The organism is Paenibacillus sp. Y951, assembly GCF_056786395.1.
On record NZ_JBXCIY010000006.1, the window covers coordinates 122,703 to 180,373 of the forward strand.

Sequence of the window (57,671 nt, forward strand, 5' to 3'; positions counted from 1 at the left end):
CATCATGTAAATTTTTCACTAGCTTGCATAATTCATAGCCTGACCCATCAGGTAGATTAAGATCGAAAATATATAGCTCTAGTTGCTGATACTGCTCCTCTATAGCTTGCTTAGCAGATGCAACATCATGGCATAGCACCACTTCATACTGCTCCTGCTCTAAAGAATACTGTAAGCCCGCTGCGATTGTTCGATCATCTTCTACAATCATTAATTTCATCTAAATTCGTTGCTCCTTTGTAAGCTGCCTAATGGCAATACTAAGCAATAAGACAGTTATTCCACCTAGTATCGCCCATGGCTGCCAACTCGTTGACCCGCTTGTCTGGTCTAACATAATCGACTCTAATCCTTGCATCATCCAATATTGTGGAATGAAGTTTGCAATGTACTGCATGAATTGAGGTACAATTTCAACTGGCCAATAGACCCCGCCGAGCATACATGTACTCACTATAATAATAGAGTTCAAAGCATCTGCTTGCTTTTTCGAATGTACGACGGTCGCCATCATCATACTATATGCCACAATCATTAATATCATTAAAGAAACAAATGGCAGTAGCAATAGTAGATTCCCCCAACTCGTGCCAAATACTGTCCACATGAAAATCATAATAATTGCAAATTGTAGCCATCCCGTTAGCCAAAATGATGTGATATAGCCTCCAACAATACTTCGACGAGTAGCTGCTGTTGTCGTCAATCTGTGCCATGTATAGTCACGACGTTCATTATGAATAATTGCTGCTGAGCCAGATAATGCAAACATCATAAACATAATCGAGAAGCCGATCGCAAGTGTCGCATTCATCGATAAGGAATCTTCCGCTGCTACTTCGCTAGCGACATCTTCTCCATCACTTCCACTACTACTATTTTGCGCGGCAACATATTGTCCAAAGCTGACTTCATTGAGCTGTACGATATGCTGACTATTCATCGTCTTAATCACATCAATTAACGCTGTTTCATCAATAGGCTGCAGTTGCTCATATAAATTGTACACATTATTCGATGTACTACTTACAGCATTTGCTAGCGCAATATATTGCTCGGCCTTCTTATTAACAATAATATCAAAAGGAGATTTCCCATCATGTAATCGATCAATCAAATCATTGGGAACAATAACTGCGGCAATGGCCTGCTGGTCCGCAACAAGCTCCCTAGCTTCCTCGTCCTCGGCTACTATCCAATCATATTGCGGATTGCGAGTCAATAGGTTTGCTGTCTCCTGTCCAAGTTCATGCTGAGCGACAACTATAGCTACTTTCGGAGCGGCTGTACTACCTTCACCAAAATTCAAATTTCCATAAATGAGACTGAAAGCAAGTGGCATTATAAATAATAAGACAATGTTCGCTGGAGACTTTAACATATAACGGATACGAAATATAACAATATGTAGCCATGTATTCATGTTATGCGATGCCTCCTTTACGCGATAGACGCACCCATGCTAATGCTAGTAAGAGTACCCCTACACTAGAAGCAATAAACGCTTCATTCATAATGGCTCTGACGCCCTCACCTGTCATAATGTTCATAAACATTTGCAGCGCAAGTGCATTAGGAAGCACTTTAGAAATAACGATCATCCAGTCAGGGAACATAAAGATAGGTACAAAACTACCACCAAGTGCAGATAAAATTTGTGTGCCAATCATCCCAATAGAACTAAATGACTCTTCATTTTTCATTAATGAGCCTACAAATACGCCTAGACCCGCAGTACTTAATGTGAAGCTTAACATCGTTAATAAAATAGCAGCCATCGAATCTCCCCAATTGACCCCATATAGCAATGATGTACCACCCACAATTAGGCTAAGTTGAACAAAGCTCACGATTAATAAACCAACGAATTTACCAATAATATACTGTCCCACCAGCAACTTCGTCGTCAATTGACGGGCATATACCGTATCACCCTTCTCCTCAATCATTGTTCCTACAAGTGTTACAACGGTCATCGTAAGAAACATGACCCCCATCGCTACCGCGTAATATTGGAAGGAGCCGATCGTCTTCTCTGTACCAGAAACGGTTACCTCATGGATTGGCTCAGCTAATGTTAACAATTCCGCGTTCGCATCATACATTTCATTGTTGATCACTTCACCACTTTGAGCTAGCTTCGTGTAATGATTGGTTAATATAGCTATTGTTTCAGTAATTCCAGCGTTCACTTGTTGATATTGAATTAATGCACTCTCTATAATAGACGTTTGAATACTGCTATCCCCTGCAGAGATCAGTTCAACTTGCGGTGAATTATTGTTCGTCAGTTGATCACCAAATCCTTGGGGTATAAGTAGGACAACACTAATTCGCTCACTATCCATTGCATGCTCGATCTGAGAACGTGAAAATTCTTCTATTGTCATAAAATTATTTAACTGATCATGTAATACATCTTTTACGAATCGATTACTATGCTCAGATCCATCCTCATTAACTACTCCTATATGAAACATTGCTACCGTTTCATCTTCATTGCTTCCGAACATATTACTAAAAGCAGAACCTAAAATTGCGATTAATATTAATGGCATAAGTAATAACGTAATAAGTGCCTTCTTATTGCGCATAAGCAAAAGTAAATCCTTCTGCACGATCCAAATACTTAGCAATTTGACTCCTCCTAAAACTTTTCATTATTTGCTTGATACAACTTCTTGCGAATGAAAAGTAACTACGAAAGCATAAACTAAAACTTTTCAGCTATGAAAAGTTACTTCGAAAACTGACACCTAATCGCGCAAGCTGCGTCCTGTTAGATGTAGAAATACATTTTCTAGATTTGGTTGAACTAGATCTATAGCTGTCACTGACAAACCTTGCTCTGCAAGAAACGGCAATACTGTAACGATAATTCGCTGAGCATCCGCACTCATCGCAGTTAACTTCTGCTCTTGAATGGAGAAACTTTCATCTGGACAAATCTGTTTCAACGATTGAATGATCTCATCGGTATGTTGAATCGGCTCTTGTAATGTTATCGTGAGCGATGTTTTATTCCCTACCACCTGCTGTAATTGTTCGATCGTGCCTTCAGCAATTAACTGTCCTTGATCCATAATACCAATGCGATGACATAGAAACTCTACTTCTTCCATGTAATGACTAGTGTAAATAATCGTCATCCCTTGCTCATTCAATACTTTAACAGTTTCTAATATATGATTGCGAGATTGAGGATCGATCCCGACAGTAGGCTCATCCATAATAAGCAGCTTGGGATTATGTAATATTGCAGCACCAATGTTAACTCTACGCTTCATACCACCAGAAAATGTACCTACTTTATCATTCGCACGATCAGTCAATCCAATAATAGCTAATACTTCTTGGACGCGCTGCTTCAAAAATTCGCCCTTCAACCCATACATTCTTCCCCAAAACATTAAGTTTTCCTTCGCTGTCATGGGCATATATAAGGCAATTTCTTGCGGAACTACACCAAGTAACTGTTGCGCTTTCTTCGGTGAATCAATCATATTAATACCATCAACTATAATACTGCCTTGAATAGGCTTCAATAACCCGCTAATCATACTAATTGTCGTAGATTTTCCCGCACCATTAGGCCCTAGTAATCCGTAGGATTCGCCCTTTTCAATATGTAATGATAGATCTTTCACAACCTCATGTTGTCCATAACTTTTATGGAGTTGGTCAATATGTAGCAACCCGATCACCTCTTCCAAATAATACCTAATCTTATCATTAACTAGGTTAATATTCCATATAAAAAATTTGTCTATTTCATTTAGTTTTGATTGACCCTCACGTTACGGTATGCTTTATAGTGAACTTATCGAAGGAGCTGAAGATCATGAATGTTAAAGATGTTTCTCAATTAGTCGGTGTTAGCATACGCACTTTACATCATTATGACGAAATTGGTTTGTTGAAGCCTGATCAACTTACAGCAGCCGGTTATCGTCAGTACTCACCTCATAATTTACAGACGCTTCAGCATATATTGTTTTTCAAAGAGTTAGGGTTCAGCTTAAAACATATTAAAGAGATGATTCAGAGATCTACCTTCGATACCTTTGATGCTTTGGAGCTACAACGTAAAAGCCTAATCGCCAAGCGTAGTCAATATGACAAAATGATTGCGACGATTGAGCACACCATTGCACATTTGAAAGGAGAGAAAACAATGTCAGCAAAAGAACAATTTGAAGGATTACAATGGGATCATAACCCTTACGAGCAGGAAGTAAGAGAAAGATGGGGCAATGAAGCTGTTGATCATAGCCAAAAGAAAATGAATGCATTCAGTACCGAGCAACAAACGGCTATCAGTGAGCAATGGGAACAACTATATCTACAGCTTGCAAGTAGAATCGGTACAGCTGTAGATAGTCCAGAGACGGAACAACTTACAGCGGAATGGTTCCACATGCTGAACAATAACTTTGGAACTTATAACTATGATGCCTTTATTGGATTAGGTCAAATGTATGTACTAGATGAACGCTTTAGCAACAACATCGATCGCTATGGAGCAGGATTAGCGCAATATATGTGTGATGCGATGGAGCACTGGGGTAAGAAGATGAAATTAGAGCAGCTCTAATTCTTATTCCGTGCCACTTAGTTGTAGCATGAGTATTCTTTACAACACTGTGACAACAAATAAGCCTTCAGCGATATGTACAAACGTACAACGCCGAAGGCTTATTACTGGTCTTATCAATATTGTTCTATTGGGGATAAGTCTGCTGTTTGAACTACCGCTTTAGCGGTCCCAAACAAAGCCTACCTCTTTCAGAAATGCTTTCGCTAATAGTAAATGACCACCTGCACCTGGATGGACGCGATCCCAAGCTAGCGTCGCTGGATATATATGCGCTAGCGCTTTATTGAACGCCGCCTGCGTATCTACTACGGGAAGTGATAGCTCAGCACCGAGCGCCTTCACGACAGCACCATATTGATCCATCGTTGCACGCATCGCATCGTGCTCATTCGGCTCGATATAAAATGGTGTCATAAGTACGATGTTCGGCACGATTGACTGCGCTTCGCTAATCAGCTCACGTAATGTTGCCTCGTACTCATCAATGTAGACATGATAATCTGTAATATAAGGTGTGTCATATTGTCTCCATACATCGTTAATTCCAATCATAATCGACAGCCAATCTGGCCGTTGTTCAATAACATCCTCCTGCCAGCGTGCCTTCAGATCACGAACTGTATGTCCACTAGTCCCTTTGTTCACAACTCTTATAGCTAGCTCTGGATATGTAGCCTGTAGCAGTCCATCGACAAATGATACATACCCTCGACCTAGCGCATGAAACAAGCCTTCACCTTCAGGCTTTGAACGATCACAATCTGTAATGGAATCACCAATAAATAATAGTTTCTGTCCACTTGCTAATTTCATAGCTTAATTCCTCCATATCAATGATGGTATTTATATATAATCTTACTACGAATTCACTAGAGTTGTTAACAAAATAATTAAACGCTTTCATTATCCACAGCAGTATAACTGCTTTTCTAGGTTATGCACATGTGGATAATGTATTTATAGCTTATTAACAGGTTAATATGTGTGCAAGCTGTGGGGTACGGGGATAACAAAAGCCTGCTTTGTGCATATGTGATCTTCATCCACATATGTACAGCAGGCTTTTTATCATACCACGATTATTTCCCGCTTTCCAGCGGAAATTAAGCATTTCCAGGAGGCTTCTTGAATATCTCGATATGCCCAGAATTCTGAAGGAACATCTGTCCATATAGGTAAAGCTTCCTCATTGAACGGTCCACGTCCTAATAAGCGATTGACGATTGTTACAGCCTCGGCTCTTGTCAACGATTAGTTAGGACGGAATGTTTGATCCAGATAACCGTTCATTACTTTCATGCTCGTGACTGTATGAATGTACTGTTCAGCCCGTGTAATCGGTCGATTCGGATGAAACATCCCATCGTTGTACCCGCTAATATACGCATTATGATGCTCTAGCACGTCGGTTGACCATTCTGATCATATTGAATCTTACCAAATTGTAATAACGCCCTTCCAAAACTATGTTCGACAAACACAGCGAGCGTATTAATAAATTTATCCCGTACATTCGGATCAGATGGAGCGTCTGTCAGATCTTCGATTACTATAAAAATAGCAACCTCATTATAACGACTTTTTTTCCATAAACACCGTCATTTCATTCCGACTCACAACCTTAAACCCAAGCCTGTAGTATAGACGGATCGCCTGATTGTCATAACGTACACTCAAACGAATGGGAATATGGAATAATTCTGCTTCTTGACATACCTGCTCCAATATAGCTGTACCTATCCGTCGCCCTCGATAATTAGGCAATATTGCAATATCAACGATTGTTAACCCATCCTCGGTGAGCGCAGTCAGAAGCCTGCCAACTCTCTCATTCTCGTAAATAATCACCTTCCTCTCCAAGCTCGAATATTGTAATAAATAAGAACGACACTGAACGTCATACTGCATTCGCAAAAATGCAGCTTGTTCTTGACTTCCCCATCCCCATGCTTTCATTTCTTCCTCTCGAGTCGAGGCATAAACCTCATACATAAAAGGTTCATCCACTTCCATCGAATCGTATAGTATAAATTGAGTCATACGTTTTCCTCTCTAATGTTTTTTCCAGTTAATGATATTTAAAACATTTCGACATTAAGCACCTTTTTCCTTCATCTTTTATAACATAACTTATATAAATAATATAAAAAATGGTTATTAAAAGGAGTTTCAAGGGAGATAAGATATCCTAAGCAATAACGCTTCATTTATAACTTCCCTAAAAAATTAAGCGCTTTCAATAATTTAGTAATATAACTGATTAATTATGTTGTGCACATGTGGATAAGATTTTCACTGCTTATTAAGAGGTGATTATGTGAGTAAGCTGTGGGTTACGGGGATAACAAAAGCCCGCTTTGTGCATATGTGATATTCATCCACATATGTACAGCAGGCTTTTTATCATACCACGATTATTTCCAGCTTTCCAGCGGAAATCATGCATTGCGCATGTTGATCGTTCAGAATTAACTGATCGCCACCAACTTTATAAGTACCGCTACGTTTTCCTTCTGGATCGAAGAAACCACCAGGGCTCAAAAATGTCCAGTTAATGCTTGAAGCTTTCAAGTCTTCTAAGTTGCGTCCTTGATTTGTCTCACCTCAATGTAATTATTATAGTTACATCATTACATCAGTAGCTATTGATATAGACTGCCATTACTTAATTTTTGTAATCCTGCCATATCGATAATAACAATACCATTATAATTCTTTTGAATTAACCCTTGCTCAACGAACTTCTTAATGACTCGATTCAAATGCCGATAGCTAGTCCCTAATAATTCCGAAATTTCAGTTAGCTTTGTCGTCTCTAGTTCACCACGTTTGAATTTCAGATGTTCTGTATTTTGCGCAATAGAGATCAAATAACTTGCAAAGCGATTTTCAACAGAAGTAAGTACATTCACACTTGCCGATAAAGAAATGCTATTTAATTTATGAGCAACATGATCTAGTAAATATCTTAGAAATTGGGCATGCTTCATCTCATACTCTTGTAATGCTCGAAATGGAATTGCAATAACTGTCGATGTATTGATCGCTTCTGCAATCACCGTTGCTTGTTCACCATTAATAAGCTCCATATCGCCAATTAATGAGATCGGCTGGCAAAAGCGCAGTAGCAATGTGCGACCATTAGGTAACGCTGTAGATATTTTCAATTTACCTTCCACTTGAATATATAAATGCTGAAGCTGCTCACCGTTTTCGACTAGCAGCTCACCAGGTTGAAATTGCCGCAAGCTCATCTGTGTAAAAGTTGTTTCATGAAATAGCTGTATCATATTATTTTCAGCTAACCATTGCCTTATCAGTAGCCGTTCCTCATCATAAGCCATATTTCGTTCCTCCTTTAAAATTTGCAATCTGCTTAACTGCAAATAGCTTATTGCATAATCGACAACTTAAAGGACATATGTCCTTTTGTCTATTAATATTATTCCCTATAATATACAAGGAACATGAGAACAACCTTAATTATAACAGCATGAGGAAAAGGAATGAGTAGTTAGATGAATATTAGAGTTATCGCATTAACGATTGCAGCTTTTGTTGTCGGATTAGTTGAGCTTATTATCGGAGGTATTCTTCCACAGATCGCTACAGATCTAGATGTTAGTATTTCCTCCGCTGGCTTACTTATTACAATATTTTCACTTGTATTTGCTATTGCAGGTCCGTTACTATTGAGCGCTACGTCCAAGATCGAGCGCAAAAAACTTTTATTAGTTTCCTTAGTTATTTTCTTTGTGGGTACGATCATTGCCTTTCTAGCGCCTAATTACTTCGTGCTACTTATCGCACGAATTATAAATGCCGCATCTGGCTCGTTAGTTATTGTACTCGCCTTAACTTTGTCGATTAAAGTTGTACCTAAGCACTATCAAGCTAGAGCGATTGGGTTTGTATCGATGGGAATTAGTTCATCGATCGTGATCGGTATTCCTGTTGGAGTATTAATTAGTGATTTCTGGAGCTGGCGTATCATCTTTCTTATCGCTTCTATTCTAACCGTCATTGCTTTCTTCATTATTGTCTTATTTATCGATAAAGTACCTGGTGGTAAAGTTATTACGATCCGTGAACAATTTCATGCCATTAAACAAATCAAAATCGCTTCAGCACATTTGATGATGATGTTCGCAATTGGTGCACACTATTTGTTCTATGCTTACTTAACTCCTTACGTTCAGCAATATTATGGATTAAATGCAAGTCAAGTCAGTATGATCTACTTCGCATTTGGATTCTCTGCTATTGCTGGAGGATTTTTGGGTGGTGCACTATCTGATAAGATCAATCCGCGGCGGGCTGTCGTGACGATTGTTACGATATTCCTAATAACGCTACTATTCATCTCATTGACACGTGATAGCTTTTATCTCTTTATTCCATTACTTATTGTATGGGGAATTATGTCGTGGGCAGTATCACCACCACAACAAGCCTACCTTATTCAAACTAGTCCGCAAACTGGAGATATTCAACAAAGCATTCACAACTCCGCACTGCAATTCGGAATTGCTGGAGGCTCAGCGCTAGGTGGTTTTCTAATTGATCGAACAGGTGATGTAACGGCGAACAGTTGGGCTGCTTGTATCGTAATGGCAATTGCACTGGGATTAGCTATTTTCTCAACAACAAGACCAGTTACAGCAACCAGCAAAGCATAGACAACAGCGTCACCATTCCCTTACAATATAATAACTTAGTACTATTTGAACTACCTCTATAAAGGAATGCGAACAAGCTATGATGAATGAAACTATATTACCTACGCCTTCCCAGCAACAGTTATTTTGGCAAGGCGTTAAAGATTGCGTACCTACTTTACTTGGTTACATCGGAATTGGCGCAGCTTTCGGTATTGTCGGTTCGGCATCGAATCTTTCGTTGCTGGAAATCGCCTTACTTTCCGTGTTCGTATATGCGGGTTCAGCACAATTTATTATTTGCGCGTTGTTAGTTACAGGAACACCGATATCCGTTATTATTTTCACAACTTTTATTGTCAACTTGCGACATTTCTTAATGGGACTAACGATTGCACCAGCCTTCAAAACGGATTCTACCTTGCGCAATATTGGAATCGCTACGTTGTTAACAGATGAAACATTCGGTGTTGCTTCAACAAAATTAATGGGACAGCAACAGCTACAAGCAAGCTGGATGAACGGACTTAATCTAACTGCTTATTTATGTTGGATCATCTCTAGCGTGGTCGGAGCAAGCTTAGGACGGTGGATCGCCGATCCAGAAATGCTAGGGATAGATTTTGCATTAACGGCAATGTTCGTAGCATTACTTATATTACAGCTGCAGCAGCTTGCACCCGCTAAGCTGAAACCTATGCTACTTATTGTAGGCTATACGATTTTATTTATGTTTGTATTGATGCTCTTCTTGCCATCACATCTTGCCGTTATTTTTGCTACGATATTAGCAGCAACAATTGGAGTGTGGAGCGAGCGATGAGTACAACGACAGCATTTATAGCGATTATTATCGGTTGTGGACTAGTAACTTGGATACCACGGATCATACCGTTTATTTTGGTTAAAAAGATTGAGTTGCCTGAAGTGTTCATGCGATGGTTAAGTTATATTCCGATATGTATATTAACTGCATTAATTGTAGAGCATATATGGATTATAGATGGGAAGGGGTTCGCGGCGATTTCAGTTGATCTCCCCTTCATATATGCTTTAATTCCAACAATAATTGCAGCAATATGGAGTAGAAGCCTGTCGTTAACTGTACTGGTCGGTGTTATTGCGATGGCCTTGATACGTTACTTTACTTAGATGTTTCGCAGCAATAACAACAATTCTCTTCATCAGTAAGGTTTAGTTTATATGTATAACAAAAGGAGCTGCACTAGGTCATTTTACTAATGACTTGGGGCAGCTCCTCTTATTTCATATAACGACTTATACATTTTGTTTGCGTTCAGCGAGCATTTCATAGATCGCATGGGCAACGCCTGACTCTGTATTATGCTTGGTTGTGTATGTTACTTGATTACGAATATGTTCCACAGCATTAGCCATAGCTACGCCTCGTCCTACAGATGTGAGCATCGTAAGATCATTATAGCTATCTCCCATTGCCATAATCTCAGATGCATCAATGCCTTTACTTTGCGCATACTCAAGTAAAGCGTAGCCCTTATGACCATTCAAATTGTTCACTTCCAAATTCTCATGACCGGAGCTTGTAATCGCTAGTCCATCTAATTGACGTAATCTTACATTGGCTTGGGCAAGTCGATCCTCATCTGTCGTTAAGGAAAATATTTTCAAAATAACAATATCATCGTCAGCTAGTATCGGTTCGAATGAATCTACAAATTGACAGTTTTCACTGCGAACCCGTTCTTTGAACATCTTATCCACAATCAGTTCACGCTCTGCTTCAGATAGATCAGGTAATTCACGTAACGCAATATGACGAGATATGGCTCTACAACGCTCTTCACTAAGACTGAATGCACCTTGATTAGTCATAAGCTCAAAATACATATCTTCTTCCAATAATATATTATGGACAATACGTACTTGTTCCTTAGTTAATGGCTGACTAGCTACTAGTTTACCTTCTATATCATGAGTTTCTGCTCCATTTAAGCTAATAACTGGACAAGTAATTCCCGCTTCTTCGAGAATAGGTATTACATTAGTGTAAGGTCTCCCTGTCGCTATAATGAATTCAATACCTTCTTGCTGCGCCTCTAAAATAGCTTGTTTATTGTCCTCGCTGATGCGCCACTGCTGATTCAACAATGTACCATCCATGTCCGATGCTATTAATCTCATAATGCTCCCCCATTCATTGTTGTCATTAATCTAACTCATTGCTTACTTATAGGCCATTATATACGATATTAGCAAGAGATTGGTCATCTCTATGTAAATTAGTATCAGTGAACTACTTCATCACCGTCTTCGTGCAACAAAAAAACCGTTCTATGCAGCTGAATCACAGTGCACAAAACGGTTGATATCTTTCCAAGTTCGCTTCAGATGCGATGTCGAATATACTACAAAGTCAATCATCGTTATCAAAGTCCAATTTTTCAACTTCCACTTTCCATTCAAGGTTGAAAAATTGGGCTTTCAGAATCGAGCAGGTGAAGCGTTACTTGAGAAAGGCGGAAGCGCAAGTGTACATGATTACGTACACGCGAACCGTACTTTCCAAGTTCGCTTCACCTGCGATGTCGAATATACTACAAAGTCAATCATCGTTATCAAAGTCCAATTTTTCAACTTCCACACTTATTGAGCGTAGTCACCAGTATAATTCACTAACGAAGCATCCGATACCCCTTCAAGCTCCGCAATCGTTTGGAGGAATGAAGTGTTATCATCTTTTAACTTTATTTCATAGGTGACTTCCGTGTATCCTTTTCGTACTGTTTTTGATTTCAGTTTACCACTTAATTTTCTCATTTCTGTACGTAATTCGGAAGTTGCTGTGTCAGAATGACGGATAATCAACAGGTATGCTTCCTCGCGAATTTTCTTTTTACTTAACCAATAAATAACAAGACCAATAATTAATGATCCGCCAATCGCTAGCGGATAAATTTTGGCACCTACAGCAATTCCGACAGAGATGGACCAGAACATGTAGACGATATCAAGTGGATCCTTCACCGCAGTACGGAAACGTACAATACTTAGTGCGCCAACCATACCTAATGATAATACGATATTCGTGCTAATCGTCATAATAATGAGTGCAGTAATCATTGTCATAAGTACGAACGATACATTGTAATTGTAGCTATACACGACACCACGAAAAGATTTGCGATATATGGAATAAATGAACATTCCTAATAGAAATGAAAGTAATAATCCTAATATCATATCGAAATAGGATACTGAACGGAAGTTCTCTAGTGTAATTACACTTTGTTTAATAATATCATTGAAATTCATTTTTTTCCTCCGACTCTCATGCGTAATGGAATATACTTATTGCGTATAGTGCTGCAATATTTTTTCTCTACAAAGAACATATTTTGAAATACTAGAACGAACATGACTTGCTGGAGCAATGATTTGTTTCACACGCTCAGGAAGTATTTCATCAAATTTAACCTCCATTATCGTAGATGAAGTAGTAACTACTTCGTCTAAAGCTAACTGCGGATCAAATAAGTCAATCGTGTTCACACCTGCAGCTAATCTTTTATCAAAAGTAATTCTTACATTGCCATATTCATAAATATAAGCTTCCCGCCAATAATCTACGATCGACATTGGTTTATAACCATACGTGTTTATTGCAACATAAAAGTCCATCATAAGTGGTTCATTGGATTGCTTAAGAAACTCATATTCTCCATTCATAATCTGATCATATTCTGCTCTACTAATTTGTTTGGATTCTTTGCAAACATATTCCCCTAATTTCGTTTTTCGCTCTAAAGCGATAAATTGATCCGAATCGTTATAAATACGTATCCGAAACTTTTCCCGCTTAAATATCCCATCATTTTTGCGTTCTAATGACGTATTTTTCGGGTCATCAAAATATAAGCTTCGAATATTATAACCATCATGATCAATAGAGTGTGAATCTAGTGAAAGCGTCGTTGCTAGCTTACTTCTTAGCGAGATATAATCATGCAAATGTAAATAATATTTCTGCTCTGTGCGTAACCTTTTCCCTCTAAATAACAACTAATTCACCTCAAATGCTCTTATACCGTAGAAGAGCTCTTCCTGAGAGTCAATATAGATTTCAAATGAATCTTGTTTGTTGCCATGTTCATCTTCAACGATAACACTCCAGAAATAAGTACCTTTCGCTAAGCCATTCCATTCGTATTGAATTTCTTTAATCCCCGTCTTCTCATGCACTATATTTTCCATATATTTATCTGTCGCTATTGTAAGTGTGTAAAGTAATTTATCATCCTGTAGATCAAATGATACACCCCAATCGAAGTGTAATGTTTGTCCATCCTGAATAACATCATTCATATAAAACGGCTTGGGCTTCTCTAAATCATCTAAGAACCTTTCCATTCCTCTTTCAGGAGTAGCAAGAATGGTAGCTAGTTCATTTTCAAAATTAGAATTTTGCTCCGGCAGGAATTTCATATCAGGCATACGATATAAGAACGGCTCTACAACATCTCGATATTTATCAAGCTGAGTCTGAATCGTATCTTTATTAATATATTGTGATAATTCATCCATTTTATTTTTCAATAAATCAATATTAGCTTCATCTCTGAAGTAGCGATTATGAAGAATTACACCCCAATAATTACTAAGTCCTGATTGGTATGGTCTAATGAAATTAAGATTACGCTGTAACTCCCAGCCTCCATCATAGTCCCACGGTAAGAAGTACCATTTATCAATGTTTAATGGAGAATACAAGAAGAAGTTATTAGCATCCGTATCCATATTGTCCATCATAATATTCATAGCGGTCCAAGTTAGGAAATTATCCAAATCAAAATATTTATCTATCGTTTCCTCAATTGGAATACTATAATTATTTACTGCTTCCAACATTTCAATTAATCTAGAATGGTCTTCTCTACCTTTAATCTCAAAGATCTCTTCAAATTTAGCTACACTGTAGTTTGCATCCGATACTTCTTTAATTTGTTCAGCATAACGATTGAACTCGAAGAACTTAACTTTATATAAGTTACCGTTAGGGTCCAATAGATGAGACTTCAAAAATTGCTTGTTAGGCTGTTCAACATTTGTATACAAACCGTAATCTTCATACGTTGCATTTGTTTGTCCATTGGACAAGTCTTTAACATACACTTGTACGAATTGCGTTCTTAAACTCGTCATATTCGGTATTTTTTCCATCAAGTCAAAAGCTAGCTTATTCCGCAATCTGGATAAATCATCGATATGTTTATTAAGATTAAGTCGCTCTTGGTCCATATACTGACCGGCTTCAGCAAATAATTCAACTTTATATGATTTTTGAACCCGATCCCATGCAGAGTTCCCTCTTACACCAATCGATGCGTTTGCTACAGAAGCACTGTAGCCAAACATACCTGCTTTTGGTCCTAGACCATCACTTAATCCCTCTTGAACAATAACATCTAGCTCTCTACCCGTTGTTTTATCTTGTTGACGATTAAGCGCATACCAATCAAATTCTCCATCACGCTCTCTGTAAGGCAATACCGTAATATATAACGTCTTAAGCGATCCATCGTCATCGCGTTCATAGATTCGTTTGTCTTCAACTAAAGTGGTATCGATGTCTTGAGGTATTGTTGCTAAGTTAGCTGTACTTTGTAGAGGTGTATCCAGCTCATCAACATTCAAAGAGCTACATCCCGTTAATACTACAATGAAAATCATAAGACTAGATAATAGAATCCCTGACTTATGCTTAATGGAACTACTTGATTTCGTTTCAACAGTATTTATAGGCTGCGAACAAAATGTAAAGTAATCAACATTTCGCAATACATGTAATAATCTGGAAATTACAATGATGATGGAAATAAAGGAAGCTATGAAGATCCCGAGGCCGTCATATCCTACACTCATCATGACATACGTACAAACGATATTTAGTGTAAAGAATATAAGTCCCGTCCAAAACACACCCTTTTGATCATCAAAGTACATGAGTACATGAATAAATACGAATAACATAATAAATAAGAAATATGCTAGTGCTAAAATAATAAATAGATCTAATTGCTCCATTGTAAATCCAATAGCCGGCAAAAACTTAATACCTAAACCAATGGATACTACAGTGAACAACAATTGAATTTCCATTAGAAAACTAATCTCTCTCGTTAATGTTTTTTGCATTTGTTTCTTTGCCACTGCAATATCTTGAATAGTACCACCAGATAGTACATTTAAATAGTAGACTTTAAACTTCTCATAGAAAGAAGTCTCAACCGATACGACAAAAGTTACTAGTGTTGGCATAACAGATAAAAATGCATAGAAGACCGGGACATCATAGAACATATATACTCTAAATTGTTCTCCGATTACTGCACCATGATCACTTAGCCAATATACAAAGTTATGCAAATATACTCCTGAATATACGAAACATCCTGCGAAAAATAGTGAGGGATGTTTTTTGAGATAAGTTAAAAATTCAAAGTATGATTTTATATCTGCTTTGGGGAACTTTTGTTGGAAGTGAAGGCCCGATAATATTGCAATGACTAAGAAACCTACATCTAACCCAATTAAAGCACCTACTACTGTAGATATATTAAAGAAGTACATGACTAACCATCCGACAATTAACGCAAGTACCGCACCAATAATAAATCCTCGTGCAATACGAATATAATCTTTTAATGCTGACAAATAGACACCTTGTATCCATATAATAACTAACAGCATAAAGAAGAAATAAGCAGCTACTTTATACGAAAACTCAGCACTTACACCACTTAAAAATGTAGCAGCTACTACGGAACATACTGGGATCATAATCATCAATGAACCATAATAGGATGACATTAATTTTGAATATTGGCGTTGATATAACATATCTGCAATATATCTAGTTAACACCATTGATATCCCTGAAGTAACTACAATGGAAAATATAAAGCAATAAGAAACAGTTGCAATATATAACTCCCATTCTAAATAACTACTCCCGTTATAGGACATCACCCTTTGTAGACCAATAATGAGTAACATACATAATATCATTGGGCCTACTGTAGTGAGTGAGGAATATGCGTACGCCTTAACATTGTTTATTAACCCTTCTTTATGAAAGAGTTTGCGGAGCTCGAACCCGATCCCTGCCATTCAAATCCCCCCCCAAATCGAAGTATAATCTACGATAATTTAAGATTACCTCTTCTTGTCTATAATGCAATTGAACACGTTTGAGTGCATTTTGTCCCATCTCAGTTCTTAATTTCACATTCATACACAATTTAATTGCTGCCTGAGCAAGTAATTCATAGTGCATAACTGGTGTAACAAAGCCCGCTGGACCAATTCCATCATCAAGCCCTTCTAGTAATTCTTTGCAACTACCAACATTAGTTGCTACATAAGGTTTTCCTGCAGCCATACCTTCCAATATAGCTAGTGGCTGTCCTTCACTAATACTAGTCAGCATAAGAACATCCATTTTTCCGATATATTCCTTAACGTTAACTGCCCCTGTAAATTTTATATCCTTAACTTTTAATGCTTTAACTAATTGTAGACATTCCCAGTAGTATTCTTCATCCTCTTCATAGGAACCCATAATGAAAAATACCGCATTAGGTACTTCTTCTTTAATTAATGCAAAACTTTGTATCATCGTCTTAATATCTTTAATTGGTACAACGCGTATAATGGCTCCAATGTATACTTGATTGCTCGGCTTAGTCTGATTTAGTCCCACATAATTTTTAACATCTACACCATTAGGGATAATTTCTATCTTATTTTCATCGCAGCCAAGTTCAATCTCGATCTCTTTATTGCGTCCAAATAAAGTAGTTACCCAATTTGCATTCTCATAGGCACATGTAGAAAGACGATAGAAATATTGAATCCACATATCTTTGAAATACCCTTTAACCCAGTCCGCTTTAATAATTTCCTCTTCACGCTCACGGGAATAGATTCCATGTTCGGTTAAGAGGAATGGCTTATTATTAATATGTTTGGCAACTGCTCCGACAATTCCAGCATACCCTGTTGATACACTATGATATAAATCTGCTTCGGGTAGTTCATCTCGAATGGTCAAGAATAACGGTAAGATCATCGAACGAACAGTCCAAAACATCTCTGTAAACGGTACTAATGGATATCTTTCATGACACAATTTTTCTAATATATCGAAAAAGTCTTTACTTGCCAAAAAATCTGATACTTGATTGAATTGCCGATTTCTTAATAAGGTAAATAAATTATCCCACTCAATATCACCATGATCACCGAGTAGTTTCATGAAGTTTTGTCTTTGCTGATCCGTTAATTTGAATCTTTTTCCCCAATCTCCCTTTTCCGTTAAGTAAGTATCGAGAAATGTTTCTTTTATCTCTACAACGTTGTCTGGGAGTTTGTATTTGAATATCCCTTTTTGACTCGTTTGAGCGGCAATCGAATAAATAACAAATTCGTGTTCTGACATCTGCGTTATGATTTCATGAATCCAGCTTGATACTCCGCCCGTTACATAAGGATATGAACCTTCTGCAATTATACAAATCCTCATAAATACACCTACTTCAATTCAATTGTGAAATGCTCTGAATCAGCCGTAACTAGATACGTATTTTCGTCAATTTTATTGACTTCACATGCTACAAGTTTTCCAATCTTTTTTTCCGTTCTTAGAATGAAATATTGGGTAACCGCTTGATTTGTAATGCTAACTTCAACTTGATTTTCAGAAGTGTTTCTAGTAATTTGACTACTTAATACATATCCCATACTTAATGCCGCTTCACTGGAGGTTTGAGCACGTACCCATGGATACGTTACTTCCATTCTGTGTAACATCGATTCGAAGCCTTCATATAGTTGACTCCAATTTTTATCACCGCTACGATGGGTATCAAAAATATCATCCGGATGAATGAAGTGAGAAATGATTCCTAAAGATGTCATTACATTTGCTTCAAGCCATTTTGTATCTGCCGCATCAGCATAACCAGATGTAACCCGAGGCATTTCTATTATCCCATCACTAGCAATTTCATATTCTTGCACATAAGCATAATCTAATGGGTCTTCTTCATATAGACTGGAAATCACTCGGAAGTCTGGCCACTTTTCAACTAATGCCTTCCTACCTTCTTCACTAATGATATTAGAAGGTGGTACATAACTAACCGGTGAGTAGTTTGGAAATGCTTGCGCCATATACTCCACTATTTCTTCAACGGAAGCTTCAACATCATCAATCGATTCCCATTTTTCATACTCATAAAAATCAGCTATATCTTTACGAAATTGTAATGGTTGATGATTATAACCATGTATCCCAATTTCTCCACCACTCTTCAATACTTCCCTACCATAAACAATAAGATTAGTAAAATCATCTTTATGCATAGAGCCGAATGGATACGTAACGTCATCGTTGTAATCTTGAATGGCTACGGCAGTGTATTTGAGATCATACTTTCTCGCAGCTTTTATCATATCTGGCCACCAAATATCCTTAAAGAATGCAGCGATGTTTTTGCGATATTCAGCGTATAGTTGTGTGTTTATCTCTTGACTCATAGGTGCAGGATAATCATCGATATAAAATATTTTCGAATTAAACACAGGATAAATATAATTCGGGATCATTAAACTAATACAACCAACAACTAATCCACGATTAGCTTTCATACCCAAGTTATTTCCGTTATAGACCATGAACGATCCTTCACCATAGTCCACTTCCCATATTAAAGGCGTCTGATCTTTTCCTGTAGCTAATAAAGTACTAGCAGAATCCAATTCCAAAGATAAGGAATCATTGTAAAAATAGTCATCTTCAAATACTACATCCTTCTGTCCAATTAATAGATTGGACGTAAATCGAACATCAGTATTTCCAATAACGAACCAATAATTATTAATTCCAAGCTTACGATATATTTGTGTTAGTACATTACCAGGATGATCCATTCTTGCAAGGAAGAAATGTCCACCGTTATCAACATAATGTTCAATATCTTCAATGTAATCTTCCATTTTCTCCAATGAAGAGATCATTATAACTGCTGAACATGAAGACATTGTGATCGTTTCTTTGCTCACATCTTGAATCGTATATGGTTGTTTAATATAACGGTACACTTCTGCAAAGTTTTCTTCCATTTCATTACTCAATGAATCTTCTGAATCAGTAACCATGCAATGATTGTCTGATGATGCTGAAACCGTCTCAGTACTTTGAGCTTGGTTCATCATTTCAATCCATTCTGTTCTTTCAACAAATTTATTATTTGTTGTAAATTTCAGAATCAAACTTGATCGAGCAATCTGCGACACTATTGCAAATAATAGAATACAGATCAGAATAATGTAGACGTTACGCCGAAACTTAATAGACTTATCCATATTATGCCCCTTCAGACCAGAACCTTACCGTTGTTAATGCTTGATTCGACAACCTCACTGGTGAATTTTTCAACTTATCTAACGTAAAATGCAGCTTTTGTTTGGATCTCGTAACAAAGTACACTTTCAGTAATGCCAAATACGCATCTTCATTGTGAGGGGAATTTTCGATGAATAGTTGTGCGGATTTTTCAGCATCACCATATAGTTCTAACTTAATTTCCATATTAACTTTAGCGATGTAAGCCCACTCTGTTTCTTCAGCTAAAACAATTAGACGATTCAAAACAGATAAGTACGTAAATTGGTATTTCCGAAGTGTTCTATGATCTAAGAAGCCACTATTCATAAATTCACGCAAGACTTCAGCATATGCAATGACAACATCTAAATTGGATTGTTCGTTCTCATATTTAACCGTCAGCTCTTGCATAGATATTTGTAGTTTACGCTTTAACTCCATAATTGCACTAACTGCATAATGTGATGTTTCCGTATCTTCATTACTTACAGCTCGTTGCAAAATTTCGATATAATTAATCGTATCTTGCTTCAGGACATCAATCATAACTTGTCTTCGTTCTTGATGTTCACTTACAACAAGTGCATCCTCAATTGGAATAACATTAAGTTCTTTGTTCTTTTCAATTTCGTTATATATGCCTATTCTTCTAACTTTATGCTCTTCTTGTTGACGTTCGATATATTCAGTAAATTCTTTACTTGAATCTTCCAATCGAATGCGCGACCACACCATCGGCAAAATCCATCCAACTACGGGTAAAAAGGTCACAACAATGATTTTCATTGCGATATTACGTTTGTTTTTCCAGTTTAAAATAACAATTACGATCCAAGAAACAATTAGATAAATTCCATACCATTGCAAGTACATTATGTTCACTCCTCACTGACTGCTGCGAACGTAATCGATGAATGAGATAAACGTTGAAGAACAATTTCTGCATCAAGTTCACTCGTATTGGATAATAGCACCATTAATTGTTGTTGCTCATTCATGCCAATATAATCAGTTTCACGTAATAAAGGAGCTATATAATGAGAAGCCTCTTCCATCGATAATCCTTGTAGTTGACTTCTTAATAATAAATAAGGTACGTGATTCTGTTGTTTTGACAAAGATTTCGATTCCAAAATCTCTCCAAATACATCACTTCGAAGAATATTTGTACCCGAAATATAACGTGTGCCTTCAGTTGCATCGATGAAAGTAAAAGCTTTACTTAATGCAGAAGAAATTAAATTCACCGTAATTTGGAATAAGTTCTGATGGTATAGTGAGAAACTTTCGAAAGACATGTCATCAATAGTAATAATTGCCGAGATGCGATCTTTATGGAAAATAGGAGCCATCATTAGTGGTGCTTCCTCGGTTAAATTTTTATTAATGTACATTTGTCCATTTGATAGTAGCTCAGATAAATGCGGATAATCTTGTACTCTTAATGATTTCGCTACTTCCGTATTGTTATAACCTGAATTCGCAAGTAAGCGTAAATAGCTTTGATGTTTATTGACAGTATAGATGTTAACTTTATTTACTTTCATAATCGATTTCACTACGTTAACGGCTGCATTAAACACTAACTCAGGCTCTAAACTTTCAAGTTCTTTGGTAGCATTATAAATCTTCCCATAGCTATCACCAGAATTTAAAATTCGTAGCTGTAACTCATCCTTTACTTCACGAACCTCAGTATATACATGCTCAAGAAATTCATAACGTTCATTAACTTCTGAAATTTTTTGTTCTTGCTGCGAAATGCGTGCATTTTTTCTTTCAATGGAATAACCTACTACTAAACCGATAAATATATAAATGGCTATTTGGAAGAAAAAGTCCGTATCGTATGTAAGTGATATCATATCTCTACCATCATTTAATTTCTCATATGTAAATAATCCAATGGATAGTACGACGGATAGTACAGCCTGTCTATTACCATAGAGGATACCTATTATAGTTATGTAAAATATACTTACATCAACTACACCATAAGCACTATGTACATAATTAAGAGTAATCCAAGCTGTAAGGACAAACGCTAGAAGATTTTCTGCATACGGGAGTATTGTTTTCTTGAATGAGCTCAAGTCTATTCTTGGAGGTTTTTTTTCAACTACTGTGGCTGCTACTTGTTCCTCAGAGTGCTTTTTCAAAAAGAAAATTGCTGTTCGTTCAAGACCTTCTTGTATCGAATATAGTGGCGACCAATCTAGATCTTTCATAATTCTAGTATTATCTAGAACGGAATGATCAATGTCTCCCTCACGCTTATTAACATATTCAATCTTCTCAATTGGTTTGATCGTGATAAGAGATTCAATAATATCGGTTAGAGAAGTTTGTATATTCGTCGATAGATTGTATACCCCTTTAGCTGAGCTATTTACACTACGATATATCGCATCAACTACGTCCTCGACATAAATGAAATCTCTCGTCTGTGTTCCATCACCATGAACAATTATGGATTTATCTTGAGTAAGTCGATCCATAAATATCGATATAACTCCGCCTTCGCCCTCACTATTCTGCCTTGGACCATATACATTTGAAAATCTAAATCCAATGGTAGATAATCCGTATAATTCATTCCATTTATTACTGTACATCTCATTTGTAAGTTTACTAATTCCATATGGCGAAATTGGACTGCAGATAGAATCTTCAGATAAAGGCAATTGATCCTGTGGTCCATAAACAGCCGCAGAAGAAGCATAAATGAATGATTTAACATTATATTTGCTAGATAGATCTAACATATTCACAAACCCAAGTACATTGGTTTCTGTATCTAGCTTAGGATCAACTAATGATTTCTTAACACTTACTTGTGCTGCCAAATGTACGACAACATCAAAACGATTAGCTTTAAAAACTTCCTCGCACTTTGCATCATCAACCGAAAGTATGTAACTTTTATGCTTGAATTGAATATTTTCTTTGCGTCCAGACACTAGATTATCAATAATAAAAACTTCGTAACCTTCCTTAAAGAAACGATCGGCAGCATGAGAACCAATGAAGCCGTATCCCCCTGTAATTAACACTTTCACACAAATCACCACTTTCCTAAAAATATCCGGTTTAAACTCATTAATAACATTAACTTTTTAAACACATGCAAATAATCCAAACTATAATTTTGATAATATATTCATATTATGGATATTTTTAATAATCAACTCCCAAAAAACCCCTAGAGCCAAGCACCGACCCATCTCGGCTGAACTTGCTCTAGGAAGTGTTTATTTATTCTATTGCAAAGTATAGCTAATCATGTCTCCGCTTGAAGGAAGTTTTTGCGAATTTTTATCATCAAGCATAGCTCCAAAATGAATCATATCTGATTTACTTAGGTTGAGAGTGTCTAACGGAATAGCGATTTCAATTATTTTTGCGGAAGTATAGTACCTATTACTCGTTATCAAATTTTCACTTATTGTAAACGACCAGGACTTCCCATCCCCGCTATAACTATACAATCTACCATCTTCGAGCAAGTAATCTACTCCAGATGAGCTCCATTTTGAAATCTTATAACCAGTGTTACTATCATTATCAGAATTAAAGTAAATTTGATCCTTACCACCTAACTTACTTCCCTCCAACAAGATATACAAGTTAGCATCATCATTGGTTACTTTCACACTCTTTATATTATTACTACTTGTAGCAATCGGTCCGATATCTGACCAATCCTTAACTTTACCATCCACAGTTATTTTATCTACTGTTGGTGTTGGCTCTGGTGTTGGCTCTGGTGTTGGCTCTGGTGTTGGCTCTGGTGTTTCTGCCACAGTAGTTACTGTAGCCATTGACCCGCCTGATGGCAGTTGATTACTCGAGGAATCCTTCCAAATATACCCAATTTTGATACTGCTACTATCTTTTGCATTAAGCAATTCTAAAGGAATCGCTAATTCAACTACTGATGAGTAAATCGCTACATTAGTTTTCTTGTAGGCAGTAACTCTACTCCAATCCCAGTTTTTACCTTTTCCTGTATATTGATACAGCGCTCCATTCTCTAGCAAATACGATGCAAACTGATTAGACCAGTGAGTAGATGCAAATGAAGTAGCATCACCCGAACCCGTATCGATATACAATTGACCTTTCTCAGTTAATAAATTTCCTGTTATTAATACATATAATGTGTCATTTGCAATAATCCCTTGCAATGTTTTCACATTAGATGCACTATTTGCTAATTCTGAGTAAGAAGTCCAGTCATCAGTTAATCCATCAATTGTAATATTAATACCAGATTCATCGGGAGCAGATGGATTCGGTGTTATCACTGGAACTTCTGGTGTTGGCGTTAACTCCGGAACATCAGGTGGAATATTCTCTACTAGTTCATTCTGTTCGAATGCACCTAAATCAATATTTACTCCGACTATTCGCTGTTGCGATCTAATGTCGAGATTTCCACCTGAACCGTATACTATTGTGCCCGCATCAATTGCTAGAGAGTTTTCTTGTAATGAAAGTTCACCTGATTGGGCATCTGTGAATAATGGATCAGCAAATATGGAATGCGCATCTCTTTTTGTCGCAGCTACATACTGTTCGAATGAGTTATATTTGGTTCCACTCACTCTCCAATGATTAGATATTGATCCTGACACATAGTACATATTAAAATCTATAAAATTCCCGTTATTTCCTGTTCGATTATCATAGAAAAATGGCGTCATTGAGTCTGCATAAAATATGTTATTATGATAAGAATTATTTGTCACTTGATTTTGGAATGTAATTTCTCCATCACCAGTTTTAAGAGTATTATTGAAATAGAATGTATTGTTCATAATAATATTATTAGATGCAGAGCCGTTTTTTGTAGACGATCCGCCCATAATAAGTCCTGATTGATGATTATTGTAAATGTAATTATTCCTTACGACGATGTTACTCGTCGTTTTATTGAATTTCTCGCTCGCAATCTCTATACCATAATTATTATTGTATACTTCGTTACGTTCGATGATTGTATTTGTCCCGCCATCAACATAAATTGCTGCTGCAGCGCGGACCCCTCGATAGGCCGGGTTAGTAATTGTATCGACACTATGCACGATATTGTCGCTTACTACCCCATTTCTTGCTTGGTCAATACATGGACTTGAACAAGTACCATAATGACCCGCTACATCAATCCCAATATTGTTCACGTTGTATATAAGATTGTTCGAAATCGTAAATCCATCTACATTACCAACAACAGTTACTGTTTCACTTGATCCAAGTATTAAGTCATGAATTTTATTACCTGAAATTGTAATGTCCTTTATTGCTTGAGCTCCATTACCATATACGATAATACCGTTTGCATTGCCTTTTACATTATAATTTGCAATATCGTGCAAATGGTTATTCATAATATAAAGATTGGATCCACTCTTTGTTACTTTTATACCAGCCAAATACTTCGAAGAACTATCGGATACTAGTCCAGTTAGCTCAAAACCATCGAACACAACATAATGTGAATTGGTGAACTGAACAATATGTGAAATATCTGGTACGTTAGATACATCAATAACCGGTAGTTCCCCAGGATAAGCCTGGAACGTAATATGTCCTGCACTTGCTGAACCAGAGCTAGTAATTGTAATAGCTTCTTCATATATGCCATCACGTACTAGTACAGTTTCCCCTGCTTTCATCGTATCTGCTGCATACTGAATGGTACGCCATGGTGTGTCGACAGACCCATCATTATCATTCGAACCGCTTGTTGAGACATAAAATACTTTACCAGGGAAATGATCCGTTGAGCTGGCGCCTATAGGTAGGTACGTAAATAAAATCATAACACTTAGAAATGAAAGAAAACTGAATTTCACTCTTTTTATGATCCTCACATGCTTTTCCTGTGTATTCATAGCAAAGAACAGCCCCCTCCGTATTAAATTTGGCCCCGTATAACAATCGCTACAGCCATTGTCTACAAGAGTTTTCATTCCATATTTTGAGTTTAACATTAAGAATATGGTATGAAAATGGACAAACGTATAACGAAGGGAATTTAATTCTCTAGCCTTATTTGCTATATTTTACCACATGATTATTCAGTATAGATAGTCATTTGTTAATTAACTGCGACTTTTTACACTCTTATTGTTAATAATATGTAACGATTTTGCATATACTATCGTCGACTTCAGGACAATTTCACTTGAACAATGACCTTCTCATCACTTAGGATGTGCCAAAAGTCATCTCCTTTCCTAATATGAAGCGATTATTCAATTCTTGATGAATTTGGAGCAGTTCCGTGAATTACAAGTAATAACGAGAAATATTGTGTAAGTATAGAGACGATTTCATAATATTAGGCTATAATATAAATAACAACTTAAGCCCTTTTAGATTTCGATTCTATTTTCACTCATTTTTCGTTATAGGCAATTGCAATTTAGCATTTGCTAATTTCGTGTGAGCAAAGTTAGAATCTGTTAGATTGCTTATAAATAGCAGTCATGTCACATACTTTCGAGTTAGGTGAAATTTATCACAATATTTTCATCCAAGCACGTAGTATAATTAAAACAAGAAATCTGGAATCGCTTCATGCCGATCATTAATCGGTCAAAAGTAGTTCTATTCAAAGGAGACCTGGATATGTCAGAAACAAACACACAAGCGCAATCTGAAGCGGTAACTCCGAGTCAACAGCAGCAAGCTCTACTTGAGCAATTGTTGCAGCCGGAAGTACAAGCATCACTTTCTACTTTAGTAGAACAATTGCCAAAGTTAACCGAATTAGTAAGTTGCTTAACAAAGTCTTACGATGTCACGAAAACTTTAGCTACAGATGAAGTTTTCAAAAATGACATCATAAGCGCGACTACAGAAATTGTTGGTCCAGTTATTGAAGGCGCAAGATCAATGGCAATCAATGCGATTGAAGCTAAAGATCGTGCTGCAACAAGTCAAGAAGTTATCGGTATTTTCGGACTTATGAAAATGCTTAAAGACCCTCAAGCACAAAAAATGTTCCGTTTTATTAATGCATACCTTGAAGTCAGTAACGAACGTTCCAAATAAAAATAATCGAATCAATCTAAAGTAATGGACGGAGGACTAGCTATGTCTAAACACATTGTCATTTTGGGTGCAGGTTACGGTGGCGTACTTACAGCTCAAACTGTTCGCAAATACATGGACAAAAGTCAAGCAAAAGTAACGGTAATCAACCAATTCGCAACACATCAAATTATTACGGAACTACATCGCCTAGCTGGTGGTACTTTAAATGAAGAGGCTATTGCTATTCCTTTAAAGAAAATTTTCGAAGGTCTTGACGTTAACTTGAAAATTTCTAAAGTTGAATCTTTCTCTGTTGAAAACAAAGAAATTAAACTTGCTGATGGCACTACTCTTTCTTACGATGCTCTAGTAGTAAGTCTTGGTAGCCAAACAGGTTACTTCGGTATCCCTGGTCTTGAAGAAAACAGTATGGTTCTGAAATCAGTTAATGACGCTAACCAAATTTACAAACATATCGAAGACCGTATTAAAGCTTATGCTAAAACTAAAAACGAAGCTGATGCTACAATCGTTATTGGCGGTGGCGGTCTTACAGGTGTTGAGCTTGTTGGTGAAATTGCGGATAACTTCCCTAAAATCGCGAAACAATATGGCTTAAGCGCTAAAGATCTTAAAATTAAGTTGATCGAAGCAGGACCGAAAATTCTTCCTGTTCTTCCAGATCATTTGATTGAGCGTGCGACAGAAAGCTTAGCCGCTCGTGGTGTAGAGTTCATCACTGGCGTTCCTGTTACTGGCGTTGTTGGTAACAAAATCGAGCTTAAAACTGGCGAAACCATTGAAGCTAATACATTCGTATGGACTGGTGGCGTAGCTGCTCTTCCAGTAGTAGCTGATTCTGGTCTTGAATGTGACCGCGGTAAAGCTGCTGTTAACGAATTCCTACAATCCAAATCACATGCTGATGTATTCGTAGTTGGTGACTCTGCGCTTGCTTTCCCTGCTGACGGCGGACGCCCTCATGCTCCAACTGCACAAAATGCTTGGCAAATGGGTGAGTTGGTAGGCTTCAATCTATATGCTTACTTCAATGGTAAAGCTATGGATGAATTCCACCCAGTTAACTCTGGTACTCTTGCATCACTTGGTCGTAAAGATGCAGTTGCAACTGTAGGAGCTAGTAACACTGCACTTAAAGGTATTTCTGCAACATTGATGAAAGAAGCAAGTAACATTCGTTACCTGTCTCACATCCACTCTCTACGTACAGCAGTTCATACTAAGCTGTAGTAGTTATATACTGCAATGAAGGCTGCCTTAATCATCATGAAGCCATTAAACACCGTGAGCTTCAATTTGTGAAATACAGTCAAACAGATAAAGGCGAATTCTCAGTCTATGGTGATTGAGAATTCGCCTTTATTTTATGGACTTTTTCGTCGCATGGACTCCGTGTTTACTGTCTATAGAGTAGTTTGGGTGCTTTTTCGTCGCATGGACTCCGTTTTTACTGTCTATGGAGCGGTTTGGTTAATTTTTCGTCGCATGGACTCCATTTTTACTGTCTATGGAGCGGTTTGGGTGCTTTTTCGTCGCATGGACTCCGTTTTTACTGTCTATGGAGCGGTTTGGGTGCTTTTTCGTCGCATGGACTCCGTTTTTACTGTCTAGGGAGCGGTTTGGGTGCTTTTTCGTCGCATGGACTCCATTTTTACTGTCTATGGAGCGGTTTAGGTGCTTTTTTGTCGCATGGACTCCGTTTTTACTGTCTAGGGAGCGGTTTGGGTGCTTTTTCGTCGCATGGACTCCATTTTTACTGTCTATGGAGCGGTTTGGGTGCTTTTTCGTCGCATGGACTCCGTTTTTACTGTCTATGGAGCGGTTTGGGTGCTTTTTCGTCGCATGGACTCCGTTTTTACTGTCTAGGGAGCGGTTTGGGTGCTTTTTCGTCGCATGGACTCCATTTTTACTGTCTAGGGAGCGGTTTGGGTATTTTTTCGCCCCCTCATCTCATTTGAGTGTTGAACATTGAGCCTACATACTCGTATTTATTTATTCTTTTCGTTCTGCCTGATACAACGGCATGGAAATGTCCCTTTTCACTCAGTTGACTTAAGTACTTAATAGCTGTCTTTTCATTGATCTCCAAATGCTTCACTACATCCACTGGTCTTATTACCTTTCCATTTACTAATGCGAGTCGTATTATTTCATTCTCCACCCTATTAACACCCATAGCAAATCCAAGTTCCCTCTTCCCAAAATAAGGCAACACGATCATCTTCACAAAGCTTTTAACTAATTCAGCATTACTTTCAAGCTCGTCCACTGCTATCGATATCACTTTCACGCCTACCGCCTGTAGAAACAATTCGCGATTTAACTCCCTTCTATACTTTGTACGATCTGCTTGTTCAACATGTGGACCATAGCCTTTAATTTCAAAAGCAATACGAGCATCTCCCATGCATAACATCAAATCCACAAAAAACTTCATTCCTCTCCAGTCTGCAATTTCATATTCAGGATGTAGATCCTTGAAGTTGCCTACTAGCGGCCACCACACTCTTTCAAGAAATAATATTTCTCCATAGCTATGACCTCGTTGCAAACGATCCTTTCGTTCTCCTGTTCGTTGCTTCAAGTGAACCTTCAGCCACTCCTCGTGCACTTCAGCAAAACCCATACCTTCATCTCCCCTAATTTAAAATAAAAAGGCCCATTCCCCTGGTATTAGGAAAATGGGACATGCTTTGCCGCAATTCAATTGAGATTTATGTAGTTAATTACATTTTAGAATAAACATTCATATTACTCAAGATGCAATTACATCTTAGCGATAAAACATAAACAACTACATAACAGTTTTGAAATCGAAGGGTCTAAATACAATTAATTAAATATAACCTAATAATACTTAAGCTAAAAGAGAATACTTCTCATCTTATTCACAAATTAACACTACATATTTTGCTATACTGTATAAGTAGCAATTACGTAATACAATATTAAGGAGTTTGAATTAGCATGATCGTAAATCAACAACAAGTAGCAACAGGCATGAGTTCCGCATTATTGGCGTGTACAGGCGGAGCAATATTAACGATTCACAGCGCTAACCATCTAGGCCTCAATGGAAGAGAACTACTTTCTTGGTTATTCGTCTCTTACGCTGTAGCAGGATTATTCAACTTAATTCTTGCTTTGCGATACAAATTACCGATTGCTGGAGCACATTCCATTACCACTGTCGCATTTTTAAGTACCGTTTCTATACAATTAACATTACCCCAGCTTACGGCAAGTTTCTTAATGTCGGGGCTCATTATTGCAGTGCTTGGATTCACTGGTATATTCAATGTTCTATTCAAACATATTCCACGATCAATTATTGATGCTATGCTTGCAGGTATCATTATGCAATATATATTAGAACTCATCCCTTCATTCAAAGCAAACCCACTTGTCGGTTTACTTGCCTTGATCGGATATTTTGTTGCACCTAGAATTTTCAAAGCTGTTCCACCTATTATTGGTGTCATTGTATTTGGTCTAATCGGATTATTATTCACTTATACATTTCCACAAGTAACACCAATTGCATACGAATTCCCTATATGGATAACACCTGAATTTACATGGCAGGGATTAATTTCGATAGCCATTCCAATTGCTGTGCTAATATTAAGCAATGATCTAGCGGTATCGATAGCTTCCTTAACCAAACAAGGCTATAATCCACCGATCAATCGAATAATTTCTTATTCAGGCATCGCTTCTGCATTAGGCAGCTTCTTCTTAAATCATTCTATCAATACTGGTGGCATGATGACAACGATCTGCAGTAGTGATGAAAGTGGCGAGCATAAGCAACGTTATCGTGCAGCTGTTGTTTCCAGTGTACTTTGCATTATTTTCGGTATTTTTGCTTGGAAGCTAGTCCCATACATTACATCACTTCCGCAATACTTTATTGCAACGATTATTGGATTTTCATTGTTAGGTGTCTTTCTTAATAGTATGAGTTCATCATTTGCCGATACAAAAAATAGCTTTCCCGTCGTATTTGCCTTTATTATTTCTGCAGCTAACATATCTTTTTTTGGTATTTCTGCTGCATTGTGGTCACTAATTGTAGGTACCGTATTAAGTGTAGCATTGCGTCAACGAAAATCTAACCAACCTAATGAGCAGTAATTGAGAAGTACATGAGAAGTACTTAAGCAACAGCTAATCAATATCTAAGCAGTATCTAAGCAGTAAATAAGTAGTAGTTAATAAGTAATTCATGAACTGGAGATGAGAACATATCTATGCTTAATCAATTAGTTGAACAAATAAGAAAAGCTAACTTTATTACTGTGCTATCGGGTGCCGGCATTAGCACTGCGAGTGGAATTCCAGACTTTCGTTCACCGAATGGCATCTATTCACAAGTTAATAATGTTGAATATTTACTATCTGAAGGATATTACGCAACTCACCCCAAAGACTTTTGGACAAACTTTAAAAGTATTTTTCTAATGGAGCGGATGCAGCAATACGAGCCTAATATCACACATACGATGCTGGCAGAACTCGAAGCTCTCGGGAAAAAGGTTACGATTGTTACGCAAAATGTAGATGGATTACATCGTAAAGCTGGGAGTCGTCATATTCTCGAAGCTCATGGCTCCATCGATCATGCTCATTGTCCAAAATGTAAACGAAGCTATGAGCTGAGTTATGTTATGGCTGAGAAGATTCCACGTTGCGAGCATGATAATTTCATATTAAAGCCTGATGTTGTCCTATTTGGCGGTATCGTGCGTCATCTTCCTGAAGCTTATGAAGCAAGTGAGCAATGCGATCTATTTCTTACGCTTGGGTCGTCGCTGCAAGTATTTCCGGTAAAGGAATTGCCGTTCTACGCCAGTCGGGCTAGCCAGCCTAAGCTAGCTATTATTAACTACGAAGCTACTGAGCTAGATTACTTGTTCGATATCGTTATTCATGACGATCTTGTCGCAAGCTTTCAATATATTAAACAGCACTTGTAGCTTATAGATAGTTCAAATAAAAGCGAAAATAAGCGTAATATATTCTATTGTATGAACAGAATATATCACGCTTATTAATTTTAATATAGCAATTGATATGAAAAGATTATGGAGTTAGCTCAGCTACGATTGAGTTATCGTGCTTCATATTGGAAATATTCGAACTTAGCTGGGGCTGCTGTAGCTTGCTTTGTTCCGTTAGCAAACATCCCTATACATACACCAGTAAATGAACCGTCTGAATCTGGTGAAATATGACTAGCATCCGCACTAGCAATCGAATGCCATTGCTTACGATCCAGTGAATATTGCAGCTCATATTGCTTTTCGGTAGAGTTAATAGCTAACCATACGCCTGTTTGCTTCGTAACAGCGAGGAAGCTAGCTTCCTCCTGCTTATTCTTCATCGTAATCGCAGCAATTCCGAATTGTCCGTCCTGCTGACTTACGCCTATAGCATAAAACGTATTGTCACTTAGTCGTGCGGCAATACCTGCATGCTCCCCATCAACTACAGGAGCAAACTCCATATACGTTTCAATGCGCATCGCATGATGAAGCTGACGACGGCATACGTATAAATTATTTTGGCCATCCTTCAAGCTATATTCATTACCGACTAATGTTAGCCATCCATCGTTGCTACACAATGAAACCGCTGATTCAGAAGGCAGCACACGAGTATAGATCCACTCCATATGGAGTGGTTGCTGTGCCGAGAATGTCGTTACATTTTTTTCTGGTGCGACTTGCATAACTACATCCTCACGAGGTTGTAGTGTCGGAACGGTAACCGATATTGCTAGTTCTACATGACCTTCATTATTATCAATCATCGGCCAGCCATCTACCCAAGTCACCGGTGCAAGATATGTTTCACGCCCTAGTACACTGCCACGATCATTACGCAAACGAACCGCTAGAAATAGCGCCCACCAGTTGCCGTCAATATCATCGATTAGCTCCGCATGACCCGTATACTGAATAGGATGATCTTCGATCGCGTTATGCGTCAGTATCGGATACTCCAACATTTCAAAGGGACCATACGGATGATTGCTACGTCCAATAATTTCGCGATGCATCGGACCAGTACCACCTGAAGCCGTCATCATATAGTAAATGCCGTTAATTTTATATAAATGTGGACCTTCAACCCACGGACCTTCATCGCCCTCGAATACAACAACTGGCTCCGATAATGCCTCACCTGTAGCGACATTTATCTCATATTGAATAATATGAGAGGTTTCGCCAAAACCAGCTTGAATAGAAACATACACTTTACCATCATCATCGAAGAACAACGATGGATCAATATTTCCATAAGGAATCTTAATCGGATCACTCCAAGGACCTGCTGGATCAGCCGCTGTAACATAGAAATTGCCGATGCCGTATACATCCGTTGTAATCATATAAAACAAGCCATCATCATAACGAAGTACAGGAGCGTATATTCCTTCTGAGCTATTACGAGTAAGCAAATTGACTTGACTCTCCCTCGTCAATACATGCCCGATTTGCTTCCAGTTGACAAGATCTTTACTATGAAAGATCGGCACACCAGGGAAGTATTCGAATGTACTAGTTACCATATAATAATCTTCACCAACGCGAATCGCACTTGGGTCAGGATAAAACCCTGGAAGAATTGGGTTTGTATATTCAATTGTTCTTGTCAGCTCATGATCGACCAAGCGCCAGAAAGAATCCTTTGGCTCATGCTGTTCATCAAATACAAATGGCCAGTTTTTACGACCTTTGACTGGGAAATCATCAAGCCAAGTGTAGTCCTCGGCTGCACCCCAGAATGTTACAGCTGTAATAACATCTTTATATTCACGGAATAAATCAAAAATTTCTTTATAGCGCTCTGCTTGCTTCGCTAGTATTTCTGCTGTTGGTGCTGTAAGATCCGTCCGACGATCTTCATAATCAAAAACAGAAATATCTAACTCAGTAAATTGCAATTGCAGTCCTAATGCTGCATACTTCTCAATCGCTTCGCGAATGTCTGCAATACTTGGCCCTGAAAGATTCCAATGCCCTTGCAAGCCAATACCATGAATAGGTACCCCACGATCTTGTAGTGACTTCACAAGCTTAATAATTTTATCGCGTTTCTCTGGATTGCATTCATTGTAGTCATTGTAGAATAACAGCGCATCCGGATCAGCCTCATGTGCATAACGGAAGGCATGCTCGATGAAATCTTCACCGATAATTTGTAGCCAACGCGAATCACGCAGCCATATGTCACTCTTATCCTCAATGACCTCGTTCACAACATCCCAAGCATAGATGCTTCCTTTATATCTGCCAACAACGGTATCGATATGAGCTTTCATACGAGATAGCAATAATTCACGAGATGCTGGTTCGCCATTTTCACCCTCAAATATCCAATCCGTCGTCTGATTATGCCATACTAAAGTGTGACCTCTCATCTTCATGCCATGCTGCTTCGCAAAAGCTAGTAATTCATCTCCCGCTTCAAATGTATAGCGGTTCTCTTCAGGCTGAACATTAACAAATTTCATATCATTTTCTGCCGTAATGCTATTAAAATGTGTAGCTAGTAGTTTTTCTGAACCTTTAATAGTCTCAAGGTTCACTGCTGCACCAATATCAAAATAGGACTTATAAACTTCCCATAATTTCGGAATACTGCTCATCCAATTTCCCCTCCAACTATTCATGTCTCTTCGCTCTTTTCATAAGGTGGAATAGTGCGAAAAGCCATGCGCTATGTTCTCGATTGCTTCCATTACTATCTGAAAGTCCACTTTTTCAACTTACACTATTAGTAAATCGTTCTGCCCGCTGCATCTTCAATGCCTGATTTTCGATAGAAATACGTATTGACAATATCACGCCATTGCTCAGCATTTTCTAGCTGCACTTCAAGTCTACCTAATATATGAGCATGACGCTCACTATCCACAACTTCATTAAGCTCATTCCACTGACTAATCCAGTACTCGGCACGCTCTACTCCTGTGAAATGCGTATCATAGATATGCTGAATAACTGTTTTCCCTGAATGAAGCACATGCGTATACGGAACATGATGGAAGAACAATAGTAGTTCATCTGGGCATGTATTTACATCTTCAAATATTTGTGCATTTGCTTGTTCGTATTGCCCAATATAACCTGTTCCATCAGCAACGGTACGATTAACACCGATTCCTTTTTGATCGGCAAAGTGGTACGTACCCCATTTTGAATATTCATATCCATCAATATCTGGACCATAGTGATAATGAGGTGTGACCATCCAGCCTACTCCTAGAGGAGAAGTATAGCTTTCATAGATCGACCAAGATTCCATTAGGAAAGTATTGATCATTTGTTGTACTTGACGATTCGTACCGAATGTCAACGCTGTCCATTCCCCAGCAATTTGTTCACTAGATTGTTCTGGATTCCATAATAGACGACCATAGCCATATAAATTCGCCTGTGACAGATGATGTCCTGTCCAGTTGTCATCATCACCAATACTCGTTACTGCAGCGATACCGCTATGTGAGTAAGGATGGACATTACCCGCTGCGATTTCTTGAACGGTACTGCCTTCGCCTTTATGATGTGTATCAAACTGTAGTACCTCTTTCCACTGCGGGATTAGGTAGCATACATGACGTTGTTGACCTGTATATTCTTGAGTGATCTGGAATTCCATCACTTGGTTTGTTTGTTCCATTGCACCGAATAATGGTGAAACTGGTTCACGAACTTGGAAATCCATCGGACCATTTTTAATTTGCAATATAACATTATCTAAGAAGCGACCATCTAATGGTTTGAAATGATCATATGCTGCTCGCGCACGATCAGTAGAACGATCTCTCCAATCTTGATGACAATCATAGACAAAACATCTCCATAGTACTAAACCACCGAATGGTTGTAATGCTTCCGCAAGCATATTAGCTCCATCTGCATGATCTCTACCATAAGTAAATGGACCAGGACGATTCTCTGAATCTGCTTTTACAAGGAAACCACCAAAGTCTGGAATTGCAGCATATACTTCAGCGGCTTTACGTTTCCACCACTCTTGCACACGTTCATCTAATGGATCAGCAGAATCTACTTCTCCAAGCTCTATTGTAGCTGCATAGTTCACACTAAGGAATAATGTAATGCCATATGAACGGAAAATCGCTGCAAATTGAGCAACCTTCGGTAGTAGTTTTTGTGTAATAAGAAATGTTTCATGATGATGAACATTAACGTTGTTAATCGTAATATTATTAATTCCGATCGAAGCCATTAATCTTGCATAATCTCGTACACGTGGTGAATCTACTAATAGCTCATTGTTATGATAGAAAATAGACTGACCTGAATAACCACGCTCGATGCTACCATCCATATTATCCCAATGATTAATCATTCGTAGTTTATACTTAGGAGCTTCTTGAATGTTCAATACTTCTAGGCTTTCGCCCTGCTGCATGAGACGTAACAGATGGAACACACCATATAATATTGCTTTTTCTGTGGCACCAGCTACGACAATGTATGAAGACTTTTTACTCGTAATTGTTTTAATAATATAACCTTCATCACTACTTAACGCTGCAATTGGGCCAACAATCGCATCCGAAATATACGAGTTGCTATCCTTTGTACCAACAACTAGAAAAGTATCATTAACTGCTTTACCTTCATTAATTGTAGGTGTAATCCCCACTAGCTTTGGAATCGCTAATTGAAGCTCTTCTATAGCTGATTGAATAGGACCTGCGCCAAGCTGCGGTGCAACAATAATTTCCTTAATATATTTACAATATGAATGTACTAGTTGCTCGTCCTCAATTGCATCATATCTTAACCAAGCCTCATAACCATTGTTATTCATCCTATTGTTCCTCTCGTTGACTAAAAGCTGTGTCTTAAGTCCGAATAAACCTATCGAACGGACACAGCCCTAGTATTTTCAATCTATTTTGTTTAACCCTTAACTCCGCCTACAGTCATCCCCGTCACAAAATACTTTTGCAAGAACGGATACACGGCAATAATCGGTAAGCTCGCCACAATCGTCATCGTTGCACGAATAGAAGTTGGAGTTACAGCCGTTGCACTTCCTTGGGCATTAGCAAAGGCATCTCCCGCAGTTGTGCCTGTTGATGTCGTTGATGTGGACAGTATTTTCATTAACTCATATTGTAATGTACTCAGCTTAAGATTAGATGAGTTATATAGGAATACATCGAACCATGAATTCCATTGATATACCGCTACAAATAAGGATACTGTTGCTAATGCTGGAATCGTAAGCGGCAATACAATTTTCATGAATGTTGTAAATTCACCTGCTCCATCGATTCTCGCGGATTCCATAATACCATCTGGCAGTCCTTCGATGAATGATCGAATAACGATCATATTAAATACTCCGACAAGACCTGGAATGATATATACCCAGAAGGAATCTAGCAGGCCTAACTCTTTCGTTAATAGATAGTTAGGAATTAATCCACCACTGAAGTACATTGTGAAAATAAATGCTATCGTTACAAACTTACGTAGTAAATATTCAGGTCTACTAATCGTATAGGCTAGCATCGCCGTTGCAAATACTGATGTAATTGTACCGATAATTGTACGAGCAGCAGAGATAAATGTTGCCCAGAAAATAGATGATTCATTGAATATATATTCATAGTTAGCCCAAGTCCATTGTCGAGGCCAAATGTAAATTCCCCCACGAATAGAATCAGTAGCTTCATTAAAGGATAATGCGAACATATTCAAAAATGGATATAGCGTAAAGATCATTAAACCTATCATAAAGACAATATTAAATGTATCGAAAATTTTATCAGGTACTGTTGAGTACACTTTACGTGATGATTTGGCTTGACCCATCGTTATAGCCTCCTTACGTGATGATTAGTACAGTCTACTCTCGCCTAGCTTCTTCGCTACGGAGTTAGCTGCCATGAGGAAGATGAAGCTGACAACGGTTTTAAACATGCCGGCTGCTGTTGCCAAACCGTAGTTACCCATGTTCATCCCGTATTTCAAAACGAATATATCAAGGTTTTCGGAGTAATCCACGTTCATACCGTTACCTAGTAGGTACTGTGGCTCAAATCCAGATTCCAGAATATGCCCAAGATTCATGATCAACAAGATTACAATAACCGATTTCATGCCTGGAAGTGTAATGTGCAAAATACGTTGGAGACGACTTGCACCATCAATTTCAGCTGCTTCATATTGCGAAGGATCTATCGTTGTAATTGCTGCTAGATAGATAATTGTATTCCAGCCGACATTTTTCCAAACCTCTGTAGCTCCTAGAATACCCCAGAAGTATTCACCCTTACCTAACCACAGAACAGGTTGATCAATTAGATTCATTTTTAACATTAAAATATTAATGATACCTTCTGGTGCTAATGCTGATTGCACAATATTGGCCGCAACGACCCAAGAAATAAAGTGAGGTAAATAACTGATCGTTTGTACAGTACGTTTGAACATAACACTTCTAAGCTCATTAAGTAGAATAGCTAGAACAATTGCAGTTATGAATCCTAAAACTAAGTTAATTGAACTCATGACTAATGTATTTCGCAATACACGATAGAACGCTTCTTCTTGGAATAGAAACTTAAAGTTATCTAAACCAATCCATTGTTGTTCAAAAAAACGTCTTGATGGTCTAAATTTTTGGAATGAAATTGTCCATCCCCAAAGCGGAACGTATTTGAAAATAAATACCCAAATAAGAAAAGGAAGAGACATTAGCATTAGCATTTTTTGCTTGGATAATGCTGTCATATATTTTTGAAAACGTGAGGTACCAGCAGCTGTTACAGTTAGTTCAGTATGTTTCTCCACCTGATTAGTCTCCCTTCCGGCAATACAAAGTTGCGTGAGTTAATAAGTTACTGTTATGAGAAGGGAAAAGCGAAGAACGAACTCCGCTTTCCCCTTTATTTGTATCTTCTTACCAGTTACCAGCTACACGCTCTTTTACATTATTTGTCATGAACGCTTCGTAGCCAGCTACATCAAGTTTACTGAATTCTGCAACATATTCGTTCCAAATAGATTCGAATTCAGCAGGTTTTGCTAAGACTAATTTAGGGAAGTATTTTTGTTGAACATCTCCTGATTTTTGCTCGAAGATTTGTTCAGCAGAACCTTGTTCCTTGTTAACACTCCATGCTGGGAACCAAGGACGATCTTGTGGAGCAGAGAATGGTTCTGCAAATGTTTGAATGTTATATGCATTAAGAATAGCTTGGTCACCTTCTGTGTATCCTGCATTAGCAACTTCAGGTTGATTACCTACGGCATATGCATTACCATCTTCGAATACTGAGCTATTACCATAACGAGGCCAGCTGTACTCGAAGTAAGACCAACCATAGCTGCGTTTGAATTCATTGTCATTACGATTAGCAATTTGCTCATCATTCATAACATAACGACCTTCTTCATTAACGGAGTAAGTAACGCCTTCTTCACCCCATTGAACTAGCTTTTGATTTTCTTCTGTTAGAAGATTATCGAAGTATTTAATGATACGAACTGGATCTTTTGCACTTACAGAGATACCAACACCACGGTTGTTAACAAACGCTGGTGGATCGATATATTGATCAGTAATCGACTCATCATATACGATTGGAAGTCCTACATAACGAAGATCATCATTACCAGCAGTCTTCAAGTTGTTTGTCGCATCGCCAACCTGCCAGCCGTAGTTAAAGTAACCTAGAACACGACCAGAAGTTAATTTTGCAAGATATTGGTCTTTGTTAGCTGTAAATGTTTCTGGATCGAATAATCCAGCAGCATTGATTTCATTAAGCTTTTGTAACCAAGGCTTTTCAATATCACTTGCAGCATATACTTTAGCATCATGAGTTTCCATATCAACGGTTACACCGCCGTCATTAGGGAAACCAGCCAAGTGCATTGGAGCATTAGTAATGGTGAAGAAGTTATCCTTCACACCTGCAAAAGTGATAAATCCAATGCTGTCTTTACCATCTACAGTAGGATATTTTGCTTTGTACTCTGCAATTAGATCAAAATACTGATCTAAAGTTTTGATTTCTGGATATCCGAATTCTTTCAATACACCACGTTGAATCCAGAAAGCACCTTGACCGATATTAGGATCACTAATGTAACCTTGGTCAGCAGAGAATGGTAGAACATAGATGTTACCATCTTCAGCTGTAAATTTGTCCATGTAATCTCCGTATACACGCTTAATATTTGGAGCATGCTCTTCGATCAAATCATTTAATGGTCTGAACGCTTCCGCATCAATCAATTTATCAATTTCACCTTCAGGAACGATAACGTCAGGATAATCTCCACCCGTAATCATAACTCCTGATTTAGTGCTTACATCCCCTACGGCAAACTCCATTTTCCAGTCAACACCTGTTTGTTCTTGCAACTTCTTACCGATGTCTGTATCACTTGCATTAATATCTTTGTTGCTACCAAAGCTAAAGTACGTATACGTTACTGGTGCTGTCTCATCTCCTGTTGCTCCGGAGTTCGCTCCTTTGTTGTTCGCATCGTTACTTCCGCAGCCTGCAATAAGCAATACTGATGCCATTACAACTGCAAGACCTGTCTTTAACCACTTTCTTTGAGTCATAACTTTGTTCCCCCTTTTAGTAATGTTATTTTGTAAGCACTTTCAGTATAATTCTAATACGATGGACTCGTTACCCAGTAAACTATACATTGTCCTTTGAAAAGCATAGATATTTGTGAAATCGCTTAAATTTCTATGCTTTTTCCGAGTTTTTCTATGTTTAATTACAAAAAACGACAATTACCAGCAATATTCAACTACTTATTCCATATCTTTCATGGGAAGTCGCAGCATGACACGTGTACCCGCTCCTACTTCACTTTCCATCTTATAAGTAAAGTCGTCACCATAAACGATGCGTAGACGAGTAAATACATTTTTCATTCCAACATTATCACCCATCTGCTGATCATCACTGAAATAGGCTTGTAATTCACCTAACTTATGTTCACTCATCCCCATTCCATTATCAGAAATAACGAAAACAATAGATTGAGCTTCATGTGCAATCTGAATCGTAATTAAGCCAATACCAGGATTACTTTCTATGCCATGGATACTCGCATTTTCAACAAACGGCAAAAAGGTCATTTTCGGTATGAGCTGTTTATTCAGTGCATCCTCTACCGTAATTTGAAACTGGAGCTTATCGCCAAAGCGATACTTCTGAATTTCTAGGAAACTCTCAATAAGTTCGATTTCTTCACGAATGGTCACAAAGCTTTTTTTCCATGAAATCGATTTACGGAATATTTTCCCCATGTTTTGAATCGTTCGAGCCGTTTCCGACTCCCCTTTCATTAGACTTCGCATACGAATCGTCTCTAGCGCATTGAATAAAAAGTGGGGATTAATTTGACTATGAAGCGCATGCAGCTGTGCTTGACGCTGCCTAATTTCAAGATCCTTCTTCTGTATATCAGCGACATACACATCGTTAATTAAGTTATCAATACGCTCGATCATCCGATTAAACTCTACCGATAGTTCACCGATTTCATCTCTTGCACGATCATAAGGAATTTGTTCAAAGTTTTTTCCTTTTACTTTCTTCATATGGCTCAATATTTTTTTCACGCGAACGTGAATCGAGCTGGAAATCATCGTAATAATCATCGTTGGTACGACAAAATTAATGATCGCTAATAGAACAATAAACTGTGCTGTTTGACTTACTTCAGACAGAATTTGCTCTTCATCTACAACACCATATAATGACCAACCGCCGAGATATCGATTATTACGATATGTTTTGGAGAAGGTTAATGCCTTCTGTGGTTGCTTAATCTTGGATAAACTAATGGGACCTGCTACTAATGATAACTCTGCGTCGTTACTATAATGTATGCTCTTTTCATCATTCATAAAGTAAACATTACCTTGGAAGCTAGAAAGCTCCATCAATTGCTTAACATATTCCATGTTTAGATCAATTTTAATTAGATGCTCGTACTTACCCGTTTGTTCAGTGTCTAACGCTTGAATAATACTTATGCTTTTTTCAGTAACATGTAGATAAGGATATGAATTGTTATTAGCCGAAAACTCCTTATACCATGGCGAGCTTAATATTTCTTCATTCAGTGATATGATGTTGCCTGAAGATAATATGGTTGGGTTATCCGTCATAATAAGTGTAGAACTTATCGTCTTATATTCTTTTTCAGAGCGATTAAATATACTTCTTATAGCAGCCAATGATGCAATATACTGATCATTGGTTTCATAATGTTGATTCAAATGGCTATTGAGCACTGGATCTATATAATACAGATAAGCACTACCCGCCGCATCCTCAATAACAACACGTAATTCATTTTGTAATTGTTCTAGAGCCAGTTCTGCATCCGCTGCTTTTTGATTTCTAATATTGTTCGTCGTCACATTGTAAAACACAACATTAGTCAATAAAATCGGGATAAATACACATAAAAAATAAATGACTACAAGCTTGTTTCTAAGCTTAAGATTATTAATATGAAATCTTCGCACTTGTCATCTCCACCTATTTATTTTTTGCCTAATACTTTGTTGCGATAATCAGTTGGTGTCATTTTTTCTAGCTTTTCAAATTGCGTCACAAAGTAATCCGCATTTTGGAATCCTACTTTTCCTGCTACTTCATACATACGTAAGTCGGTCTGTCTTAGTAATTTTTTTGCTTCTTCGACGCGAATACCCAATAAATATTCATTGAAATACGACCCGTATGACTTACGAAATAGTTGACCTAGATAGACGGAGTTCATATAGAATTTAGCGGCAATTCCTTTTAAGTTAATGTTCTCAGTATAATGATTATCGATGTATTTCTTAATTTTCTCGATGCTACCTTTCCCTTGCTCCCCGCGTCGCTCCAATATATATTGCGAAGCCTCCTGTACAAACCTAAGGAAGATTTCCTGTAGTTCAGATAATCTACTATACTTTTTCTGCCAGCCTAACATTTCAGGAAGTAAGGTCAGTTCCTCTTCCTGACCCTCCATCTGCCGCACAATATTAATAATTCCAATCGTACAACGCGTCAATGCATTCGCAACTGCACTCGGAGCAAACCGCATTGATCTGAATTGCTGAAACATTTGCTCAATCGTTTGTTCATAGGCATCATGTTTATTCTCTTCTATTTGCTCAAGTAAATTGTTATATATAGTTGTTTCAATATCAAAGTAATATAATGGTGTTCCACTTACATCGTTAGCAAAAATAACATGCTTACCATCTTCAGCAAATTTGTATTTGATGACTTCTTTCGCGGAACTCGCGGAGCTTGCGATTGCTTTTAGTCGATTAACCTCTGCCCCGATATAGAGCGTAATCGGTGCTTCTACACCTTTAACTAGCGCTAAGTGTAATAAGCGAAGTGCTTCTTCTAAAGTAAATGTTAGCAACGCTTGCTTTAATAGATCCATTTGTATGATCAAACCGAATTGATTTTTTGCTAGAGCATGAATAGGAATATGATAGGCTACCGTTTCTATAATATTGCGCAATAGATGATCCAATTGACTAAATAGTTCATGGTTATAATCACCATTACGCAACTGACCATCATGAATTTCCACGATGACATAGCAATAGTTTCCGCTAACTGGAATATGAAGTGCTTCCGCTAGCTGTTTTTCATCTTCCTCGCTACACTCCGTATTCAGCAATGTTTCAATAACCGATTCATTTAACGGTTTTTCACCTGTTAATGTCGTTAATCTTTTTTTCGATAATGTACTAGCTACACGACGTAGTGTCGCTTCTAGCTCCTTCTCATCAACGGGCTTCAATATATAATCTGATACATGATAGCGTAATGCTTGCTGCGCATATGAAAAATCATGATATCCACTTACAATAATAAATAATGGCCGGTGCTTCCCTCTTTCATTCACTTCCTTAATTAAGGCTAGTCCATCTAATATCGGCATACGAATATCAGCAATAACAAGATCTGGCTTCAGCTGTTCGATCATTTCAATAGCTTGTAGGCCGTTCTCTGCTTCGCCACAAATCTCATATTGCAGCTCATTCCAATTCATTAACCCTATAATTCCTTTTCGAACGAAAATCTCATCATCAACTAACAATACTTTGTACATATGCAACCTCCTAGAACTTTTTATGAACTTCTTGAGATACTGGCTGTAATAAAAAGTAGCTTCGAAAGCATATTGCTAAAACTTTATATAGTAAATATTATACTTTATCCTCTTGGCGAAAATAGCATAATGCTAATTCGCCTCCTTATCTAATCATACTATGATCGAGATCAATACCTATCATACTACAATAAATATAACCTTTAACACTATTCATCCATTGCTTTGTTTTACTGCTCATCCAAAAAAAGTAGATCAACGATATCTTGAGATCAGTTACGTTACATAACCGTCCTATCGATAACCATGATCTACTCATTGTATAGCCTACTATATACTACTGTTATTAATTGATAATATTAAAGTGATCACATATTTCTTCAATCTGCTCCCTACCTAACATTCCGTCACGCTTATACAACAAAAATGCTTGATAGATTCCTCATTCGTCACATAATCATTCTACATGATTAGTTAACTATCCTCGTTAACCACCATTTTTAACATGATCAAGTTCACGAATTGATCGAAGTCGAGAGGTTACTACGCCAATAATAGCTACAAATATGCCCGCAATAATGAATATCATTCCTATTCCTCTACCAGGTCCTGTGCCGATAACGGTTCCTACTGTCGAAGCTAGTGCTCCATCTTCAGCAAGCCATGGATTAAACAGATAATCAGCTAGATACCCTGCTGAACAATAAGCAGCAATGAATCCAAGCTGCGATAGAATTCCAATCATTCCCCATACCCGTCCTTGTTTCTCATTAGGTATGTTCTGTCGTACTAATACATCTGCGCTCGTATTAACAAAAGGTAGCGCCGCTAAGAAGATAAAACCTGCAATCATTATGAACATAATATTTGTCGACAACCCAAGTAAGGAGAAGGCAATACCTCCTACAATCAGTCCGATAATTAACATATTTACATACCTTTTCGTAATCGTCACCATGCCAATAATGATACTGCTAATGAGCATTCCGATAGCACTTATCGATTGAAAAACACCTAGACTTTGTACATCAGTAAAGCTTAGTAGCATCGGACCAATTAATGTTTCTAGTAAGCCGATATAAAACGTAGTCATAGAAATAATAATTACAAGCAGCAATACACCCTTATTCCGCTTAATGGTGTACCATCCTTCCAAAAACTCATCCATCCAATGCCCATTGACTTGATCTGAACGATCAACAGCTATGCCTTTCTTAATGACAAATACAGCTACAATAGCAACGATAAAAGTAGCAATATTAATAAGTAAAATCGTCTCAATCGTCGTTACACTTAGCAAAACCGCTGCAATAACAGGAGCAAATAGAAATTTGGATGATTCCGCCAATTGCACAAGTCCACTACCTTTTGAGTATTGTTCCTCCGACAATAAATCTGTCGCAGAGGCTTTATACGCTGGACTATGTAATGCTGAGAAAATAGAACTTATCGTTACACCTACGTAAATATGCCATAACTCTAGCACTCTAGCCTCCAACATAATAAGGATAAATATTAGACCTGCTGCCGCACCAATATCACCAATAATCATTAATAATCTCCGATCCATTCGATCAGCAAGTATGCCTCCGATTGGTCTTAACAAGATCGACGGTAAAAATGTGAATAGCGTCACTAACGCCACACTTGTTGCCGATTGTGTACGCTCGAATGCATATACACTAAGTGAAAATGCAGTAAGACCAATCCCAATTAAGGATATGAATTGACCAAACCAGACAATCAGAAATTTCCCAAATGACTTTTGAATCGCCATATATACTTTCCACCCTTCATGTCAGTTTCAAGCCGAAAGATTTTGGGCTGCAATAATAACTGCACTGTTGTTACGGTCTCATTCTTCCCCTTGTTGGATCATACGTTCATACATCATTGGTATGTACGCAAAGCTTCCTTCTTGTGCCCCTAATGTCTTCTCGATCATATAAGCTAAGGCGTGTGCCTTCTTCACGAGTTCCTCAGCATTCCATGGAAAAATTCCGCGATCTAACAAAAACTGTGAGGATACCAATAGAAACTCAATCACTTCACGTGGTGCAGGTGTATCATAAATCCCCTCTCGAATGCCTTGCTCCACAACCTCTGTCAAAATCGGGGTTAATCTAATAATCGTCTCTACTAAGCTTTTTTGATGCATTTCTGCATTGTTAATCTGATGGAGCTGCTCGATCATTTCCCCTTTATGATCAGTTTCATGACTTTGCGCACCGAGTATACGGAACATCTTCTCATGTGCGTTCAATGTCGAATCATTCATGATGTGCTGAGCGACAGTGACTCCTTGATTAATGAATTGCATGACAATGGCATCCATCACTTCTTCTTTCGATTGAAAATGATAATAAAACGTTCCTTTGGCAATACCTACTGCTTGCAATATATCGTTAATAGTCGTTTTCCCATAGCCTTTCGTTGTAAACAATATAGCCGCAGCGTCCAATATTTCTTGTTTACGTTCTTCCGGTTTTTTCGTTATTCTCATAATCTAACCTCCACCATAACAGACCGACCGTCAGTCTATTATGATGGTAACAATTTATCCTTTTATTGTCAATGTTATTAGTAGTCTAATTGCTTAATTTTATATTTAAATTTAAAAGTGAAAAACCGAGCATCTATCGGATGTCTGTGGCAAAGCCACTTTCCAATAAACACTCGGCTGTAGGGAACACATTACGATCATTGTTTCACCATTGGTTAGTCCTCTTAAATGTAGAGTTCAAGTTAGTATATGGTCATTTTTATATTTTATTTACGTTCTACTAATTCCTTAAGCTCATGCAATAATTGATCTAGCTGGTCATATTGCTCAACCATATTTTCCATATTAGCATATTGCAATTCCATATTAGCATTAACTTCTTCTACAGCAGCCATATTTTGCTGCGTCGTAGCTGAAATACTGTTCATACTATCAGCAAGCAAGGACGATTGATTGCCAAGACGCTTCGTCGATTCAGTTACTTTCATCGTTTGCTCAGTAGCAAGCTTTGTATTCGTTTGAACATGCTCTAATACTTCATTCGCACTTTGAAGCGAGTGATCACTTCTAACAACCGAGTTATTTCCTTGCTCCACATATTGATAAACAGAATCAATACTATGATGAATGTTGGACAGAAGTTCACTTATTTCTTCCACCGAATGTTTTGTATGATCTGCCAGCTTACTTACTTCACCAGACACAACGGCAAACCCTTTTCCATGTTCCCCAGCTCGTGCAGCTTCAATCGCAGCATTTAACGCTAACAAATGAATTTGTTTAGCAATATCATTAATCGTATCAACAATTTTGCTAACATGTTCATTTTTCGCTCGTAGCTCTTTCATTTCTTCCAATGTTTGTTCTGTAGATTGACGTAGTTGCTTCATCTCTTCGCTAACCTGCTGCATCTTAAAAGTATTACTTTCATTAAGATGAGCATTATTTTGAGTGTACTCATCCATTAATGCGGAGCTCTCTGCCATTTCTTTAATATCATGATCGATACGTTGAGTGGACTCGTTAATGGATATAATATGATTAGTTTGCTGCTCAACAGATACGCTCATCTCTCCAAATGTCGTCGTTACTTCCTTGGAAATAGAACTAGCCGTATGAACCTGCTCCTTCTGGGAAGAACTGAAAACATTTAGCATTAGAATGGATGATTTCATTTTTTCGATTAATTGCTCTGCTAATTTTCTAGCATGAATGGCTTCATCTTCATTTTTCTCTACCTCACGCTGCAAGCGTAGTGTGAAATGCGCCGATGCGGATAGAGTTAACGTCGCAAAAAACAAATATAAATATAGGAATAACAGCGATTCATCAGGGAATAAACGTTGTTGGATAAAAGGATCCAAGTAAATATACGTTGTAACTGCTCCCCCTAGAATACCCGTTAATACTAGTGGACGGTAGTCAGCATAAAGCGATATGACACCCAAATTCACATATATTAGAAAGTAAGTGCTAATAATTGGCTCAGGATCAGATATGATTAATACTGCAGCAATGGCATTTAATCCAAATGGCAAAACATATTTAACATATGCACTAAGTGACTTTATAAACGTCATCGCTGTTGCAATAATATTAATAATAGACCCTACTACTACAAGTAATATAATCATTTCCCATCCTAGACCAATACTAATATCGGTTATGACACCAAGTGCAAGCACTGCCCACACAATTCCAATTAATAACCTATTCCTTTTGTCTAATTCTGATAATCCTTGATTCATTTCTCGTCCGCCTCTACATAAATTAATAACTTGGTTGCATTACTGCGGGATGCACATACCATGAAAATTCCTCAGCATGCTCGATTACATAACCGACATCAAGAATAACAGGAATAACATGATCACCCTTATAGAACGTTTTTTCACCTACCTGCTGTAGCGGAACCTTAAAGGTGATTCTCAAAGCTCTCATAAAAATGGGTTCCATTAATGATACTAAATACTTTAATTGAAACTGTGCCGAGCTATGTACAATAGATGACAAAATTAAAGCAATATGTTCTCCTTTACCTCGAAATGTTTTTAAAATTGCGATTTTATCAATTTCAGCTACTCTTCCATTAGATTCATTAATCCATGGATGTTTATGAAAAGGGGCAATCTCATTAATTTTCTGGTGTTCATCGGCTATGTATGGTTTTAATTCTGCTGTTCCGACAAATTCTCCTGTTTTTGTCGAAATTATATTTTGCTCAAGAACTTCATCACTAAATTCTAATTCATATCCTTTTTCTCTCCACACCGTTGTCCAAATGCCATTAAACATGGCAAGATCCAATTCATTTTCGACTTTTTTGTACATATTAGCTCCATTCACTCCCATTAATCTTTATCTATTTTTACAAAGACATCTCTTATTATGTTATATTATATAACATAAAATAAGTAGCTAGCGAACTAATTTACAATAAATTCAATAATAAATATTAATTCTAACATTCAGCTTTTTTTTATGTGATAAATATCAACAAAAAATAGCTACTTTAATATTAGCCTACTCCCAAAGTATTCACAACTTAGTTAATTAGATTTAAATCTTAATTCAAAGATAATTTTCTTGCTTTTCTTTCACTTGCGTAGTAAAGTGATAGTAAGAACAAAACAAACACGTTTATGAATAGTTTTAGCCCACGCTTACGATGCTACTTTTCATTGCATTGAAGTATCTCAAGTAGTTATGAAAAGTTTTAGGATTTGCTTTCGATGCTACTTTTCATTTACAAAGTAGTAATTCAAGTAGTTATGAAAAGTTTTAGGAGCTGATGAGATGGAACAGCATACACTTGGTTCATTAACATGGTTAAGGTTAATGCGATTTAGTAATCAGAGTAACCAATTATCGAATGATTTTCTAAAAAGATTTCAGCTAACTACAGCTCAGTTCGATGTTCTTATGCAAATTCGTACCTTTCAACCATTAACGCAATCTGAACTTGCCGAAAAAGTTATCGTTACTCAAGGTGGAATGTCCCGAATGTTAGCCCGATTAGAGCAGGATGGATATATTATTCGTAAGCAAGATTGGAAAACAAAAACGATTGTGTTAAGTACTAAAGGTAAGGACATTCTAGATATATCCATGCCTGAACAGCTTGCGTTTCAGACCTCTTTTTTCAAGGAAGCATTAACTGACGAAGAATTGAAAACACTTTATACCCTTCTAACGAAGGTTCATAAAAATAGCGAGCATAAGCAATTACCTCCATTATCGTAGTTACTTTACAGCCATCACTTGACTAATCAACTGAAAAAAGGAGATATTACTATGACAAAAATATTAGGTCATCACCACACATCGATGCTAACGAAAAACGCTGCACAAAACATGCAATTTTACACTGGCGCATTAGGTCTTCGCTTAGTAAAGAAAACCGTTAATCAAGACTCACCCGATATGTATCATCTTTTTTACGGTGATGAAATTGGCAGCCCTGGTACAGAGCTTACTTTTTTCGAAATGCCGATGGCGGGACATACCCAGCCTGGTACGAATGCGATTAATTTGATCGGACTGCTTGTTCCTTCCTATAATAGCCTTTTGTACTGGGAGCAACGTCTAACTGAGATGAATGTTAATCATGGCGCAATAACGACGTATCACGGATATGATGCGTTGCACTTCCAAGATCCCGATGGACTGAATATCGTCCTATTAAGCAATGAAGGATTATCTATTCCCCAACATTGGCGTTATTGGTCTGACTCTTCTGTAGTAGAGGAGCATCATATTCTTGGCATGGGACCTATCGGTATATCTGTTCGAAACTTGAATGCAACAGCTGAATTACTACGAGATACTTTCGGATACGTAGAAAAAACAAGCTCGGAATCAACAGTTATTTTGCAAGCTATCGAAGGCGAGCAATGGGGCGAAATTGTATTAACAGAGCAAGATGGAACCCGTGAGCGTGCTGGTAAAGGCAGCGTCCACCATCTAGCTATTCGTGTTGCTAATGAGCAGGAGCTTGCCCAGTGGAATAACATTATTAGAAGTTTTGGCTATTCAACAACAGGTGTCGTAGAACGCTTCTACTTTACAAGTGTCTACTTCCGTGATCGTAACAATATTATGTTCGAGCTCGCTACGGATGGTCCTGGCTTTATGGTCGATTCAGACATTACAGAGCTTGGCAAACATCTAGATCTACCGCCGTTTCTTGAAGCGAGGCGGGCTGAGATAGAAGCAAAATTATCACCACTATAAGAGGTAGTTCAAAAAATGGGCTTTGATAACGATGAGTATGCTGACGTAGCGTATTCGACATCGAATATGAAGTGAACTTGGAAAGTGCGGTTCGCGTGTACCAATAACGTACACTTGCGCTTCCACCTTTCTCAAGTAGCACTCCATCTTCTCGGTTCTGAAAGCCCATTTTTTGAACCTTCATTTAAAGCTTCGTGATTAAACATCGTGCTCAGGACATTGTCCGCTTGTGTACTCGTACCGTACATGTTGCTGGGTTTCGTTTTAGCGGGCAGTTAAGAATAAGTTTTGGGAGGTACTATTATGGAAAAATATCGAATTCAACCGCAGAGCGGCATGGAGTTTGGACTTTATACTTTAGGAGATCATATGACGCATTCGATGATTGGTCAGCCGATTAGTGCTGAGCAACGACTTCATGAAATCATTGATGCGAGTAAGCTGGCTGAGGATGCTGGGCTTGATGTTTTTGCAGTCGGTGAAAGTCATCAAACTTACTTTACGACACAAGCTCATACTGTTGTGCTTGGTGCCATTGCACAAGCAACGAAGCGCATCAAGCTTTCTAGCTCAGCTACTGTATTAAGCGTCGCTGATCCAGTTCGGACATATGAAGACTTTGCTACATTAGATCTTATCTCTCGTGGTCGGACAGAGATTGTTGCAGGACGTGGCTCACGCATTGGAGCATATGAATTGTTTGGCTATGATCTGAATGATTATGAGGAGCTATTCGAAGAGAAATTAAAACTGCTTGTGAAATTGAATGAAACTACTGGACCTGTCAGCTGGGAAGGTCAATTCCGTGCACCGTTACATCGCGCAGAGATTTTACCACAACCTGTTCATGGTCATCTACCAATATGGAGAGCCGTTGGCGGCCCTCCTGCAAGTGCGATTAAAGCTGGAGAAGCTGGTATTCCGATGATGCTTACTACACTTGGTGGTCCTGCAGTAAACTTCAGAGCCTCTGTTGAAGCTTATCGAGAGGCAGCAACAAACAATGGACATAATCCAAGTGAGCTTCCTATTGCGACAACTAGTCTTTTCTATACAGCAGAACATTCACAGGATGCGCTGAACGAATACTATCCGTATATTAATGCGGGCTTCACTGCAATTAGAAGAAGCGGATATCCAAAACAGCAATTCGATCAAGCGATCGACTATCAAGATGCACTAATGGTTGGCAGTCCACAGCAAATTATTGAAAAGTTATTGTATCAATATGAACTTTTTGGTCAACAACGGTTTATGGCACAAATTGATTTCGGTGGCGTACCTTTTAATAAAGTGATGAAGAACATTGAGCTTATCGGTCGAGATATTATTCCAGCTGTGAAAAAGTATACTGCACAAAGCTAATTAATGAAGAATACATCAAGTGCAAGACAGTCCCCTGAAAGTTAGCTTTTTGATCTAACATTCAGGGTGTTTTTAACATCTTCATTTTTCCACACTACTTTTGTAACTATCCGTACAATCCGCTTCCTCAATCGATCCGAATGCTTTCGCTTCAAATTCTACTTTAATATTTCCCACAATAATGTACACTCCTTTCCCTGCTCTTGTCTGCTGGCTCACCTGCATCGTTAACGTTCTCGAACATTATCCACTCATCAAGCACTTATTATAGTTTTCTAGAGGCATATTTACTTATATACGTATCTAGCTGCAATGCAGCATCCCGGACATCATTGCTATGACAAATAGTTACGAGTTGTGGCTCCAGTTCCGCAATAATTCGACTACTCTCTATAGCTTCTGTCATATCTGCAGTAAACATCGACATAGGTCTAGTGAATTTCCCCCGCTTAGAAGTCAACAAATCTCCAGCAATAAGCACCTTATCTCTAACATGATAATAAGCAACATGACCAGGTGAGTGACCTGGCGTATAATAAGGGACAAGATCACCAATAGGTAATAACTGACCATCACTCTCTTCTAACGGTTGCACAAGATTAGGTGGAACATTGTATTCTAGTTTCTTTCTTCTTGGAAATGGTACTTTCCCTTCCATGTACATAATCTCATCTTGATGAACATAAACTGGAATGTTTTCTTCCTTCAATATATTTTGAATACCACCCGTATGATCAGAATGCCCATGTGTTAGCAATATAGCTTGGAGATTACCTAACTTTCTTGCAGATTTCAGTATATCTTTACTCATCGAAGCAATTCCAGTATCTATAATGTATACACCATCATCACTTACGACTAACCATATACTCACTTTAATCATTAACCACTTTTCAAGCTTATAAATATGTGGAGAGATTTTACTTATCTTCATGTCTGCTCACTCCATTCATTAAATAGGTGATGCTCTTTTCAACTAGAGGTAATACCCTCTCTTCAATTTGAGCCAGATCTTCTATTGAGTTTTCATAGGTCGTAATCGTGCCATGTAGCTGGTAGAATAATATTCTACTAAATGCTAACACATGATCTTCCTCTGAATGTACCAAAAGTGCTGCAGCCGAAGCATGTAATAATTGAAAGAGTTGTTGGCGCAGCTTGCTAATCTTCCAATCTGAACCTGGTTCATCTACACGCCCCGCTTCAATCGTCATAAAAGTCTGGTACAAATTACGATGTAACAATCCAAACTTTACATATACTTTAGCAATTTCAATGAGCTTCTGCTCGGCAGTGTCTTCTTTTCTACTATGTATGCTTTCAAATTGTTGTAATAGCTCCGTTAATGGTTGTTGTGCTAATTGTCCAAGCAGTTCTCTCTTATCTTGATAGTAGAGATAAATGCTTGTATGTGAGCAGTTCGCTTCCTTAGCGATCTCACGGACCGTTACTTGCTCATATCCCTTTGTTGCAAAAAGCTTTTGTGCAGCAATTAAAATGCGTTCCCTTGCTTGTAATGATGATTCCATTGTTCAACCTCCTTATAACCATCGGTTAGTAACCGTTGGTTATATTGTAATACAATAATTGTATGCTGGCAATAAGCATTACATTATCAGCAGTGATGGAATCATATTCATTTAGAACGGATCAGCAAGCCATAATAATATGATGAACACTAATCCCAATAGATTCAGTAGAATAAAGATTACGATGATTGCACCAATCAGATAGGTTGTAACTAGCTTACTCCACTTTTTCAGAGCTATCATCCTCATCAGACTCCTTTTTAATGTCATCATTGCATTAAATACAACAAAAAGGATTGAGTTCAACTACATGACAGTACTCAATCCTTTCGTCCTCTTCACGCTATTCAACTAATTTATAATGTGCAAATGTATTACTTACGCTATTCAGCTAACACTTCTATCGCTTCTAGTGCTGGTTGCTTCTTCACCTCGATAAACTGAAGAACGAGACCTTTCTGCTGTTTAATCGAGAATTCATAACCCTCATGAGCAATGATCATCTCTTTCTCAAGATCAGCATTTTGCGTGTAGATCCATCCACCTAGCGTATCTACATTGTCATTCTCCAATGGTATCCCCAACAATTCAGCTACCTCATGCAGTAATACTTTGGAATCTATAATATAGTGACCGTCATCTACTTTACGAATATGAGAAACTTCATCACCATCAAATTCATCTCTTATTTCTCCGACTAATTCTTCAATAATATCCTCAATCGTAACCAACCCTGAAGTACCACCATATTCGTCGACTAAAATTGCCATCGTAATACGTTCTTTCTGCATTTTTTGCAGAACTTCTTTAATTGGCTTCGTTTCAATAACGTTGATAACTGGATTAATAAAGTGGGCTAATTCATAGACAACAGCTGGGTTATTCAATCGTTGAATAAGTAAATCTTTAATATTAAAGTAACCGATAATATTGTCACGATCACCTTCAAATACAGGGTAACGTGTATATTTTTCTTGAGAAACTCGCTTTAATACAGCTTCATACGGCGTATTTACATTAAAACCAACAATTTCTGTTCGTGGAATCATAATTTGACGTGCTAATGTATCATCAAATTCAAATACATTATTAACAAAATTCATCTCACTATTGTTAATTTCACCTGATTTATTACTTTCAGCAATTAGTAAACGAATCTCTTCTTGTGTATGAGAGACCTCATGTTCACTTGCTGGTTTCAATCCGAAAATACCGATAAGGATACGTGCAGAACCGTTCAAGAACCAGATAAACGGGAACAATATTTTATAGAATATCATTATTGGTCTAGCGAATAACAGTGTTACTGCCTCTGCCTTCTGAATAGCTACCGTCTTAGGAGCCAGTTCTCCGACAACTACATGTAAAAAGGTAGCCATCATAAAAGCAGTACCAATAGTGAATACATGAATTAAATTCGTTGGAAGCCCTAATGCTTCAAATGCAGGATGTAGTATAAATGAAAAAGTAGATTCTCCGACCATACCAATACCTAGTGCTGTAACGGTAATACCTAATTGACAAGCCGATAAATATTCATCCAAGTGCGCAACGACATGCTTAGCAGACGTCGCACCTTTCTTGCCTTCGGCAACTAGCTGATCAATCCTCGAATGTCTAACCTTTACAATGGCAAATTCGGTTGCCACAAAAAATGCCGTAAATATAATAAGCACCGTAAATATAATAATATTAATTAGTGTCAATTCTTCGCCTTACTATAATAGTAAGACTCCACCTCCTACAATATGATGATCCTACTTGCTTCATTCGATCATATTGCAGATGACATATGTTACTTAAGGAATAAACGTAATGGGTATTGCATATATCCCTAGCAAATAGTCAATGCTCATATCGAAATCATACGTTATGTTACATATCCCATTACTATTTGCTAGCTTGATGCCATATAGCTTATCCTTCCCATTACCCACCCTCCCCATCTTTTGTTAATCATTCAACATTGTTGTTGATATACTCATTTAATACGTATAAATTGACTTCACCGTTTCATCATTCTTTTTCTTGCTCTAGACCATATACTACATAAGCTCCATATACCATATTGAATTAGCCATACGCTAAGCAATACGAGTATAAGCCCTACGATATATCTACTCTCACCAAATAGCTGCTGAATACTCATTAACGGAGAGTTATTGATCGGCCAGTTCAAAAACATATAGTTCGTATCGTACATTTTGTTGAAGTAATATACAGGTGGAATAGTTATGATGAGAAATAATACAACTTTCCATATTCTACGAATGTTAGGTGTTATTTCTCCAGTAGCTAGTAGCATGATTGGGTACGTTAAGATAAGTGCGTGATAGACAAAAGAATGGATATGAAGAAAACTCATCACAGGCTCATTCGCCCAGCCTGGAAATAATAGTGCAATGAAAGCACCAGGTATCGTCAGGCTGAATAGTATTTCAGAGATGGTCGTATTTTTGCGATAGGCATGTAATAAAATAAGAAAAATCGCGAAACCACATAAATGAATTGGGAGATAGAACAACAGATTCCGCCCAGTAGCTAACACAACGATAACTTTACAAATTTCAGCAATGAGCAATGTATAGCCAATGCCTTTGCGAATCCACTCTCTTTGTAATGCTGAACTTCGAGAATAAATGATAGTGATCAATATGTTTATAATTACGATAGTAATAAGCCAACTAAGATGCACAGAATCGAATACTTCAAAACCCTTTTTCATCATTCACCTCTAATACGCTTAATAATTTATTGCACCCTTGTAAATATTCTATAGTATTTTAGTGTTAATTAGTATCATTTCGCGAGATTAGCAAGACACTCTGAGTACAAATCAATGTTCCAAAAGCCTCCTACAACAATTAGCATGCCAGCTAATTACTGTAGTGAAACTCAATGTCCGTTGCCATTCCATTACTAAGTCTCTAGCCAGAAATCTCTTGCTTCTGCTTTTTCGTTAGCTTGTCGAATACTAGCTCATAAGCATGTTTGATTAAGCTCCCCATCATCTCGGATGATACGTCGGCATCAAAGTATATCGAGTTCCAATGCGCCTTATTCATGTAGTAGCCAGGAATTACTCCCGCTACCGTTTCCCTTAACGTTTCTGCACGTTCAGGATCACATTTCATCGTAATAATAGACGTTCCCTTCGCATCTGTTCCTATCATTGTAAACATCTTTCCGCCAATAAAATATCGATCTGCTTGCCATTCCACTTGATAGTCAGATGTAACTCCGGGATGTGCTTGGCACATCAGTTGAAGCGCTTCTTTGGTCATGCTACTGCTCCTCTCAATTCAACTGTACAAAGACTATACATTCAAGCTCAGAATAATAATAAATCATCCTAACAAAACAACCACTATTTACGCTAATTTTAGCATATATAGTGGTTGTTTTCATGTCTTATACTACTCTAATTGTTAGAAGTCACATTGATCTTCTTGCCGTTTTTGTTTTCGAACCAACGATAGAACCAGACAATCCAACGACTTTCATCGTAATACCTCCTATTGGTTTATATATTTTCAGATTATTGTTTATATATTATCTAACTTATTGTTTTGTGTATTTTCTTATAGCAGGTAAAATTTCTGATGCAATGAGTTCAAGGTTTTTCACGAGTAATGGGAAGGGAACGCCACCAAAGTCCATTTGTGCCATATAACGCTGATGTCCAAACAATTCATACTGATATAGGATCTTCTCAATAATTTGCTGCGGGCTACCTACCATTAATGCATCTCGAACATCTTGTGCTTGAGCAAAATGTTGCTTAGAGAAACCATGTCCATTTACTAATTGCAAACCAAGATTAACACCCGGATATGCTTCGCGCATCGCCACTTGTGAATCTTTGTCTGTAAAGAATAGTCCTGTCGTTGCAACTGGGAATTGTGCTGGATCCAATCCTGAATCCCTTAAAGATTTCCGGTAAGCATCAACAGCTATTTTGAAGTTGGATGACGGTCCCCCTAATGTTGCCAGCATCATTGGTACGCCTTGCTTTCCTGCACGAATGGCACTTCCGGGCGCTCCGCCTACCGCTCTCCATAAAGGCAATGTGTTATGAAGTGGACGCGGTAATACTTCCGCATTTTTTAATGCTGCACGATACTCGC

At 37.8% G+C, this 57,671-nt stretch carries 51 protein-coding genes and 2 pseudogenes (2 of these 53 cut by a window edge); 12 read left to right on the top strand and 41 right to left on the bottom strand.

Translation table 11 applies throughout. The features are described from left to right. The 4 genes from AC1TPB_RS10735 to AC1TPB_RS10750 all read right to left on the bottom strand — a co-directional run. On the bottom strand, positions 1-220 hold the start of the coding sequence (locus AC1TPB_RS10735; RefSeq protein WP_482076473.1) for a response regulator transcription factor. The gene continues 476 nt to the left of window position 1, outside the view; only the first 220 of its 696 coding nucleotides appear in the window; its start codon is at positions 218-220; the stop codon falls past the left edge of the window. Further along, the gene (locus AC1TPB_RS10740) at positions 221-1,423 is read right to left on the bottom strand and encodes an ABC transporter permease (RefSeq protein ID WP_482076474.1); all 1,203 of its coding nucleotides are present in this window, start codon (positions 1,421-1,423) and stop codon (positions 221-223) included. Between the two features lies 1 nt (position 1,424). After that, entirely contained in the window at positions 1,425-2,636 is a 1,212-nt protein-coding gene (locus AC1TPB_RS10745) for an ABC transporter permease (RefSeq protein ID WP_482076475.1), read from the bottom strand. A gap of 120 nt (positions 2,637-2,756) precedes the next feature. Beyond that, complete coding sequence (locus tag AC1TPB_RS10750; RefSeq protein WP_482076476.1) at positions 2,757-3,695, bottom strand: ABC transporter ATP-binding protein; 939 nt, start codon at positions 3,693-3,695, stop codon at positions 2,757-2,759. Between the two features lie 146 nt (positions 3,696-3,841). On the opposite strand from AC1TPB_RS10750, the gene AC1TPB_RS10755 reads away from it, so the two are divergent. Beyond that, a complete protein-coding gene (locus AC1TPB_RS10755) occupies positions 3,842-4,594 on the top strand; it encodes a MerR family transcriptional regulator (protein WP_482076477.1) in 753 nt (250 codons plus the stop codon). A gap of 162 nt (positions 4,595-4,756) precedes the next feature. Here the strand turns inward: AC1TPB_RS10755 and AC1TPB_RS10760 are convergent, their stop codons facing one another. The 6 genes and pseudogenes from AC1TPB_RS10760 to AC1TPB_RS10785 form a co-directional block, all read right to left on the bottom strand. Next, positions 4,757-5,410 (bottom strand): SGNH/GDSL hydrolase family protein, encoded by a 654-nt coding sequence (locus tag AC1TPB_RS10760; RefSeq protein ID WP_482076478.1) that lies wholly within the window; start codon positions 5,408-5,410, stop codon positions 4,757-4,759. A 255-nt stretch (positions 5,411-5,665) separates the two neighbouring features. Then, the gene (locus tag AC1TPB_RS10765; RefSeq protein WP_482076479.1) at positions 5,666-5,845 is read right to left on the bottom strand and encodes a hypothetical protein; all 180 of its coding nucleotides are present in this window, start codon (positions 5,843-5,845) and stop codon (positions 5,666-5,668) included. Between the two features lie 3 nt (positions 5,846-5,848). Then, the gene (locus tag AC1TPB_RS10770) at positions 5,849-6,001 is read right to left on the bottom strand and encodes an S-layer homology domain-containing protein (RefSeq protein ID WP_482076480.1); all 153 of its coding nucleotides are present in this window, start codon (positions 5,999-6,001) and stop codon (positions 5,849-5,851) included. A gap of 165 nt (positions 6,002-6,166) precedes the next feature. Next, positions 6,167-6,637 carry a GNAT family N-acetyltransferase gene (locus AC1TPB_RS10775; protein WP_482076481.1) on the bottom strand — a complete coding sequence of 157 codons (471 nt, stop codon included), beginning with the start codon at positions 6,635-6,637 and terminating at the stop codon, positions 6,167-6,169. Positions 6,638-7,051: 414 nt separating this feature from the next. After that, positions 7,052-7,195: pseudogene (locus tag AC1TPB_RS10780) on the bottom strand (NAD(P)-dependent oxidoreductase); the annotation flags it as partial. Positions 7,196-7,239: 44 nt separating this feature from the next. Next, positions 7,240-7,941, bottom strand: coding sequence for a Crp/Fnr family transcriptional regulator (locus AC1TPB_RS10785; protein WP_482076482.1), 702 nt, complete (start codon positions 7,939-7,941; stop codon positions 7,240-7,242). A gap of 174 nt (positions 7,942-8,115) precedes the next feature. On the opposite strand from AC1TPB_RS10785, the gene AC1TPB_RS10790 reads away from it, so the two are divergent. The 3 genes from AC1TPB_RS10790 (at position 8,116) to AC1TPB_RS10800 (ending at position 10,407) form a co-directional block, all read left to right on the top strand. Continuing rightward, on the top strand, positions 8,116-9,276 hold the full coding sequence (locus tag AC1TPB_RS10790) for an MFS transporter (protein WP_482076483.1): 1,161 nt from the start codon (positions 8,116-8,118) through the stop codon (positions 9,274-9,276). Positions 9,277-9,355: 79 nt separating this feature from the next. Further along, the gene (locus tag AC1TPB_RS10795; RefSeq protein ID WP_482076484.1) at positions 9,356-10,078 is read left to right on the top strand and encodes an AzlC family ABC transporter permease; all 723 of its coding nucleotides are present in this window, start codon (positions 9,356-9,358) and stop codon (positions 10,076-10,078) included. Then, positions 10,075-10,407, top strand: coding sequence for an AzlD domain-containing protein (locus AC1TPB_RS10800; protein WP_482063016.1), 333 nt, complete (start codon positions 10,075-10,077; stop codon positions 10,405-10,407). The genes AC1TPB_RS10795 and AC1TPB_RS10800 overlap by 4 nt, the downstream gene beginning before the upstream one ends. Positions 10,408-10,533: 126 nt before the next feature. On the opposite strand, the gene AC1TPB_RS10805 is transcribed toward AC1TPB_RS10800, so the two are convergent. Further along, the gene (locus AC1TPB_RS10805) at positions 10,534-11,418 is read right to left on the bottom strand and encodes an HAD family hydrolase (protein ID WP_482076485.1); all 885 of its coding nucleotides are present in this window, start codon (positions 11,416-11,418) and stop codon (positions 10,534-10,536) included. Positions 11,419-11,710: 292 nt separating this feature from the next. Between AC1TPB_RS10805 and AC1TPB_RS10810 the strand changes: the two genes are divergently transcribed. After that, positions 11,711-11,887: a hypothetical protein gene (locus AC1TPB_RS10810; protein ID WP_482076486.1), complete on the top strand. Its 177-nt coding sequence runs from the start codon at positions 11,711-11,713 to the stop codon at positions 11,885-11,887. Here the strand turns inward: AC1TPB_RS10810 and AC1TPB_RS10815 are convergent. The 8 genes from AC1TPB_RS10815 to AC1TPB_RS10850 form a co-directional block, all read right to left on the bottom strand. Further along, positions 11,881-12,549: a DUF4956 domain-containing protein gene (locus tag AC1TPB_RS10815; RefSeq protein ID WP_482076487.1), complete on the bottom strand. Its 669-nt coding sequence runs from the start codon at positions 12,547-12,549 to the stop codon at positions 11,881-11,883. The genes AC1TPB_RS10810 and AC1TPB_RS10815 overlap by 7 nt on opposite strands. Before the next feature lie 36 nt (positions 12,550-12,585). Further along, positions 12,586-13,296: a polyphosphate polymerase domain-containing protein gene (locus AC1TPB_RS10820; protein ID WP_482076488.1), complete on the bottom strand. Its 711-nt coding sequence runs from the start codon at positions 13,294-13,296 to the stop codon at positions 12,586-12,588. Beyond that, positions 13,297-16,404, bottom strand: a complete 3,108-nt coding sequence (pelG, locus tag AC1TPB_RS10825; RefSeq protein ID WP_482076489.1) for an exopolysaccharide Pel transporter PelG — start codon at positions 16,402-16,404, stop codon at positions 13,297-13,299. It lies immediately after the preceding gene. Then, entirely contained in the window at positions 16,364-17,818 is a 1,455-nt protein-coding gene (gene pelF, locus AC1TPB_RS10830) for a GT4 family glycosyltransferase PelF (protein WP_482076490.1), read from the bottom strand. Before pelF ends, pelG begins: the two co-directional genes overlap by 41 nt. 8 nt (positions 17,819-17,826) lie before the next feature. Further along, a complete protein-coding gene (locus tag AC1TPB_RS10835) occupies positions 17,827-19,662 on the bottom strand; it encodes a DUF2194 domain-containing protein (protein ID WP_482076491.1) in 1,836 nt (611 codons plus the stop codon). Between the two features lies 1 nt (position 19,663). Then, the gene (locus AC1TPB_RS10840) at positions 19,664-20,557 is read right to left on the bottom strand and encodes a hypothetical protein (protein WP_482076492.1); all 894 of its coding nucleotides are present in this window, start codon (positions 20,555-20,557) and stop codon (positions 19,664-19,666) included. 5 nt (positions 20,558-20,562) lie between these two features. Beyond that, positions 20,563-22,743, bottom strand: a complete 2,181-nt coding sequence (locus AC1TPB_RS10845) for an NAD-dependent epimerase/dehydratase family protein (protein WP_482076493.1) — start codon at positions 22,741-22,743, stop codon at positions 20,563-20,565. A gap of 201 nt (positions 22,744-22,944) precedes the next feature. Then, positions 22,945-25,581 carry a right-handed parallel beta-helix repeat-containing protein gene (locus AC1TPB_RS10850; protein WP_482076494.1) on the bottom strand — a complete coding sequence of 879 codons (2,637 nt, stop codon included), beginning with the start codon at positions 25,579-25,581 and terminating at the stop codon, positions 22,945-22,947. Between the two features lie 739 nt (positions 25,582-26,320). Here AC1TPB_RS10850 and AC1TPB_RS10855 point away from each other — a divergent pair. Together AC1TPB_RS10855 and AC1TPB_RS10860 are read left to right on the top strand one after the other, a co-directional pair. Next, entirely contained in the window at positions 26,321-26,746 is a 426-nt protein-coding gene (locus AC1TPB_RS10855) for a helical membrane plugin domain-containing protein (protein ID WP_482063026.1), read from the top strand. Between the two features lie 42 nt (positions 26,747-26,788). Beyond that, positions 26,789-27,979, top strand: a complete 1,191-nt coding sequence (locus AC1TPB_RS10860) for an NAD(P)/FAD-dependent oxidoreductase (RefSeq protein WP_482063027.1) — start codon at positions 26,789-26,791, stop codon at positions 27,977-27,979. A gap of 715 nt (positions 27,980-28,694) precedes the next feature. On the opposite strand, the gene AC1TPB_RS10865 is transcribed toward AC1TPB_RS10860, so the two are convergent. Beyond that, the gene (locus tag AC1TPB_RS10865) at positions 28,695-29,375 is read right to left on the bottom strand and encodes a hypothetical protein (protein ID WP_482076495.1); all 681 of its coding nucleotides are present in this window, start codon (positions 29,373-29,375) and stop codon (positions 28,695-28,697) included. 341 nt (positions 29,376-29,716) lie between these two features. On the opposite strand from AC1TPB_RS10865, the gene AC1TPB_RS10870 reads away from it, so the two are divergent. Then, positions 29,717-30,886 carry a benzoate/H(+) symporter BenE family transporter gene (locus AC1TPB_RS10870; protein ID WP_482076496.1) on the top strand — a complete coding sequence of 390 codons (1,170 nt, stop codon included), beginning with the start codon at positions 29,717-29,719 and terminating at the stop codon, positions 30,884-30,886. 116 nt (positions 30,887-31,002) lie between these two features. Further along, positions 31,003-31,728, top strand: coding sequence for an NAD-dependent protein deacylase (locus AC1TPB_RS10875; protein WP_482076497.1), 726 nt, complete (start codon positions 31,003-31,005; stop codon positions 31,726-31,728). 134 nt (positions 31,729-31,862) lie between these two features. Here the strand turns inward: AC1TPB_RS10875 and AC1TPB_RS10880 are convergent, their stop codons facing one another. The 13 genes and pseudogenes from AC1TPB_RS10880 to AC1TPB_RS10940 form a co-directional block, all read right to left on the bottom strand. Next, on the bottom strand, positions 31,863-33,428 hold the full coding sequence (locus AC1TPB_RS10880) for a glycoside hydrolase family 43 protein (protein WP_482076599.1): 1,566 nt from the start codon (positions 33,426-33,428) through the stop codon (positions 31,863-31,865). Then, positions 33,420-34,406: pseudogene (locus AC1TPB_RS10885) on the bottom strand (endo-1,4-beta-xylanase); the annotation flags it as partial. The pseudogene AC1TPB_RS10885 and the gene AC1TPB_RS10880, both read right to left, overlap by 9 nt. Before the next feature lie 128 nt (positions 34,407-34,534). Then, positions 34,535-36,604: an alpha-glucuronidase family glycosyl hydrolase gene (locus tag AC1TPB_RS10890; protein WP_482076498.1), complete on the bottom strand. Its 2,070-nt coding sequence runs from the start codon at positions 36,602-36,604 to the stop codon at positions 34,535-34,537. A 92-nt stretch (positions 36,605-36,696) separates the two neighbouring features. Continuing rightward, complete coding sequence (locus tag AC1TPB_RS10895) at positions 36,697-37,617, bottom strand: carbohydrate ABC transporter permease (protein ID WP_482076499.1); 921 nt, start codon at positions 37,615-37,617, stop codon at positions 36,697-36,699. 24 nt (positions 37,618-37,641) lie between these two features. Further along, positions 37,642-38,538, bottom strand: coding sequence for an ABC transporter permease (locus tag AC1TPB_RS10900; RefSeq protein ID WP_482076600.1), 897 nt, complete (start codon positions 38,536-38,538; stop codon positions 37,642-37,644). Between the two features lie 169 nt (positions 38,539-38,707). Further along, on the bottom strand, positions 38,708-40,384 hold the full coding sequence (locus tag AC1TPB_RS10905) for an ABC transporter substrate-binding protein (protein ID WP_482076500.1): 1,677 nt from the start codon (positions 40,382-40,384) through the stop codon (positions 38,708-38,710). A 201-nt stretch (positions 40,385-40,585) separates the two neighbouring features. Continuing rightward, positions 40,586-42,316, bottom strand: a complete 1,731-nt coding sequence (locus tag AC1TPB_RS10910) for a sensor histidine kinase (RefSeq protein ID WP_482076501.1) — start codon at positions 42,314-42,316, stop codon at positions 40,586-40,588. A 17-nt stretch (positions 42,317-42,333) separates the two neighbouring features. Next, positions 42,334-43,914 carry a response regulator gene (locus AC1TPB_RS10915; protein WP_482076502.1) on the bottom strand — a complete coding sequence of 527 codons (1,581 nt, stop codon included), beginning with the start codon at positions 43,912-43,914 and terminating at the stop codon, positions 42,334-42,336. 145 nt (positions 43,915-44,059) lie between these two features. Continuing rightward, a complete protein-coding gene (locus AC1TPB_RS10920) occupies positions 44,060-44,233 on the bottom strand; it encodes a hypothetical protein (protein ID WP_482076503.1) in 174 nt (57 codons plus the stop codon). Between the two features lie 168 nt (positions 44,234-44,401). Then, on the bottom strand, positions 44,402-45,691 hold the full coding sequence (locus AC1TPB_RS10925; protein WP_482076504.1) for an MFS transporter: 1,290 nt from the start codon (positions 45,689-45,691) through the stop codon (positions 44,402-44,404). Positions 45,692-45,769: 78 nt separating this feature from the next. Further along, positions 45,770-46,417 (bottom strand): TetR/AcrR family transcriptional regulator, encoded by a 648-nt coding sequence (locus tag AC1TPB_RS10930; RefSeq protein WP_482076505.1) that lies wholly within the window; start codon positions 46,415-46,417, stop codon positions 45,770-45,772. A gap of 266 nt (positions 46,418-46,683) precedes the next feature. Beyond that, entirely contained in the window at positions 46,684-48,165 is a 1,482-nt protein-coding gene (locus tag AC1TPB_RS10935; RefSeq protein ID WP_482076506.1) for a methyl-accepting chemotaxis protein, read from the bottom strand. A gap of 22 nt (positions 48,166-48,187) precedes the next feature. Continuing rightward, on the bottom strand, positions 48,188-48,748 hold the full coding sequence (locus AC1TPB_RS10940; RefSeq protein ID WP_482076507.1) for a GNAT family N-acetyltransferase: 561 nt from the start codon (positions 48,746-48,748) through the stop codon (positions 48,188-48,190). 465 nt (positions 48,749-49,213) lie between these two features. Here AC1TPB_RS10940 and AC1TPB_RS10945 point away from each other — a divergent pair, with 465 nt between their 5' ends. Both AC1TPB_RS10945 and AC1TPB_RS10950 read left to right on the top strand, forming a co-directional pair. Then, the gene (locus AC1TPB_RS10945) at positions 49,214-49,660 is read left to right on the top strand and encodes a MarR family winged helix-turn-helix transcriptional regulator (RefSeq protein ID WP_482076508.1); all 447 of its coding nucleotides are present in this window, start codon (positions 49,214-49,216) and stop codon (positions 49,658-49,660) included. Between the two features lie 51 nt (positions 49,661-49,711). Continuing rightward, on the top strand, positions 49,712-50,650 hold the full coding sequence (locus AC1TPB_RS10950; protein WP_482076509.1) for a ring-cleaving dioxygenase: 939 nt from the start codon (positions 49,712-49,714) through the stop codon (positions 50,648-50,650). On the opposite strand, the gene AC1TPB_RS10955 is transcribed toward AC1TPB_RS10950, so the two are convergent. Further along, positions 50,565-50,834 (bottom strand): hypothetical protein, encoded by a 270-nt coding sequence (locus tag AC1TPB_RS10955; protein WP_482076510.1) that lies wholly within the window; start codon positions 50,832-50,834, stop codon positions 50,565-50,567. The two genes, AC1TPB_RS10950 and AC1TPB_RS10955, sit on opposite strands and share 86 nt — an antisense overlap. A gap of 119 nt (positions 50,835-50,953) precedes the next feature. Between AC1TPB_RS10955 and AC1TPB_RS10960 the strand changes: the two genes are divergently transcribed. Next, positions 50,954-52,015, top strand: a complete 1,062-nt coding sequence (locus AC1TPB_RS10960) for an LLM class flavin-dependent oxidoreductase (RefSeq protein ID WP_482076511.1) — start codon at positions 50,954-50,956, stop codon at positions 52,013-52,015. Positions 52,016-52,280: 265 nt separating this feature from the next. Here AC1TPB_RS10960 and AC1TPB_RS10965 read toward each other — a convergent pair whose 3' ends face one another. From AC1TPB_RS10965 to AC1TPB_RS10995, 7 genes are all read right to left on the bottom strand, one after another. Then, positions 52,281-52,949 carry an MBL fold metallo-hydrolase gene (locus tag AC1TPB_RS10965; protein WP_482076512.1) on the bottom strand — a complete coding sequence of 223 codons (669 nt, stop codon included), beginning with the start codon at positions 52,947-52,949 and terminating at the stop codon, positions 52,281-52,283. Beyond that, positions 52,936-53,544 carry a TetR/AcrR family transcriptional regulator gene (locus tag AC1TPB_RS10970; protein ID WP_482076513.1) on the bottom strand — a complete coding sequence of 203 codons (609 nt, stop codon included), beginning with the start codon at positions 53,542-53,544 and terminating at the stop codon, positions 52,936-52,938. Before AC1TPB_RS10970 ends, AC1TPB_RS10965 begins: the two co-directional genes overlap by 14 nt. A 111-nt stretch (positions 53,545-53,655) precedes the next feature. Continuing rightward, entirely contained in the window at positions 53,656-53,787 is a 132-nt protein-coding gene (locus AC1TPB_RS10975) for a hypothetical protein (RefSeq protein ID WP_482076514.1), read from the bottom strand. Between the two features lie 140 nt (positions 53,788-53,927). Continuing rightward, the gene (locus AC1TPB_RS10980; RefSeq protein ID WP_482076515.1) at positions 53,928-55,250 is read right to left on the bottom strand and encodes a hemolysin family protein; all 1,323 of its coding nucleotides are present in this window, start codon (positions 55,248-55,250) and stop codon (positions 53,928-53,930) included. 299 nt (positions 55,251-55,549) lie between these two features. Further along, positions 55,550-56,272, bottom strand: a complete 723-nt coding sequence (locus tag AC1TPB_RS10985; protein WP_482063071.1) for a YwaF family protein — start codon at positions 56,270-56,272, stop codon at positions 55,550-55,552. Between the two features lie 199 nt (positions 56,273-56,471). After that, positions 56,472-56,828 (bottom strand): MmcQ/YjbR family DNA-binding protein, encoded by a 357-nt coding sequence (locus AC1TPB_RS10990; protein WP_482076516.1) that lies wholly within the window; start codon positions 56,826-56,828, stop codon positions 56,472-56,474. 277 nt (positions 56,829-57,105) lie between these two features. Continuing rightward, on the bottom strand, positions 57,106-57,671 hold the 3' portion of the coding sequence (locus AC1TPB_RS10995; RefSeq protein WP_482076517.1) for an LLM class flavin-dependent oxidoreductase. 490 nt of this gene lie beyond the right edge of the window; only the last 566 of its 1,056 coding nucleotides appear in the window; the start codon falls outside the window, past its right edge; its stop codon occupies positions 57,106-57,108.

Bases quoted from the DNA above. Each gene is read 5' to 3' on its own strand.
- AC1TPB_RS10990 (WP_482076516.1), bottom strand. From the start codon at position 56,828: ATGACCAAAGAAGCGCTTCAACTGATGTGCCAAGCACATCCCGGAGTT.
- AC1TPB_RS10960 (WP_482076511.1), top strand. From the start codon at position 50,954: ATGGAAAAATATCGAATTCAACCGCAGAGCGGCATGGAGTTTGGACTT.
- AC1TPB_RS10930 (WP_482076505.1), bottom strand. From the start codon at position 46,417: ATGAGAATAACGAAAAAACCGGAAGAACGTAAACAAGAAATATTGGAC.
- AC1TPB_RS10890 (WP_482076498.1), bottom strand. From the start codon at position 36,604: ATGAATAACAATGGTTATGAGGCTTGGTTAAGATATGATGCAATTGAG.
- AC1TPB_RS10870 (WP_482076496.1), top strand. From the start codon at position 29,717: ATGATCGTAAATCAACAACAAGTAGCAACAGGCATGAGTTCCGCATTA.
- AC1TPB_RS10800 (WP_482063016.1), top strand. From the start codon at position 10,075: ATGAGTACAACGACAGCATTTATAGCGATTATTATCGGTTGTGGACTA.
- AC1TPB_RS10900 (WP_482076600.1), bottom strand. From the start codon at position 38,538: ATGACAGCATTATCCAAGCAAAAAATGCTAATGCTAATGTCTCTTCCT.
- AC1TPB_RS10895 (WP_482076499.1), bottom strand. From the start codon at position 37,617: ATGGGTCAAGCCAAATCATCACGTAAAGTGTACTCAACAGTACCTGAT.
- AC1TPB_RS10940 (WP_482076507.1), bottom strand. From the start codon at position 48,748: ATGTACAAAAAAGTCGAAAATGAATTGGATCTTGCCATGTTTAATGGC.
- AC1TPB_RS10905 (WP_482076500.1), bottom strand. From the start codon at position 40,384: ATGACTCAAAGAAAGTGGTTAAAGACAGGTCTTGCAGTTGTAATGGCA.
- AC1TPB_RS10785 (WP_482076482.1), bottom strand. From the start codon at position 7,941: ATGGCTTATGATGAGGAACGGCTACTGATAAGGCAATGGTTAGCTGAA.
- AC1TPB_RS10840 (WP_482076492.1), bottom strand. From the start codon at position 20,557: ATGTACTTGCAATGGTATGGAATTTATCTAATTGTTTCTTGGATCGTA.
- AC1TPB_RS10790 (WP_482076483.1), top strand. From the start codon at position 8,116: ATGAATATTAGAGTTATCGCATTAACGATTGCAGCTTTTGTTGTCGGA.
- AC1TPB_RS10925 (WP_482076504.1), bottom strand. From the start codon at position 45,691: ATGGCGATTCAAAAGTCATTTGGGAAATTTCTGATTGTCTGGTTTGGT.
- AC1TPB_RS10955 (WP_482076510.1), bottom strand. From the start codon at position 50,834: ATGAAGGTTCAAAAAATGGGCTTTCAGAACCGAGAAGATGGAGTGCTA.
- AC1TPB_RS10950 (WP_482076509.1), top strand. From the start codon at position 49,712: ATGACAAAAATATTAGGTCATCACCACACATCGATGCTAACGAAAAAC.
- AC1TPB_RS10875 (WP_482076497.1), top strand. From the start codon at position 31,003: ATGCTTAATCAATTAGTTGAACAAATAAGAAAAGCTAACTTTATTACT.
- pelG (WP_482076489.1), bottom strand. From the start codon at position 16,404: ATGGCAGGGATCGGGTTCGAGCTCCGCAAACTCTTTCATAAAGAAGGG.
- AC1TPB_RS10970 (WP_482076513.1), bottom strand. From the start codon at position 53,544: ATGGAATCATCATTACAAGCAAGGGAACGCATTTTAATTGCTGCACAA.
- AC1TPB_RS10855 (WP_482063026.1), top strand. From the start codon at position 26,321: ATGTCAGAAACAAACACACAAGCGCAATCTGAAGCGGTAACTCCGAGT.
- AC1TPB_RS10860 (WP_482063027.1), top strand. From the start codon at position 26,789: ATGTCTAAACACATTGTCATTTTGGGTGCAGGTTACGGTGGCGTACTT.
- AC1TPB_RS10815 (WP_482076487.1), bottom strand. From the start codon at position 12,549: ATGAATTTCAATGATATTATTAAACAAAGTGTAATTACACTAGAGAAC.
- AC1TPB_RS10850 (WP_482076494.1), bottom strand. From the start codon at position 25,581: ATGAATACACAGGAAAAGCATGTGAGGATCATAAAAAGAGTGAAATTC.
- AC1TPB_RS10915 (WP_482076502.1), bottom strand. From the start codon at position 43,914: ATGTACAAAGTATTGTTAGTTGATGATGAGATTTTCGTTCGAAAAGGA.
- AC1TPB_RS10935 (WP_482076506.1), bottom strand. From the start codon at position 48,165: ATGAATCAAGGATTATCAGAATTAGACAAAAGGAATAGGTTATTAATT.
- AC1TPB_RS10775 (WP_482076481.1), bottom strand. From the start codon at position 6,637: ATGACTCAATTTATACTATACGATTCGATGGAAGTGGATGAACCTTTT.
- AC1TPB_RS10760 (WP_482076478.1), bottom strand. From the start codon at position 5,410: ATGAAATTAGCAAGTGGACAGAAACTATTATTTATTGGTGATTCCATT.
- AC1TPB_RS10865 (WP_482076495.1), bottom strand. From the start codon at position 29,375: ATGGGTTTTGCTGAAGTGCACGAGGAGTGGCTGAAGGTTCACTTGAAG.
- AC1TPB_RS10975 (WP_482076514.1), bottom strand. From the start codon at position 53,787: ATGATAGCTCTGAAAAAGTGGAGTAAGCTAGTTACAACCTATCTGATT.
- AC1TPB_RS10965 (WP_482076512.1), bottom strand. From the start codon at position 52,949: ATGAAGATAAGTAAAATCTCTCCACATATTTATAAGCTTGAAAAGTGG.
- AC1TPB_RS10795 (WP_482076484.1), top strand. From the start codon at position 9,356: ATGATGAATGAAACTATATTACCTACGCCTTCCCAGCAACAGTTATTT.
- AC1TPB_RS10985 (WP_482063071.1), bottom strand. From the start codon at position 56,272: ATGATGAAAAAGGGTTTTGAAGTATTCGATTCTGTGCATCTTAGTTGG.
- AC1TPB_RS10835 (WP_482076491.1), bottom strand. From the start codon at position 19,662: ATGGATAAGTCTATTAAGTTTCGGCGTAACGTCTACATTATTCTGATC.
- AC1TPB_RS10805 (WP_482076485.1), bottom strand. From the start codon at position 11,418: ATGAGATTAATAGCATCGGACATGGATGGTACATTGTTGAATCAGCAG.
- AC1TPB_RS10920 (WP_482076503.1), bottom strand. From the start codon at position 44,233: ATGAGTAGATCATGGTTATCGATAGGACGGTTATGTAACGTAACTGAT.
- pelF (WP_482076490.1), bottom strand. From the start codon at position 17,818: ATGAGGATTTGTATAATTGCAGAAGGTTCATATCCTTATGTAACGGGC.
- AC1TPB_RS10945 (WP_482076508.1), top strand. From the start codon at position 49,214: ATGGAACAGCATACACTTGGTTCATTAACATGGTTAAGGTTAATGCGA.
- AC1TPB_RS10755 (WP_482076477.1), top strand. From the start codon at position 3,842: ATGAATGTTAAAGATGTTTCTCAATTAGTCGGTGTTAGCATACGCACT.
- AC1TPB_RS10740 (WP_482076474.1), bottom strand. From the start codon at position 1,423: ATGAATACATGGCTACATATTGTTATATTTCGTATCCGTTATATGTTA.